The sequence below is a fragment of the Amycolatopsis sp. NPDC049688 genome (assembly GCF_040674975.1).
Classification (GTDB): domain Bacteria; phylum Actinomycetota; class Actinomycetes; order Mycobacteriales; family Pseudonocardiaceae; genus Amycolatopsis.
Genome location: NZ_JBFANY010000002.1, coordinates 665,978 through 722,095, shown reverse-complemented (window position 1 = coordinate 722,095; position 56,118 = coordinate 665,978). Strand labels below are relative to the sequence as shown.

At 70.6% G+C, this 56,118-nt stretch carries 54 protein-coding genes (1 of these 54 running past the window's edge); 17 read left to right on the top strand and 37 right to left on the bottom strand.

Annotation, left to right across the window (positions count from 1 at the left end):
- On the bottom strand, positions 1–450 hold the beginning of the coding sequence (neuC, locus tag AB0J55_RS09395; protein WP_364245083.1) for a UDP-N-acetylglucosamine 2-epimerase. It extends 681 nt beyond the left edge of the window; 450 of the gene's 1,131 nt are visible here — the first part of the coding sequence; the start codon lies at positions 448–450; the stop codon falls past the left edge of the window.
- Positions 443–1,468 carry an N-acetylneuraminate synthase family protein gene (locus AB0J55_RS09390; protein ID WP_364245080.1) on the bottom strand — a complete coding sequence of 342 codons (1,026 nt, stop codon included), beginning with the start codon at positions 1,466–1,468 and terminating at the stop codon, positions 443–445. Before AB0J55_RS09390 ends, neuC begins: the two co-directional genes overlap by 8 nt.
- A 124-nt stretch (positions 1,469–1,592) precedes the next feature.
- On the opposite strand from AB0J55_RS09390, the gene AB0J55_RS09385 reads away from it, so the two are divergent.
- Genes AB0J55_RS09385 through AB0J55_RS09375 form a run of 3 tightly spaced genes read left to right on the top strand, consistent with a single transcriptional unit; the run spans position 1,593 to position 4,279 of the window.
- Complete coding sequence (locus AB0J55_RS09385; protein WP_364245077.1) at positions 1,593–2,552, top strand: ABC transporter permease; 960 nt, start codon at positions 1,593–1,595, stop codon at positions 2,550–2,552.
- 3 nt (positions 2,553–2,555) lie between these two features.
- Positions 2,556–3,371, top strand: a complete 816-nt coding sequence (locus AB0J55_RS09380) for an ABC transporter ATP-binding protein (RefSeq protein WP_004560760.1) — start codon at positions 2,556–2,558, stop codon at positions 3,369–3,371.
- Positions 3,371–4,279 carry a glycosyltransferase family 2 protein gene (locus AB0J55_RS09375; RefSeq protein WP_364245074.1) on the top strand — a complete coding sequence of 303 codons (909 nt, stop codon included), beginning with the start codon at positions 3,371–3,373 and terminating at the stop codon, positions 4,277–4,279. Before AB0J55_RS09380 ends, AB0J55_RS09375 begins: the two co-directional genes overlap by 1 nt.
- 51 nt (positions 4,280–4,330) lie before the next feature.
- Here the strand turns inward: AB0J55_RS09375 and AB0J55_RS09370 are convergent, their stop codons facing one another.
- The 4 genes from AB0J55_RS09370 to AB0J55_RS09355 all read right to left on the bottom strand — a co-directional run bounded on the left by AB0J55_RS09370 (position 4,331) and on the right by AB0J55_RS09355 (position 7,747).
- On the bottom strand, positions 4,331–5,821 hold the full coding sequence (locus tag AB0J55_RS09370; protein WP_364245071.1) for a hypothetical protein: 1,491 nt from the start codon (positions 5,819–5,821) through the stop codon (positions 4,331–4,333).
- A gap of 11 nt (positions 5,822–5,832) precedes the next feature.
- On the bottom strand, positions 5,833–6,408 hold the full coding sequence (locus AB0J55_RS09365) for a DUF3558 domain-containing protein (protein ID WP_364245069.1): 576 nt from the start codon (positions 6,406–6,408) through the stop codon (positions 5,833–5,835).
- Positions 6,409–6,411: 3 nt separating this feature from the next.
- Entirely contained in the window at positions 6,412–6,858 is a 447-nt protein-coding gene (locus tag AB0J55_RS09360; RefSeq protein ID WP_364245066.1) for a hypothetical protein, read from the bottom strand.
- A gap of 130 nt (positions 6,859–6,988) precedes the next feature.
- Positions 6,989–7,747, bottom strand: coding sequence for an ESX secretion-associated protein EspG (locus tag AB0J55_RS09355; RefSeq protein ID WP_364245063.1), 759 nt, complete (start codon positions 7,745–7,747; stop codon positions 6,989–6,991).
- Between the two features lie 105 nt (positions 7,748–7,852).
- Here AB0J55_RS09355 and AB0J55_RS09350 point away from each other — a divergent pair, with 105 nt between their 5' ends.
- A complete protein-coding gene (locus tag AB0J55_RS09350) occupies positions 7,853–8,098 on the top strand; it encodes a hypothetical protein (protein ID WP_364245060.1) in 246 nt (81 codons plus the stop codon).
- Between the two features lie 51 nt (positions 8,099–8,149).
- Here AB0J55_RS09350 and AB0J55_RS09345 read toward each other — a convergent pair whose 3' ends face one another.
- The gene (locus AB0J55_RS09345; protein WP_364245058.1) at positions 8,150–10,069 is read right to left on the bottom strand and encodes a glycosyltransferase; all 1,920 of its coding nucleotides are present in this window, start codon (positions 10,067–10,069) and stop codon (positions 8,150–8,152) included.
- 6 nt (positions 10,070–10,075) lie between these two features.
- A complete protein-coding gene (locus AB0J55_RS09340) occupies positions 10,076–10,543 on the bottom strand; it encodes a GtrA family protein (protein ID WP_364245056.1) in 468 nt (155 codons plus the stop codon).
- Positions 10,544–10,704: 161 nt separating this feature from the next.
- On the opposite strand from AB0J55_RS09340, the gene AB0J55_RS09335 reads away from it, so the two are divergent.
- From AB0J55_RS09335 to AB0J55_RS09325, 3 genes are all read left to right on the top strand, one after another.
- Positions 10,705–12,039 carry an FAD-binding oxidoreductase gene (locus tag AB0J55_RS09335; protein ID WP_364245995.1) on the top strand — a complete coding sequence of 445 codons (1,335 nt, stop codon included), beginning with the start codon at positions 10,705–10,707 and terminating at the stop codon, positions 12,037–12,039.
- Entirely contained in the window at positions 12,036–12,791 is a 756-nt protein-coding gene (locus AB0J55_RS09330) for a decaprenylphospho-beta-D-erythro-pentofuranosid-2-ulose 2-reductase (RefSeq protein WP_364245054.1), read from the top strand. The genes AB0J55_RS09335 and AB0J55_RS09330 overlap by 4 nt, the downstream gene beginning before the upstream one ends.
- A gap of 90 nt (positions 12,792–12,881) precedes the next feature.
- Positions 12,882–13,496 (top strand): VC0807 family protein, encoded by a 615-nt coding sequence (locus tag AB0J55_RS09325; RefSeq protein ID WP_364245052.1) that lies wholly within the window; start codon positions 12,882–12,884, stop codon positions 13,494–13,496.
- A 48-nt stretch (positions 13,497–13,544) separates the two neighbouring features.
- On the opposite strand, the gene AB0J55_RS09320 is transcribed toward AB0J55_RS09325, so the two are convergent.
- The 5 genes from AB0J55_RS09320 to glf all read right to left on the bottom strand — a co-directional run bounded on the left by AB0J55_RS09320 (position 13,545) and on the right by glf (position 18,621).
- Positions 13,545–15,062: a hypothetical protein gene (locus AB0J55_RS09320; protein ID WP_364245049.1), complete on the bottom strand. Its 1,518-nt coding sequence runs from the start codon at positions 15,060–15,062 to the stop codon at positions 13,545–13,547.
- A 68-nt stretch (positions 15,063–15,130) separates the two neighbouring features.
- Entirely contained in the window at positions 15,131–15,814 is a 684-nt protein-coding gene (locus AB0J55_RS09315) for a hypothetical protein (RefSeq protein WP_364245047.1), read from the bottom strand.
- A 110-nt stretch (positions 15,815–15,924) separates the two neighbouring features.
- Positions 15,925–16,890, bottom strand: coding sequence for a decaprenyl-phosphate phosphoribosyltransferase (locus tag AB0J55_RS09310; protein WP_364245044.1), 966 nt, complete (start codon positions 16,888–16,890; stop codon positions 15,925–15,927).
- Positions 16,887–17,405 (bottom strand): phosphatase PAP2 family protein, encoded by a 519-nt coding sequence (locus AB0J55_RS09305; protein WP_364245042.1) that lies wholly within the window; start codon positions 17,403–17,405, stop codon positions 16,887–16,889. The genes AB0J55_RS09310 and AB0J55_RS09305 overlap by 4 nt, the downstream gene beginning before the upstream one ends.
- On the bottom strand, positions 17,398–18,621 hold the full coding sequence (glf, locus tag AB0J55_RS09300; protein ID WP_364245040.1) for a UDP-galactopyranose mutase: 1,224 nt from the start codon (positions 18,619–18,621) through the stop codon (positions 17,398–17,400). The genes AB0J55_RS09305 and glf overlap by 8 nt, the downstream gene beginning before the upstream one ends.
- A gap of 79 nt (positions 18,622–18,700) precedes the next feature.
- Between glf and AB0J55_RS09295 the strand changes: the two genes are divergently transcribed.
- Positions 18,701–20,704, top strand: a complete 2,004-nt coding sequence (locus AB0J55_RS09295) for a DUF6541 family protein (RefSeq protein ID WP_364245038.1) — start codon at positions 18,701–18,703, stop codon at positions 20,702–20,704.
- 127 nt (positions 20,705–20,831) lie between these two features.
- Here the strand turns inward: AB0J55_RS09295 and AB0J55_RS09290 are convergent, their stop codons facing one another.
- Positions 20,832–21,713, bottom strand: coding sequence for an LLM class flavin-dependent oxidoreductase (locus AB0J55_RS09290; protein WP_364245035.1), 882 nt, complete (start codon positions 21,711–21,713; stop codon positions 20,832–20,834).
- Between the two features lie 151 nt (positions 21,714–21,864).
- Between AB0J55_RS09290 and AB0J55_RS09285 the strand changes: the two genes are divergently transcribed.
- Positions 21,865–22,662 carry an HAD family hydrolase gene (locus AB0J55_RS09285; RefSeq protein ID WP_364245993.1) on the top strand — a complete coding sequence of 266 codons (798 nt, stop codon included), beginning with the start codon at positions 21,865–21,867 and terminating at the stop codon, positions 22,660–22,662.
- A gap of 4 nt (positions 22,663–22,666) precedes the next feature.
- Here the strand turns inward: AB0J55_RS09285 and AB0J55_RS09280 are convergent, their stop codons facing one another.
- From AB0J55_RS09280 to AB0J55_RS09235, 10 genes are all read right to left on the bottom strand, one after another.
- Entirely contained in the window at positions 22,667–23,395 is a 729-nt protein-coding gene (locus AB0J55_RS09280) for a lysophospholipid acyltransferase family protein (protein WP_364245032.1), read from the bottom strand.
- Between the two features lie 9 nt (positions 23,396–23,404).
- Entirely contained in the window at positions 23,405–24,841 is a 1,437-nt protein-coding gene (locus tag AB0J55_RS09275; protein WP_364245029.1) for a hypothetical protein, read from the bottom strand.
- Positions 24,838–26,541 (bottom strand): hypothetical protein, encoded by a 1,704-nt coding sequence (locus AB0J55_RS09270; RefSeq protein ID WP_364245026.1) that lies wholly within the window; start codon positions 26,539–26,541, stop codon positions 24,838–24,840. Before AB0J55_RS09270 ends, AB0J55_RS09275 begins: the two co-directional genes overlap by 4 nt.
- 151 nt (positions 26,542–26,692) lie before the next feature.
- Positions 26,693–27,661, bottom strand: a complete 969-nt coding sequence (locus tag AB0J55_RS09265; protein ID WP_364245023.1) for a lysylphosphatidylglycerol synthase transmembrane domain-containing protein — start codon at positions 27,659–27,661, stop codon at positions 26,693–26,695.
- Between the two features lie 11 nt (positions 27,662–27,672).
- Complete coding sequence (locus AB0J55_RS09260) at positions 27,673–28,917, bottom strand: acyl-CoA reductase (protein WP_364245021.1); 1,245 nt, start codon at positions 28,915–28,917, stop codon at positions 27,673–27,675.
- On the bottom strand, positions 28,914–29,966 hold the full coding sequence (locus AB0J55_RS09255) for an acyl-protein synthetase (protein ID WP_364245018.1): 1,053 nt from the start codon (positions 29,964–29,966) through the stop codon (positions 28,914–28,916). Before AB0J55_RS09255 ends, AB0J55_RS09260 begins: the two co-directional genes overlap by 4 nt.
- Positions 29,963–31,357 carry an AMP-binding protein gene (locus tag AB0J55_RS09250; protein ID WP_364245016.1) on the bottom strand — a complete coding sequence of 465 codons (1,395 nt, stop codon included), beginning with the start codon at positions 31,355–31,357 and terminating at the stop codon, positions 29,963–29,965. The genes AB0J55_RS09255 and AB0J55_RS09250 overlap by 4 nt, the downstream gene beginning before the upstream one ends.
- The gene (locus AB0J55_RS09245; protein WP_364245014.1) at positions 31,354–32,082 is read right to left on the bottom strand and encodes a glucose 1-dehydrogenase; all 729 of its coding nucleotides are present in this window, start codon (positions 32,080–32,082) and stop codon (positions 31,354–31,356) included. The genes AB0J55_RS09250 and AB0J55_RS09245 overlap by 4 nt, the downstream gene beginning before the upstream one ends.
- Positions 32,075–32,320 carry an acyl carrier protein gene (locus AB0J55_RS09240; protein ID WP_364245012.1) on the bottom strand — a complete coding sequence of 82 codons (246 nt, stop codon included), beginning with the start codon at positions 32,318–32,320 and terminating at the stop codon, positions 32,075–32,077. Before AB0J55_RS09240 ends, AB0J55_RS09245 begins: the two co-directional genes overlap by 8 nt.
- 11 nt (positions 32,321–32,331) lie before the next feature.
- A complete protein-coding gene (locus AB0J55_RS09235) occupies positions 32,332–33,051 on the bottom strand; it encodes a UDP-N-acetylglucosamine acyltransferase (protein WP_364245009.1) in 720 nt (239 codons plus the stop codon).
- A gap of 149 nt (positions 33,052–33,200) precedes the next feature.
- On the opposite strand from AB0J55_RS09235, the gene AB0J55_RS09230 reads away from it, so the two are divergent.
- Positions 33,201–34,307 carry a DegT/DnrJ/EryC1/StrS family aminotransferase gene (locus AB0J55_RS09230; RefSeq protein WP_364245007.1) on the top strand — a complete coding sequence of 369 codons (1,107 nt, stop codon included), beginning with the start codon at positions 33,201–33,203 and terminating at the stop codon, positions 34,305–34,307.
- Positions 34,304–35,260: a Gfo/Idh/MocA family oxidoreductase gene (locus AB0J55_RS09225; RefSeq protein WP_364245004.1), complete on the top strand. Its 957-nt coding sequence runs from the start codon at positions 34,304–34,306 to the stop codon at positions 35,258–35,260. Before AB0J55_RS09230 ends, AB0J55_RS09225 begins: the two co-directional genes overlap by 4 nt.
- On the opposite strand, the gene AB0J55_RS09220 is transcribed toward AB0J55_RS09225, so the two are convergent.
- The 3 genes from AB0J55_RS09220 to AB0J55_RS09210 form a co-directional block, all read right to left on the bottom strand.
- Positions 35,257–36,597, bottom strand: coding sequence for a M20/M25/M40 family metallo-hydrolase (locus AB0J55_RS09220; protein WP_364245990.1), 1,341 nt, complete (start codon positions 36,595–36,597; stop codon positions 35,257–35,259). The genes AB0J55_RS09225 and AB0J55_RS09220 overlap by 4 nt on opposite strands.
- A gap of 85 nt (positions 36,598–36,682) precedes the next feature.
- Positions 36,683–37,402, bottom strand: a complete 720-nt coding sequence (locus AB0J55_RS09215; RefSeq protein WP_364245001.1) for a hypothetical protein — start codon at positions 37,400–37,402, stop codon at positions 36,683–36,685.
- Positions 37,399–37,911: a SigE family RNA polymerase sigma factor gene (locus AB0J55_RS09210; protein WP_364244998.1), complete on the bottom strand. Its 513-nt coding sequence runs from the start codon at positions 37,909–37,911 to the stop codon at positions 37,399–37,401. The genes AB0J55_RS09215 and AB0J55_RS09210 overlap by 4 nt, the downstream gene beginning before the upstream one ends.
- Before the next feature lie 137 nt (positions 37,912–38,048).
- Between AB0J55_RS09210 and AB0J55_RS09205 the strand changes: the two genes are divergently transcribed.
- Positions 38,049–38,642, top strand: a complete 594-nt coding sequence (locus AB0J55_RS09205) for a hypothetical protein (RefSeq protein WP_364244995.1) — start codon at positions 38,049–38,051, stop codon at positions 38,640–38,642.
- Between the two features lie 87 nt (positions 38,643–38,729).
- On the opposite strand, the gene AB0J55_RS09200 is transcribed toward AB0J55_RS09205, so the two are convergent.
- The 4 genes from AB0J55_RS09200 to AB0J55_RS09185 are packed head-to-tail and all read right to left on the bottom strand — an operon-like array spanning position 38,730 to position 42,661.
- Entirely contained in the window at positions 38,730–39,359 is a 630-nt protein-coding gene (locus tag AB0J55_RS09200) for an acyltransferase (protein WP_364244992.1), read from the bottom strand.
- Positions 39,346–40,542, bottom strand: a complete 1,197-nt coding sequence (locus AB0J55_RS09195; protein WP_364245988.1) for a glycosyltransferase family 4 protein — start codon at positions 40,540–40,542, stop codon at positions 39,346–39,348. The genes AB0J55_RS09200 and AB0J55_RS09195 overlap by 14 nt, the downstream gene beginning before the upstream one ends.
- 32 nt (positions 40,543–40,574) lie before the next feature.
- Positions 40,575–41,504, bottom strand: coding sequence for an NAD-dependent epimerase/dehydratase family protein (locus AB0J55_RS09190; protein WP_364244990.1), 930 nt, complete (start codon positions 41,502–41,504; stop codon positions 40,575–40,577).
- Positions 41,505–41,527: 23 nt separating this feature from the next.
- A complete protein-coding gene (locus tag AB0J55_RS09185) occupies positions 41,528–42,661 on the bottom strand; it encodes a DegT/DnrJ/EryC1/StrS family aminotransferase (protein ID WP_364244988.1) in 1,134 nt (377 codons plus the stop codon).
- Between the two features lie 127 nt (positions 42,662–42,788).
- Here AB0J55_RS09185 and AB0J55_RS09180 point away from each other — a divergent pair, with 127 nt between their 5' ends.
- Both AB0J55_RS09180 and lhgO read left to right on the top strand, forming a co-directional pair.
- Entirely contained in the window at positions 42,789–45,899 is a 3,111-nt protein-coding gene (locus AB0J55_RS09180) for a BTAD domain-containing putative transcriptional regulator (RefSeq protein ID WP_364244986.1), read from the top strand.
- A gap of 58 nt (positions 45,900–45,957) precedes the next feature.
- Positions 45,958–47,148, top strand: coding sequence for an L-2-hydroxyglutarate oxidase (lhgO, locus tag AB0J55_RS09175; RefSeq protein ID WP_364244984.1), 1,191 nt, complete (start codon positions 45,958–45,960; stop codon positions 47,146–47,148).
- On the opposite strand, the gene AB0J55_RS09170 is transcribed toward lhgO, so the two are convergent.
- Positions 47,145–48,146: a DUF3558 family protein gene (locus AB0J55_RS09170; protein WP_364244982.1), complete on the bottom strand. Its 1,002-nt coding sequence runs from the start codon at positions 48,144–48,146 to the stop codon at positions 47,145–47,147. The genes lhgO and AB0J55_RS09170 overlap by 4 nt on opposite strands.
- Positions 48,147–48,212: 66 nt before the next feature.
- Complete coding sequence (gene serS, locus AB0J55_RS09165; protein WP_364244980.1) at positions 48,213–49,475, bottom strand: serine--tRNA ligase; 1,263 nt, start codon at positions 49,473–49,475, stop codon at positions 48,213–48,215.
- A 118-nt stretch (positions 49,476–49,593) separates the two neighbouring features.
- On the opposite strand from serS, the gene AB0J55_RS09160 reads away from it, so the two are divergent.
- Positions 49,594–50,883, top strand: a complete 1,290-nt coding sequence (locus AB0J55_RS09160) for an aspartate aminotransferase family protein (protein WP_364244977.1) — start codon at positions 49,594–49,596, stop codon at positions 50,881–50,883.
- 482 nt (positions 50,884–51,365) lie between these two features.
- Here the strand turns inward: AB0J55_RS09160 and AB0J55_RS09155 are convergent, their stop codons facing one another.
- Genes AB0J55_RS09155 through AB0J55_RS09140 form a run of 4 tightly spaced genes read right to left on the bottom strand, consistent with a single transcriptional unit; the run spans position 51,366 to position 54,533 of the window.
- The gene (locus AB0J55_RS09155; RefSeq protein ID WP_364244974.1) at positions 51,366–52,259 is read right to left on the bottom strand and encodes a haloalkane dehalogenase; all 894 of its coding nucleotides are present in this window, start codon (positions 52,257–52,259) and stop codon (positions 51,366–51,368) included.
- A 10-nt stretch (positions 52,260–52,269) separates the two neighbouring features.
- Positions 52,270–52,722 (bottom strand): DUF350 domain-containing protein, encoded by a 453-nt coding sequence (locus AB0J55_RS09150; protein WP_364244971.1) that lies wholly within the window; start codon positions 52,720–52,722, stop codon positions 52,270–52,272.
- A gap of 44 nt (positions 52,723–52,766) precedes the next feature.
- Positions 52,767–53,933 (bottom strand): glutathionylspermidine synthase family protein, encoded by a 1,167-nt coding sequence (locus AB0J55_RS09145; protein WP_364244968.1) that lies wholly within the window; start codon positions 53,931–53,933, stop codon positions 52,767–52,769.
- Positions 53,934–54,533: a hypothetical protein gene (locus AB0J55_RS09140; protein ID WP_364244966.1), complete on the bottom strand. Its 600-nt coding sequence runs from the start codon at positions 54,531–54,533 to the stop codon at positions 53,934–53,936.
- Between the two features lie 95 nt (positions 54,534–54,628).
- Here AB0J55_RS09140 and AB0J55_RS09135 point away from each other — a divergent pair, with 95 nt between their 5' ends.
- Positions 54,629–55,657 carry a septum formation family protein gene (locus tag AB0J55_RS09135; RefSeq protein WP_364244964.1) on the top strand — a complete coding sequence of 343 codons (1,029 nt, stop codon included), beginning with the start codon at positions 54,629–54,631 and terminating at the stop codon, positions 55,655–55,657.
- Positions 55,657–56,007 (top strand): metallopeptidase family protein, encoded by a 351-nt coding sequence (locus AB0J55_RS09130; RefSeq protein ID WP_004558570.1) that lies wholly within the window; start codon positions 55,657–55,659, stop codon positions 56,005–56,007. Before AB0J55_RS09135 ends, AB0J55_RS09130 begins: the two co-directional genes overlap by 1 nt.
- Positions 56,008–56,118: the final 111 nt, after the last annotated feature.

Sequence of the window (56,118 nt, the reverse complement as noted above, 5' to 3'; positions counted from 1 at the left end):
GTGGACGTGGGCGTGCTTCGACAGCGAGTGCCGGATGACGTCGTCGATCGTGCCGCTGACCTCGCCGCCCTCGATGTGCACGACCCGCACGTTGGCCAGGGACCCGACGATCGCGCCGGCCAGGGCCTCGACGCGGTCGCCGTGCACGACGATCGCCGCCGGCTGCTCCTCGTGCACCAGCCGGGCCAGCGCCTGGACGGTGTTGGCCAGCACGAGCGCCATCGGCTCGTCCTCGATCTGGTTCGGGATCAGGTGCAGCCGCTGCAGCCCGGCCAGCTCGATCTCGCGCACGGTGTAGCCGTAGCTGCGCAGCATGTGCATGCCGGTGACGACGATGCGGGCGGACAGCACCGGGCTGCGCTGCACGGCGAGCATGACGTCGCGCAGCTTCCCGAAGTCGGCGCGGGTCCCGGTGAGGAACAGGACCTCACGCCGCCCGGTCTCAGCCAAGGTCCGCCCAGCTCACCTGCGTGTTCGCCGGCAGCGCCCGGGTGACGGCCCGGCCGAGCAGGCTCTCGTAGTCCTTCGCCTTGATCTCGCCGGTGCCCGGGCGCTTGACCCAGATGTTGTCCGTGGTCAGCGTCTCGCCCTCGGCGACGTCCTTGGTCGTGACGACGCAGGCGTAGGCGAAGTCGATCGTCGGCTGTTCCTCGGCGAGGATCTGCTTCGAGCCGCCACGGGCCGCGTGGATCAGCCGCGAGCCCTCGACGAGCTGCTTGAACTCCGCCGGCGTCGACGAGACCGGGATGTCCGGGCCCGGCCAGCTCATGTCCGACGTGAAGTGCCGCTCGAGCACGGACGCGCCGAGCGCGACCGCACCCAGGCACGGGTAGATCGTGGTCGTGTGGTCGGAAAGCCCGAGTTCGGCGTCCGGGAAGGCCGCGTGCAGCTCGGCGAGCGCGCCGAGGCGCACCTGCTCCGGCGGGGTCGGGTACAGCGACGTGCAGTGCAGCAGCGCGAAGCCCACGCCGGCCGCCCGCAGGATCTCGACGGCCGGGGTGATGGACGCGATGTCGTTCATCCCGGTGGACAGGATCACCGGCTTGCCGAAGGAAGCCACGTGCCGGATCAGCGGGTAGTTGTTGCACTCCCCCGAGCCGATCTTGAAGCCCTCGACGCCCAGCTCGGCCAGCCGGTCGGCGGCCGCGCGCGAGAACGGCGTCGACAGGAAGACCAGCCCGCGCTCCTCGGCGTGCGCCTTGATCTCGCGCTCGTCCTCGGCGGTGAGCGCGACGCGGTTCATCATGTCCCAGATCGGCTCGTCGGCGTTGCCGGGCACGACGTCGTTCGGGATCATCTCGTCGTCGACCACGTGGGTCTGGATCTTGACGACCTGGACGCCGGCGTCCGCGGCGTCGTCGACCATCTTGTGCGCCTTCTTGGGATCGCCCTCGTGGTTGATCCCGATCTCGGCGATCACGAGAGGGGGGTGGTCGGCACCGACCGGGTGCTCGCCGAGCATGAACATGGAGACCTCCGGGTCGCTGCGGGGCTGCGGTCCGTCCCCGACCCTATCCCGTGGCCCGCCGCGGGCGGTCCGGCCCCAGTGCCCTGCCAAGGCCGCCGCACCTCCCATCGGTACCCTCGTCCACGTGCATGCCACCAGCACGGTTCAGGCCGCAGACTCCCCCGTGGCGACGCCGGCTCCGCCGCCGTCGGACAGCAAGACGTTCTCGCGTGCCTTCGCCGACATCAAGGCCGGTTTCCGCGCCCGCGAGCTGTGGGGTCACCTCGGCTGGCAGGACATCAAGCAGCGCTACCGCCGCTCGGTGATCGGGCCCTTCTGGATCACGATCAGCCAGGCGGTCATCGCGCTCGGGCTCGGGCTGCTGTACTCGCAGCTGTTCCACTCGCCGATCCAGGTGTTCCTGCCCTACCTGTCCACCGGCTTCATCCTGTGGGGCTTCATCAGCGGCTGCCTGTCCGAGGGCATGGAGACGTTCATCGCGAACGAGGGGCTGATCAAGCAGCTCCCGGCGCCGCTGAGCGTGTACATGCTGCGCACGGTGTGGCGGCAGACGCTGCTGCTGGCGCACAACATGATCGTCTACGTCGTGGTGCTGGTCATCTTCTTCAGCGCGCTCGACAACCCGTACTCGCTGGGCTCGAAGGACGGGCTCTGCCATCCCGAGCTGGGCCAGTTCTGCCACCCGGGCCTGAGCTGGAACATCCTGCTGGCCATCCCCGGCTTCCTGCTGCTGGCGCTCAACGCGGGCTGGGTGACGCTGCTGCTGGGCATCATCTCGACCCGCTTCCGCGACATCCCGCAGGTCATCAACTCGCTGATCCAGCTGCTGTTCTACGGCACCCCGATCGTCTGGCCGGTGGACCAGCTCCTCGGCGGCGGGGCGCGCGAAGGCATCTCCTGGGTGCTGCCGATCATCCAGCTGAACCCGCTGTACCACTTCATGCAGGTGGTCCGGGCGCCGCTGCTCGGGCAGTCGTTCACGCCGGGCAACTGGATCGTCGTCGCCTGCATCACCATCGTCGGCTGGGCGCTCGCGCTCGTCGCGATGCGCAACTACCGTGCCCGCGTCTCCTACTGGGTGTGACACATGGTCAGCATTGACGTCCACAACGCCTTCGTCGACTTCCCGATCTTCGACGCGAAGACCCGGTCGATGAAGAAGAAGGTCCTCGGCAAGGTCGGCGGCAAGATCGGCACCGAGACCAAGGTGCCGATCATCGAAGCCCTGCACGACGTGACGCTCTCCCTGCGCGAGGGCGACCGGGTCGGCCTGGTCGGGCACAACGGCGCCGGCAAGTCCACGCTGCTGCGGCTGCTCGCCGGGATCTACGAGCCGACCCGCGGTTCCGCGCGGATCGAGGGCAAGATCGCGCCGGTCTTCGACCTCGGCGTCGGCATGGACCCGGAGATCTCGGGCCAGGAGAACATCATCATCCGCGGCCTCTTCCTCGGCATGACCGCCAAGGAGATGGAGAAGCGCGTCGACGACATCGCGGAGTTCACCGAGCTCGGCGACTACCTGCAGATGCCCTTGCGGACGTACTCGACCGGTATGCGCGTGCGGCTGGCGCTGGGTGTCGTCACCTCGATCGACCCCGAGATCCTGATCCTCGACGAGGGCATCGGCGCCGTCGACGCGGCGTTCCTGAACAAGGCCCGTGACCGGCTCAAGGACCTCGTGAAGCGCTCGGGCATCCTGGTGTTCGCCAGCCACTCGGACGAGTTCCTGTTCGAGCTGTGCGACTCGGCCCTGTGGATGGACGAGGGACACGTGAAGCAACGCGGCTCGCTGCGAGACGTCCTCACGTCGTACAAGGGGCGTGACCCCTTCGAAAACATGAGCCAGGAAACCCTGGACCGCTTCGGCATCGAGCCGGTGGCGACGACGAACGGCGGGGAATGATGGCCAGCGAGACCCGGCAGCTGCCCGACGGCGCGGTCGTCGGCGTGGTCGTCACGCGGCACCGGCGCGAGCTGCTGGCGGACTCGCTGAAGGTCATCGCGGCCCAGACCCGGCCGGTCGACCACCTGGTCGTGGTGGACAACGGGCCGGACGACTCGGCGCGCGAAGTCGTCGAGAACTACCCGCTGCCGTACACGTACCTGCCCTCGCACCGGAACCTCGGCGGCGCGGGCGGGTTCGCGCTGGGCATGCTGCACGCGCTGTCGCTGGGCGCGGACTGGATCTGGCTGGCCGACGACGACGGCCGCCCGGCCGACGAGAACGTCCTCGCGATCCTGCTCGAGGAAGCCGAAAAGCGGGATCTGGCGGAGATTTCGCCGGTGGTGTCCAACATCGAGGCGCCGGACAAGCTGGCGTTCCCGCTGCGCCGCGGCCTGACCTGGAAGCGGTCGCAGTCCGAGCTGGGCGTGGACTTCCTGCCCGGCATCGCCTCCCTGATGAACGGTGCGCTCTTCCGCGCGTCCACTTTGGACGTCGTGGGGGTGCCGGACCTGCGCCTGTTCTTCCGCGGCGACGAGGTCGAGCTGCACCGGCGGCTGGTCCGCTCGGGCCTGCCGTTCGGCACGTCGCTGAAGACGAAGTACCTGCACCCGGACGGCTCGGACGAGTTCAAGCCGATGCTGGGCGGCAAGTTCCACGCGCAGGACCCGGAGAACGAGGTCAAGCGCTACTACACGTACCGCAACCGCGGGTACCTGTTGTCCCAGCCGGGAATGCGGAAGATCGGCGCGCTGGAGATCGTCCGCTTCGGACTGTACTTCGTGGGCGTGAAGCGGGACCCGAAGGCGTTCCTGCAGTGGCTGAAACTGGTGCGGCAGGGCCGCGCGGAGAAGTTCTACCGCTTCTGATTCCACCGAAAAGGGCCCCCGCGCGGTGCGGGGGCCCTTTTCGCGTTCGCCTTATTCGCCGATGACCGGCGGCGCGGTCCGCAGGTCGGTGCCGAAGACCTCGTCGGGATCGCCCTCGACCAGGTACGTCGGGCGCGAGTGCTCGGTGTCCTCGTCGCCTTCGCCCTTCTGGCCGCGGGCCAGGCCACCGCCGGGGCCCATGCCGCCACGACCGGCCGTGCCCGCGCCGAGCCCGCCCATCCCGCGGCCGGCCGCCGCCTCGGCGGCCCCGATCCCGCCGGGCCGGGCCGCCCCGGACGCGGCACCCGCGCCGGTCGCGTTGCCGGCGCCCGAGCCGCCGGGGCCGAAGCCACCGCCACCGCGTCCGCCGCCCCCGCCGACCTTGGAGTTGTAGGCCTCGTCGCCGCCGAAGTTCATCCCGCCCATCGGCATCGGGCTCATCGGCGGCATGCCCCCGAACTGCTGGTTCGGGTTCGACGTCGACGCGGCCGGCACCGAGCTGGGCGTGAAGCCGGACGGCGTGGTGGTGCCCGCCGGCATGAACCCCGCCCCGGTGGTCGAGCCGGGCCCGGAGATCGTGTGCCCGGCCGGGCCGCCGAGCGGCCCGGAGGTGTTGCCGGAGACGAAACCCTGAGCCGTGCCGCCCGGCGTGGTGCCCGGGTGCGAGCCCGGCATGTTCACGCTGGAGGGGTTGTTGATGCCGTTCTTGTCCCCGGTGCCGCCGGGGTCGTCACTGCCACCGCCGGTGCTGAAGCTGGGCGGCGGCGCGAAGGCGGGCTGCTTGGAGGCGGCCTCGTAGAGGTTCTTGTCGTAGGTCGCCATGACACTGGCGGCCTCGTCGTGCGCGGCCTGGCTGTCCTTCTGCTTCTGGATGGACTTGTCGACGTTTTCGGGCAGGTTGAACGGGTTGGACGTCGCCCACGACTTGAACTCGTCGCCCCAGCTGAAGGGGATGGGCGCGGGCATGGAGTTCTTCGCCGTGGCGGCGGCCTGGCCCTGCTGATAGATGGTCTCGGAGGCGAGCTTCGCGTTCTGGGAGTTGGCGTCGGACCACTTGCTCAAGCTGGTGAAGTACTGCTGCGCGTTCTCGGCCGCGGTGCCTTCCCAGGTGCCTTTCGAGGCGTTGACGGCAGCGGTCATCGACTGCGCGAACCGGTCGAAGACCTGGTGCACGTCGTGGTACGCGGTCGAGACCTGGGACACCTGCTCGACGTCCAGGTTGCTCTGGAGGTACGCCTGCAGCTGGGCGTGGTCGTTGCCCTTGTAGTCGGCGTTCGGTGCGTGCAGGCCCTCGACGTATTCGACGTCACGATCCTTGGTGGCGTTCTTGACGTTCTCGGCGCCCACTTGCTGCGACCGGTTCTTCGCCTGGGCGCGGGCCATGTAGTCCTGGACCCAGCCGAACAGCCAGTTGTCCGGGTCGACGCCCTCGTCGGCCTTCCGCTGCAGGTAGGCGTCCCGCTCGGCGGGCGCCATGTCCTGCACTTCCTGCGGCGACTTGTCCGGCGTCTTCGGCGGCCGCGCGCCCTGTCGCGTGCTCATCTGAACTCCCCTTACGCCTTGGGCAGTTTGGGCTCGACGATCTTCGTCGCCATGTCTTCGGCGATCTGGCAGGCCTTGGCGACGGTCTTGAGACCGGTCGCGTTCACGTCCACCCGCGCCTTGTCCCCCACCCCGAGGGCGACGGTGCAGCCCAGCGGCGCGTTGCTCGACGCCTCCTTGGCCGGGCGGCCGTTCACCGGGAGGTCCTTCACCCCGTTGCCCGTGTCGTTGACCGAGTCGAGCGGAGCGGTGTCGCGGATAGCGACGCTGAGAATCATGCCTTCTTCGCTCGGATCGGTGATCTTGTGCTGGTACCGGCAGACCCGGGCACCCCCGAGCTTCTGCTCGTCGGCGGGCTCGAACGAGGAGGCGTAGCCGCTGATGTCAGCCGAGGTCAGCAAGGTGCACGGCTGCAGGGAGGTGGTGGAAGCACTGCCCGGGTCGGCCGAACTCGAGTTCTCACTCGAGGGCGCGGCGGACTCCGAGCCGACCGGCGAGGCGGTTCCCGGCTGGGTGGTCGTGCAACCGGTCAGCAGGAAGGCACCGGCAGCGAGGGGCAAGATGGCCCGGGCGAGGAGTTTCATCATTCCCTAGTGCTTGTACTTCAAAGCGTCGAAGGCGGCGTTGTCGGACTCGTTGTACTTGGCGACGGCGATATCGAGCGCCTTGCCCGCCTGCTCGGCCAGGTTCTTGAGCTCTTCGAGCGCCATGCTCGCGGACCCCTCGACCTGCGCCGCACCCTTGTGGTCGTGTGCCGCGACGGTGTGCCCGTAGGGGTGGTTCCCCAGCTGCGGTGACTGGTTGAGGGTGTAGATGGAGTCCCCTCGGAGGTTGAGGTCGTTGATCAAGTCGGCCAGTGCCTTCTTGATCGGCGCCACGCCCTCGGGCGAGATCCGGAAGCCGCCGCCGTTGGCCGCGGCCAGCAGCTTCTGCGTCTCGGCCGTGGCCGCCTTCACGGCAGCGTTCATGGCGCCCGAAGAGAACGGGTTGACGATGTCGGAAATCGAGCCGCCGCCCCCGCCGTCAGCTATCAGCATCGCTGTTCCACCCCGAATCGCTTCGCCCGTGCGTGTGCACCCGGGAGTCTACTAGCCGGGCACCCAGCGCAACGGCTGTTCACCGCTCTTCACTTCGGACGCATCGGCCCCGCGGCCGGTTCCGCGATGCTCAGAACTGGCCTTCGAGCTGGGCGTACAGCTGCTGGGCCAGCCGGGCGTTGTCCGCCGGGGCGTAGGTGATCCAGCGCTGGCCGTCCGCCGCCGCGCGGGAGGACATCAGCCAGCGGCCGCTCGGGGTGTCGAACCAGGCCAGGGGCGGGTGGGTGGCGCCGCGGGTCTGGGCCGTGAACTGGCCCACCCGCTTCTTCGGCTCCTGGAACACGCGCTCGATCATGCGGACCTGCGGGCCGCCGCTGCCGCTGTGCGACCGCGGGGCGCTGACGCCCGCGAACGGGTCGTAGGCGTCGTCGCGGCGGCGGGGCTGCTGGACGGGCCGGGAAATCGTCACCGACTGGCCGGGCGCCGCGGGGGTCAGCGGGAGCAGGTCGACGATCGCCGGGACGATGCCCGTCGGGCGGACCTCCTCGAATACGATGAGGTTTTCCTTCTGGTGGGCCAGCACCGCGAACTGGCCGTCGGACGCCACCCGCGCGAACAGGTGGCGATCGCCCAGCTCGGCCGCCGCGCCGATGGTCACGCTGCCGCGGGCGAACGTGGCCAGGGCCAGCTCGGCATCGGCGTCCAGGCGGCCGCGGTTCCACAGCCCGCGGCCGGTCAGGTCGCGGACCACGGCGTCGCGGATCATCGCGCGCTGCTCGACCGTCGTGCCGACGTGCGGGACCTCGAACGGCGTCGGCGCGCGGCCCAGCCCGAGCTGCTCCAGCAGGATGTCCACCGCCGCCAGCGACAGCGAGAACGAGTGCGGCATTCGCTTCCAACCCCCCGCGGATGAGTCCGGCCTTCGCGAAAACCGTAGCTCCGCCCTCAGCGAACCTGCTTGCCGGGGCAAGATCGCCGCTGGTCCGATGGACGCATGGCTGACCAGAAACCCGCACTCGTGCTGCACCTGGCGACCGGCGGCGAACCGCTGCTGTTCGCGCTCACCACCCAAGAATCCGGCAAGCTGGCGGGCCGGCTCACCCAGCTCGTGAAGGCAGGCGCCGTCGAATCGGTGACCACCAAGGACGACTCGGTGGTCGCGGTCAACTTCGCCCACGTCGCCGCGGCCTACATCGACGACCTCAACCGCAAGAGCAAAGTCTTCGGCCTGCACGCGTGAAACGACGAAGGCCGCCTCACGACGTACGTGAGACGGCCTTCGCGAAGAACGTCAGAGCTTGTACAGGCGCTTCCAGTTCTCACGCGAGGTGAGCTCCGGCATGGCCCGCTTGTACTGCTCCTGCACCGCCGCGCCTTCCTTGCGCAGCCGCTGGACGACCTTCGCGCCGCGCTTGGCCAGGTCGAACATCTTCGCGCGGTCGTAGGACCGGACGCGGACACCCTCCTGGCTGGCGTCGGTGACGACCGCGGTGTCGAACAGCGCGATATGCCACCAGTTCGCCTCGTCGATCGGCACCGCGCCGAGCCCGAAGCGGCTGCGGCCGAGCACGCGGTCGAGGACCCGCTTGATCAGCACCAGGCGCTGCATGCTGGGCCGCGGCGCGCTGTTGATGATGCCGATGTCGTTGGACGCGATGCCCGGGACGTCGGTCGCCTTGTGGCGCTTGGTCTCCGGGTACTCGTCGCGGATCCGGCGGATCTCCTTCATCGCCTCGACACCGCCGTCACGCAGGACTTCCGGGCCCTTCAGGAAGTCTTCGACGGCCTTGATCAGCGTCGCCGACAGGCCGTACTGCATGCCGAGCAGGTAGCGCACCAGCTGCGCGAGCAGCACGCGCGAAAGCAGGTTCAGGTTGAACGGCGAGTGCAGCGCCGCGGTGATGATCGAGTTGCGCAGGTTGAAGTACCGGTGCCACTCGTCCCAGTCCTTCATGTGGAAGTCGGCGTGCCACACGCCCGCACCTGGCAGGGTGACGGTCGGGAAGCCGTGCGCGCGGGCCCGGTAGGAGTACTCGGCGTCGTCCCACTGGAAGAAGAACGGCAGCGGGTAGCCGGTGGCCTGGACGACCTCGTAGGGGATCAGGCACGACCACCAGCCGTTGTAACCGGCGTCGAGCCGGCGCTCCTGGCGGTTCGGCTTCAGCGTCTCCTCGTCCACGCCGAGCAGGTCGGCGGTGGACAGCGAGTGCTCGACCGGCTGGCCGGGCTCCAGCGTGTTCAGCCGGGCGTACTCGGCGCCGACGTGCAGCTGGTTCGGGTGGAACAGGTTGAGCATCTGGCCGCCGACGATGATCGGGTTGGCGGCGCGGTTCGAGAACGCCGTCATCCGGATCACCAGGTCCGGCTCGAGCAGCACGTCGTCGTCCATGAACAGGACGTTCGCGTGCTCGGTCGCGGTGTGCCCGGCCACCTCGAAGAGGCCGCGGGTGAAGCCGCCGGCGCCGCCGAGGTTCGGCTGCTTGATGTAGTGCAGCTTGTCGGCGAGGTCCTTGGCGACCTGCTCGAAGCCGTCACGCGACTCGACGAGGTCGGTGCCCTGGTCGGCGACGTAGATGGCGTCCAGGGTCTCCAGCGAGGAGACGTCCGCGGCGAGGGCCTGCAGGTTCTTCAGGCAGTCGTCGGCGCGGTTCATCGTGCAGATGGTCACCGCGGTCGGGCGGATCTTCTCCGGGGCCTCGACCGTCCAGCGGACCTGCTCGACGCGCAGCGTCTGGCCGCCCTCGGTCTCGAGGTCCAGCCAGAGCGCGCCGCCGTCGTAGAACTTGTCGAGCTTGCCGGTCAGCGAGACCTTCGCCTGCTTGGCGTCCTTGACCTGCTCGGCGGCGACCACGCGGGGCTCGCCCTCGACGTCGGAGGCGCCCATCGACAGCAGGCCGGTGCCGGTGATGACGGCCTCGACCGAGACCTCGGTCACCGTCGTCCAGCGCTGCCAGTAGCTGGCCGGGAAGCGGCCGAAGTACGTGTTGCCCGACACCTTGGACGCGGGCTCGAGCGTGATCGACGCCCGTTCCCGCACGGCCGCGCCCCACTCGAGCTCGGCATACAGGTCCTTGCTGACGATCGGCGCCGGGCCGGCGTAGAGCCCGCGCTGCGCCGTCAGGCGGCCCTGCGGGGTGTGCTCGGTGAACCGCGTCTCGGCGGCCGCGCCGGCTTCGGTGGTCGGCGCCGGGGTGGCTGTTTTACCGGGCATGGTCCCTCAGTTCTCCTTGGTCGACGGCTCGCGGAACACGACCCACTTGAGCATCACGAAATTGATCACGGTGGCGGTGGCCTGCGACACGGCCCAGCACAGGGTGTGCTGCCAGGCGGACTCCGGCAGCACGTGCAGCATCAGCTGGTTCACCCCGACCGCGACGAAGAACGTCACGGTGTAGAGCAGGACGAACGAGCCGATCTGCGCCTTGCCGTCGCGGCGTCCCCCGGCGAAGGTGAACTTCCGGTTCAGGAAGAACGCCGTGGTCGTGCCCACGATGAAAGAGATAGCGCGGGCGATGTCGACCCACGGTGAGGTGGCCATCCCGGCCACCTGGGTCAGCAGCGTGTAGGTGCCCAGGTCGACCAGGGCGCAGAAGCCCCCGATCAGGGCGAAGCGGATGAGCTGGCCAAGAAGTCCAGGGGAGGACTGAGCAGCCGCTACGTCGGCTTGCGGATCGGTCGCCACCACTGCATTACCTCGATACCTGAGTCACGGTCACCCGCGCGGGCGCTTGTGCCTTGATGCGCAAAGTGTAGAAGCGGGCACTTCAGGGTCACGTTCCGGGCGTCGGTCGGCGTGGCTACCCTGGTCGGGTGACCCACGTACCCAATACACAGCGTCGCACGCTCATGGGCTGGGCGCGGACCGCACCGACCACCGCCGACGTGCTGACCACCTCCGACGTGGAGGAGATCGCGCGCGCCGTGGCTCAGGCGGGTGCACGCGGCGTGATCGCCCGCGGCCTCGGCCGGTCCTACGGCGACCCGGCGCAGAACGCCGGCGGCCTGGTCGTCGACATGACGGCGCTGAACCGGATCCACTCGATCGACCCGGACAGCGCGCTGGTCGTCGTCGACGCCGGGGTCAGCCTCGACCAGCTGATGCGCGAGGCGCTGCCGTACGGCCTGTGGGTCCCGGTGCTGCCCGGCACGCGCCAGGTGACCATCGGCGGCGCGATCGCCAACGACATCCACGGCAAGAACCACCACAGCGCGGGCAGCTTCGGCAACCACGTCGTGTCGATGGACCTGATCACCGCCGACGGCCGGATCCGCACGCTGACGCCGGAGGGCCCGGACGCCGAGCTCTTCTGGGCGACCGTGGCCGGCATCGGCCTGACCGGCATCATCGTCCGGGCCACCATCCGGATGACGAAGACCGAGACCGCGTACTTCCTCGCGGACAACGAGCGCACGAACAACCTCGACGAGACGCTGGAGCTGGTCAGCAACGGCTCCGACGACAACTACACGTACTCGTCGGCGTGGTTCGACACGATCTCCACCGGCTCGAAGCTCGGCCGCGCCGCCTTCGGCCGGGGGTCACTGGCCAAGCTGGACGAACTGCCGCCCAAGCTGCGCGCGAACCCGCTGAAGTTCGACGCCCCGCAGCTGGCGACGCTGCCGGACGTCTTCCCGAACGGCCTGGCCAACAAGCTGACCTTCGGTGCCATCGGCGAGCTGTACTACCGCAAGACGCCGAAGGCCGCCCGCGGCGTCATCCAGAACCTGACCGCCTTCTACCACCCGCTCGACATGTTCGGCGAGTGGAACCGGGCCTACGGCTCGAAGGGCTTCCTGCAGTACCAGTTCTCGACGCCGCTCAACGCGCACGAGCCGCTGCGGAAGATCGTCAAGAAGATCGCCGAGTCGGGGCACGTGTCCTTCCTCAACGTCTTCAAGCGGATGGGCGAGGGCAACGCGGCGCCGCTGTCGTTCCCGCACCCGGGCTGGATGGTCTGCGTCGACTTCCCGATCAAGGACGGCCTGAGCCGGTTCTGCCAGGAGCTCGACGAAGACGTCCTGGAGCTGGGCGGCCGGCTGTACACCGCGAAGGACTCGCGCACCTCGCCCGAGACGTTCGCGAAGATGTACCCGCGGCTCGAAGAGTGGCGCAAGGTGCGCGCGTCCATTGACCCCGAAGGCGTTTTCGCCTCTGACATGAGCCGGAGGCTCGAACTGTGATCGACGCGGTGGGCAACCCCCAGTCCCTGCTCCTGCTCGGCGGCACGTCCGACATCGCGCTGGCGATCGCCGAGAAGTACCTGGCCGAGAAGCCCCTGCGGGTGGTGCTGGCGGCCCGGCCGTCGCCCCGCCTCGACGCGGCCGCGCAGCGCCTGAAGGACCGCGGCGCCGAGGTGTCCACAGTGGACTTCGAGGCCGCGGACACGGCGTCGCACCCGGCCGTGCTGGCCAAGGCGTTCGAGGGCGGCGACATCGACGTGGCGGTGGTCGCGTTCGGCCTGCTCGGCGACCCGGAGGAGGTCTGGCAGGACCACGCGAAGGCGGTCGAGCTGGCCACGGTGAACTACACGGCGGCGGTGTCGGTCGGCGTGGCGCTGTCGGAGCACCTGAAGGCCCAGGGCCACGGCACGGTGATCGCGCTGTCGTCGGTGGCGGGCGAGCGCGTCCGCCGGTCCAACTTCGTCTACGGCTCGACCAAGGCCGGCTTCGACGGGTTCTACCTGGGCCTCGGCGAGGCGCTGGCGCCGTTCGGCGTGCAGGTGACCGTGGTTCGCCCCGGGCACGTCAAGACGAAGATGACCGAGGGCCTGAAGGACGCTCCGCTGGCGCAGACGGCTTCGCAAGTCGCCGAGATCGCGGTGGGCGCGGCTCGTGCGGGCAAGGACCTGGTGTGGGCGCCGGCCCAGTTCCGCCTGGTGATGTCGGCGCTGCGGCACGTCCCGCGGCCGATCTTCCGCAAGCTGCCGATCTGAGGCCTCCACCCGGGGGTTGACGCGCGGTTCCATCCGGGACCGGCCCGCACGCCGATGTGCGCACCAGGGGCATCGCAACAGACTGTCGCCATGGTGAACACGACGAGCGACCGCGGTGGGCTGACGATGCTGCTCCGCGACGCCGCTCTCCCGATGGCCCTGTACTACGTCCTGCGCTCCTTCGAGGTCGCCCCGCTGTGGGCGCTGCTGGTCAGCGCCGTCCCGCCGGTGCTGCGGACCGGGTACGTCCTGGTGCGGCACCGGCGGATCGACCCGATCAGCGCGTTCGTGCTGGCCGTGCTGCTCGTCAACGCCACGGTGGCGGTGCTCTCCGGCGACGCCCGGCTGCTGCTCGTCCGCAGCGCGTGGATCACGCTGCCGCTCGGCGCGGCCATGCTGGCCAGCCTGGTCGTCGGGCGGCGGCCGCTGCTGTTCCAGGCGGTGTGCGCTTTCCAGCCCGCCCGCGCCGAGGCTCTCGACCGGCTGTGGGGCGTTTCCCGGGCGTTCCGCGAGCGGTGGCGCTCGGCCACGCTGTGGTGGGGCGCCGGCTGCCTGCTGCTGGGGTGCGCGGTCGTCGTGCTGGCGTTCACCCTGCCGGTGGACATCGTGCCGTTCCTCGACACCGCGCTGACCGTCGGCAGCGTGCTCCTCGGCGTGAAGCTGACGCGGCAGCGGCTGGGCATCAACCGGACGGCGGATGCGTGACGCGCTGATCCGCGACGGCACGCGCAACCGGCTGTTCCGAGGGCGGGATCAGCTGCCCGCCGCGTGGGCGGGCACCAGGTACAGGTTCTGGCTGCCCATCCACGGCGAGTCGATCCGCCAGCTCGCCAGCGCCGCCGGCGGGGGTGCGCGGCGGGTCGTCGCCAGGACCAGGTCCGGGCTGAGCGGGGCCACGCTGTGGTCGAAGTTGTGGAAATTCGCCTCCAGCAGCGCCCGGCCGAGGTCGCCGCTGCGGCGCTTCGTCTCGGTGATCGCCGGGTCCACCGCGCCGCGGTCGGAGAACTCGTCGACCAGCTCGCAGTCGCAGGCGTACGCCAGTGCGCCGACTTCGCCCGCCGTCTCGACCTTGCGGCCGTGGGCGATCGCCGCCAGCTCCTGGCCGATTTCGCGGTACTCCGTCGTCGACGCGTGGTTGCTGGTGATCGGGGCGAACTGGCGCGGGAGACCCGGCAGCGCGTACACCGCGACGCTCGCCGCGAGCACCGCGCCGGCCGCCGTCCACGTTCCGCGGCGGACCCGCTCCGGCGCCGCTGACACGCAGGCGGCGAGGAAGATCGTCGCACCGATGATGCTCGGCGCGTAGTACCAGTGGTAGGGCGGCACGCCCAGCTGGCTGTACGCCACGTAGTGCAGCGCCGCCGCGATGGCGAGCGCCGCGAACGGGGTCAGCCGGCGGGCGGTCACGGAGCCGCGGCGGTACTGGACGAGCCAGGCCACCCCCGCCAGGCCCGCGAGCAGTATCGGCAGGAACGACAGCGTGGCCGCGGCCGGGAAGTTGCGCCAGTACAGCAGCGGGCCGTTGGTGAAGCTGAACGGTCCCCACGGCTGCTGGCTCATCTTGATGACGAGCGTGTCCGGCACGGCCGAGCCGAGCACCACCCAGCTGAACCCGAACCACGGCAGCGTGACGGCGAGCGCCGCGAAGGCCGTCCGCCAGATCCCGTCCCAGAACTCGCGGCGGGCGGCGAACAGCACCGCGGCGATCAGCAGCAGGTCGATCCGGACCAGCGCGAGCAGCCCCACGACGACGCCCAGCCGTCCCGCGTGCCGCTCTTGCGCGTAGACCAGCGTCCACACCACACCGGTGGCCCCGAGCGCCACCTCCAGGCCGACCGAGGACAGCAGCAGCGGGTTGACCAGCAGCAACGCGAAGGTCAGCGGCGCGAAGGTGGCCGGCAGCCCGCGGCGTTCGCCGAGGCGGCGCAGGCCGAGCACGAGCAGCACCTGCGCGGCGACGAACACGATCCCGGCGGCCAGCACGGCGTCGCGCACGACGAACGTGACCGCGCCGAGGGCCAGGACGTTCAGCGGGGACGTCGCGGTGTTCGCCGTGCCCTGTTCGATCAGGCCCCAGTGGCCGTGGAAGGCGAGGTTCTTCGCGTAGGACAGCGTGATGTAGGTGTCATCGATGAGATGGCTGCTGACCAGGGCGAACACCAGCGCGGAAGCGGCTGCGGCGCCGGCCGGCAGGGCCCACGAGCGGGCGACGGGGACGGCCACCGGCAGCGCACGGACGGCTTTGGGGAGTTCTGCGGAGGCGCTTCGCATCCCGGACACCGTACCTCGTCCGTGATGCTTTCGTGATCTGAGCGAGGTAGGGGTGGCCGAGGCCACAGTCAGATGCCGTCTCCGGAGCTGCCGCTGTTGCTGTTGTTGCCTCGGCCGCCGAAGCCGGGGCCGCGTCCGCTGAAGCCCTGGTTGCCGTTGGGGCCGTCGTACTGGCGGTGGATGCCGGGGCGGCCGTCGTGGGAGCCGTGGTGGGTCGCGGCGGCGATCCCGCCGACGATGCCGCCGCCGACCAGCAGCCCGAGCAAGCCGACGCCGACCAGCTGGGTGGCGCGGTGGCCGACGAACCGGCGGAACCCGCCGGGCTGCCGGGGAGCAGGCGCACCCCAGGCGTAGGTGTGGCCGGGCCCGGGCTGGGAGAGCTGCGGAGTGGGCGGGGCTTGCTGCCCGTGGACGGCGGTCTGGTCAGCGGGCGCCTGCGCGGCACCCTCACCGGACGCGGCGGCGGGCTGACCGGGGGTCGCGGGGCCGGCCGCGCCTTGCGCAGCGGCCGCACTGGGGGAAGCCGGGGCCTCGCCCTGACCCGTGGCTGCAGGGCCGGGTGCGGCCGACTGGCTCGCGGCTGCGGGACCCGCCGCACCTTGCGCGGCGGGCGCGCTGGGGAGCGCTTGAGTTGCGGCTTCCCCTTGGCCCGCCGGGTCGCCCTGGGCCGCGGGTGGCGGGACCGTGGGCTGCACCGCTGTCGGCTGGTCGGCCCCGGCCGGGGGCTTCTCCTCGCGCGGCTGGTCGTTCATGGTCGCTCCTGTGGTCACGGGGACGGGCGCAGTGCCCGCCCCCACCACCTCAGGGTGCGCCGCTCAGCTGTGCGTCAGCTGAAACGAACCTGTCGATCCGCCATGAGCGCTCACAGGTAGAACGCCAGGAACAGCGTGATCACCCAGCTCGCGCCGAGCACCTGGAGGATGCGGTCCTTGAGCGCGATCTCCTCGGGTTCGCCCGCGATGCCGCCGTCGACGTCCACCGCGTACCGGAGCACCGCCACCAGGAACGGGACCATCGAGATCAGCGCCCACACCGAGTTGTGCTCGGTCTGGCGGATCTCGAACGCCCACAGGCAGTACGACATGATCAGGATCGCCGCCGACGTCGCCCAGACGAACCGCAGGTAGCTGGCCGAATACTTCTTCAGCGACGAGCGGATCTTCGCGCCGGTGCGCTCGAACAGCATGATCTCCGCGTAGCGCTTGCCCGCCACCATGAACAGCGAGCCGAACGCCGTGACCAGCAGGAACCACTGCGAAAGCGCGATGCCGCCCGCGACACCGCCGGCAATGGACCGCATCAGGAAGCCCGAGCCGACGATGGCCAGGTCGACCACCGGCTGGTGCTTGAGGCCGAAGCAGTAGCCGAGCTGGACGGCCTCGTAGACGCCCAGCACGACCGCCAGCTGCCAGCTGGCCAGGAACGACACGCCGAGGCCGGCCAGGAAGAACACGACCGCGGCCCCGTACGCGACAGGGACCGGCACGATCCCGGCCGCGATGGGCCGGTTGCGCTTGGTCGGGTGGGCCCGGTCGGCCTCGACGTCGATGGCGTCGTTGATGAGGTAGACCGAGCTCGCCGTCAGCGAAAAGGCCACGAAGGCGATGATCGCGTCGATCAGGAGACCGGTGCGGTCGGTCGACTTCGAGAACGCGAAGAACGGGGCCGCGAAGACCAGGACGTTCTTCACCCACTGCCGCGGCCGCGCCGTCTTGATGACGCCGCCGACCAGGCCCAGCGGGCCACGTGCCACCGCATCCGGGGTCTCCGGAGCCTCAGGAGTCACGGCAGTTTCGTCGCTGTTGCGCTGCTCGGTCGTTTCGCTCATGGGTTCTTCTTCAGCTTCCGTCGTATCAGTCCACCGACGAGCCCCCCGAGAGCTGCACCGGCCAGAACGTCTGTCGGATAGTGAACGCCGAGCACGAGCCTCGAGGCCAGCATCGGCGGTACCAGGGCGGGCACCAGGTTACGCCCGGTCAATCCGGAGTAGAGCACCGCCGCCGCCGTGGTGGACGTCGCGTGCGACGACGGGAAGCTCAGCTTGCTCGGCGTACCGACCAGGACCTCCACGCTCGGGTGGTCCGGTCGCGGCCGCCTGACCACGCGTTTCACCGCGATCGACGCCGCGTGCGCCCCGACGACCCCGGTCGCCGCGACCAGCCAGTCCTTGCGCCGCTTCTTGTCGACCGCGGCGCCGAGCAGGCCGAGCGCGAACCACCCGGCACTGTGCTCGCCGAAGTGGGAAAGGCCGCGCGCAGCCTTCACCGAAGCTTCACTCTTCAGAAAGCCCTGCGCCTTCGCGAGGACCGCCACCTCTCCGGTGGCCTGCCCCTTCTCAAGCATCGAGGGACCCGTCGAGCGGCGCGCCGTCGGTCAGGTGCGGGGCGATCTTGTTGTCGAACGCCGACAGCGCCGACCCGATGGCCATGTGCATGTCGAGGTACTTGTAGGTGCCCAGCCGGCCGCCGAACAGGACGTTCTTCTCGCGCGCCTCTTTCTTGGCCAGCTCGCGGTAGGCCTCGAGCTTCTCGCGGTTCTCCGGCGTGTTGATCGGGTAGTACGGCTCGTCGTTCTCGCCCGCGAAGCGCGAGTACTCGCGGAAGATGACCGTCTTGTCCTTCGGGTAGTCCCGCTCCGGGTGGAAGTGGCGGAACTCGATGATCCGGGTGTACGGGACTTCCTGGTCGTTGTAGTTGACGACCGAGGTGCCCTGGAAGTCGCCGGTCGGCGCGACCTCGGACTCGAAGTCGACCGTGCGCCAGGTGAACTTGCCCGCCGAGTAGCCGAAGTAGCGGTCCAGCGGCCCGGTGTAGACGGTCGGGGTGCCCGCCGGGATGTGCTCGCGGACGTCGAAGTAGTCGACGTTCAGCCGGATCTCGATGTTCTCGTGCTCGGCCATCTTCTCGAGCCACGCGGTGTACCCGTTGACGGGCAGGCCCTCGTAGGTGTCGTTGAAGTACCGGTTGTCGAAGTTGTACCGGACCGGCAGGCGCGTGATGATGTTCTCGCCGAGGTTCTTGGGGTCGTTCTCCCACTGCTTGGCGGTGTAACCCTTGATGAACGCCTCGTAGAGCGGGCGGCCGATCAGCGAGATGGCCTTTTCCTCGAGGTTCTGCGCGTTGGCGGTCTCGAACTCCGACGACTGCTTGGCGATGAGCTCGCGGGCCTCGTCCGGGGTGTGGGACTTGCCGAAGAACTGGTTGATCAGGGCCAGGTTCATCGGGAACGAGTAGACCTGGTCCTTGACCCGCGCGAAGACGCGGTGCTGGTAGTTCGTGAACTCGGTGAACCGGTTCACGTACTCCCACACGCGCTTGTTCGACGTGTGGAACAGGTGCGCGCCGTACTTGTGCACCTCGATCCCGGTCTCCGGGTCCGGCTCCGAGTACGCGTTGCCACCGAGGTGGCTGCGCCGCTCCAGGATCAGGACCTTCTTGCCCAGCTCCGCCGCGGCTCGTTCGGCGACCGTCAGGCCGAAGAAGCCGGACCCGACGACGACGAGGTCGTAACCTGCGAAATCGTCTTCAGTAATCTGTGCGGGGTTCGTGTGCGCGCTCACGGGCGTCGAGGGTACGGGGGTCGCGAACCCGGCCCGCACCCGACTATCACATTTCGGCCTACGACACACCTGGAAAGCAGTGCCTGCACCCGAGGACTTCTGGAGCTACTTCGCCGCGGTGGCCACCTACGTGGCCGTGCTGGCGGTCCCCGGCGGGCTCGTCGGGTGGGCCGCCGGCCTGCGCGGCTGGGCCCTGGCCGGGCTCGCGCCGCTGCTCAGCTACGCCATCACCGGCCTGGCCGGCCCGTGGCTGGCCATCGCGCACATCCCGTACGGCTCGCTCAGCGTCGCCGCGCTCACCCTGCTGCTCGCCGCCGTGCTGTACGGCCTGCGCCGGCTGGCCATGGCGCGCGGCTGGCTCACGCCGGACACCGGGGAACCGACGTGGACGCGCCGGGCGCACCTGGCCGTCGGGGCCTGCGTCGCCGTCGCCGTCGCGGTGTCGATCGTCGTGGTCGTCACCGGCCGCGGCGGGACGACGGCGGTGTTCCAGCGCTGGGACACCGTGTTCCACGCGAACGGCATCCGCTACATCGCCGAAACCGGCGACGGCTCCCTGACCGGCATGGGCACGATCAACTGGTACCCGGCCGGCTCCTTCTACCCGAACGCCTACCACTTGGTCGGCGCCCTGGTCTACGAGCTGTCCGGGACGTCGATCCCGGTCACGCTGAACGCGATCACGATGCCGATCGCCGGGCTGTTCGCGCTGGCCATGGCCGCGCTGGTGCGCCAGCTCGGCGGCCGCGCGGTGTTCGCCGGCAGCGCCGCGCTGGTCGCGGGCGGCGCGACGACCGGGGCGTACGAGTCGGTGTCGAGCGGCCTGCTGCCGTTCGCGCTCGGCATCGTGCTGACGCCGCTGGCGGTGATCGGGCTGCAGCGGTTCCTCGCGCGGCCGGGGATCGACACCGGCGCGGTGCTGGCTTTGAGCGCGACCGGGCTGCTCGCCGCCCACTCGAGCGCACTCTTCGGAGCCATCCTGTTCGCGTTCCCGCTGGTGGTGCAGCGCTGGTATCGGGCGGTGCGCGGCCGCCGCGTCGACGGTGTCCCGGAGGGCAGGCCCGCCTGGCGGGTCGTCGGCGGCGACGTCCTGCGGATGCTGCCGGTGATGGTCGTCGCCGGGCTGGTGTCCGCGCCGATGATCCTCGGCGCGATCGGCTTCACCTCCGGCTCGTACCCGTACCACGCCTGGGGCTCGCACATGCCGGTGTGGAAGGCGCTGGCCATGCTGGCCACGTTCAAGCAGGTGCTGCCGGTCCCGCAGATCTGGCTGACGGTGTTCCTGGCGATCGGCGTGCTGACGCTGGCGGCGCTGCGGCGGATGCGCTGGCTGGTGCTCTCCGCGCTCGGGCTGTCGGCGTTGTTCGTGGTCGTCGCGTGCTTCGGCGGCGAGGACTGGGTGATCAGCCTGTCGCGGCCCTGGTGGAACGACCGGTTCCGGCTGATGGCGCTGGCCTCGATCCCGCTGTGCCTGCTCGCCGCGCACGGCATGAGCGAGACCCAGCGGTGGCTGGCGAAGCTCGCGAGCGGCCGCGCCTGGGTGCGCGCGCGGCCGTGGCTGACCGGCCGGGTCGGGCTGGCGACGGCGGTGCTGCTGGTCGTCGCGATGGGCGTGCTGACCGGCGGGTTCTACCGCGCGGCCAACGCCAAGACGGTGTCGCTGCTCTACTACAACGGCCTGCCCGGCGAGGTGGTCCCGCCGGTCAGCCAGGACGAGATCGACGCGATGGACCACCTCGGCACGCTCGGCATCCCCGCCGACCAGAAGGTGCTCAACGACCGGCTCGACGGCACGGCCTGGATGTACGCGCTGACCGGCGTGCACCCGGTGGCCGGCCACTACGACGCCGGCGTGGCCCCACCGGACGCCCTCTACCTGGCCCAGCACTTCGCCGACTACGACACCGACCCCGAAACGCGCGCGGCCGTCCGCCGGCTGAACATCCACTACGTGCTGGTCGGCAGCGGCACCATCCGCCGGGACACGCCCATCGCGCGGGGCCTGCAGCACCTGGACGGGCACGACTTCCTGCAGGTCGTCTACCGGAACCCGGGTGCGGTCATCTACCGGATCGTGAAGTAGGACGCCCTCGCGGCCGCGGCGCCCCACCGCGGCCACGAGGGCTTTCGCACCCCCGGGGCGTTTGCCTGTACCGACGCCCGAGGGGCGGCAATCGGTTTCCCGATCACCCCGATGTCACTCGTTCGGACTAGCGCAGCTCCGGCAGGACGTCGCTCGCCACCTGCTCCAGGACGGCTTCGCGGCCCTCGTACGGCGACGACGACCGCGGCCAGTGCGAGATGACGTCGGTGAACCCGAGCTCCTCCGCCCGGCCCACGGCGTCGCGGAACGCCTCCACGCTGCTCAGCGAGAACACCGGCGACGCGTCCAGGCTGAGGTGCCGCTGGATGCTCGCGCGGTCGCGGCCCGCCGCGTCCAGCCGCCGGTCGAAGAGCTCGGTGAGCTCCTTGATGCCGGCCCACCACTCGTCGGCCGTCGCGCCGCCCTTGCCGGTCGTGACCCAGCCCGCGCCGAAGCGGGCGGCGAGGGTCATCGTGCGCGGCCCGTTCGCCGCGACGACGAACGGCAGCCGCGGCCGCTGGACCGGGCCCGGCAGGTTGCGGGCCTCGCGGGCCCGGTAGTACTCGCCCTCGAAGTCGAACTTGTCGGTCATCAGCAGCCCGTCGAGGGCCTCGACGAACTCGGTGAAGCGGTCCGCGCGCTGCTTGGGCGTCAGCTCGGGGGCGTCGAGCACCGCGCCGTCGTAGTGGAGGTGGTCGACGCCCGCGCCGACGCCCAGGACGAGCCGGCCGTCGGAGACGTCGTCGAGGGTGTTGAGCTCGCGCATGAACGGGACGGGGTGGCGGGCGACCGGCGAGGCCACGAACGTGCCGAGCCGGATGCGGGACGTCACCATCGCCGCTGCGGTCAGGGTCGGGATGGCGGAGAACCACGGCCCGTCGACCAGGTTTCTCCAGCCGAGGTGGTCGTAGGTCCAGGCGTGGTCGAAGCCGTACTCCTCGGCGGCACGCCATTTCGGCTCGGCGGCCCACCAACGATCTTCCGGAAGAATGACGATGCCAACTCGCACGATGCGAAAAGTAACAGTGAAGCGAAGCTTCTCCGTTGAGGGTGGCGGCGGGGAGGAAGGCGGAGACTATCGGTCACCACCGACAGTCGCACGGATGGGAACGTCTTCGCCCGAACGAGTCAGGGACAATGGCCGGGTGGAGAGACCCCAGTTGATCGCGTCCGACGTCGACGGCACCCTGCTCGGCCCCTCCGAATCCCTGACCGGCCGCACCATCGCCACCGTCCGCCGGGCGATCGAGGCGGGGGTACCGTTCGTGCTGGCCACCGGGCGGCCGCCGCGCTGGATCGCGCCCGTGGCCGGGCCCCTCGAACTGACCGGGTACGCGGTGTGCGCGAACGGCGCCGTCCTGTACGACTGCGGCCGCGAGGAGGTCGTCGCGGTGCACGGCCTGCTGCGGCCGGAGCTGCTCCACGACATCGCGCACGCACTGGACAAGGCCCTGCCGGGCTGCCGGCTGGCCACCGAGCGCGTCGGCACCGACGCCGACCACGACATGCGCAACTTCGTTATCGAGCCGGACTACCACAACCCGTGGGGCGACGGCGAAGGCCGCACGGCGCCGCGGGCCGAGGTGCTCGGCCACCCGGCGATCAAGTTGCTGGTGAGCCACCGGGGGATGTCGTCGGCCGAGATGGCGGACGCGGTGACCGCACTGTTCGGCCGGGAGGTCGACGTCACGTACTCGTCGTCGGGCGGCCTGGTGGAGCTGTCCGCTCACGGCATCACCAAGGCGACCGGCCTCGCCGACGTCGCCGAGCGGCTCGACGTCGGGCCGGGGCAGGTCATCGCGTTCGGCGACATGCCCAACGACGTCGAGATGCTCCGCTGGGCCGGCCACGGCGTCGCGATGGAGAACGCGCACCCGCGGCTGCTCGCGGTGGCCGACGAGGTCACCGGGCCGGCCGGTGAGGACGGCGTCGCGCAGGTCCTCGAGCGCTGGTTCTGACGTTCTAGCGCCGGTCGAGCTCGGCCGCTTCGGCCGGGGTCGGTGCGGTGCCGCCCAGGTGGGCGGGCAGCCACCAGCGTTCCTCGTCGGACGCGGGCTGGTCGGGGTACTCGGCCTGGGCGCGGTCGAGCAGGGCGCTCATCCGGCTGCGCAGCTCCTTCGTGACGACGTCCCAGTCGTCGCCCTTCGCGGGGTGCATCGGCTCGCCGATGAGAATCGAGATCGGCACGTGCCGCCGGGTCAGGTCCTTCGGACGGCCCTTCGTCCAGAGCCGCTGGGTGCCCCACAGCGCCATCGGGACGACCGGAACGTCGGCCGCGGCGGCCATCCGGACCGCGCCCGACTTGATCTCCTTGACCGTGAACGACTGGCTGATCGTGGCTTCGGGGAAGACCCCGACGACCTCGCCGGCCTGCAGCTTTTCGAGCGCTTCGCGGTAGGAGGCCAGCCCGGCGGACCGGTCGACGGAGATGTGGTGCATCCCGCGCATCAGCGGCCCGGCGATCTTGTTGTCGAAGATCTCCTTCTTCGCCATGAACCGTGTCAGCCGCTTGGCCGGGCGCGCGCCGAGGCCGCAGAAGATGAAGTCCAGGTAGCTCACGTGGTTGCACGCGATGACCGCGCCACCGCGGCGCGGGATGTGCTCCGCGCCTTCGATCCGGATGCGGTTGTCGAGTACCCGGAACATCGTCCGGGCCGCCGCGATCACGGGCGGGTAAACCAGGTCAGCCATCCGGCCAGGTTACGCGACCGTAGGTTGTTGACCGCGGTTCAGCGGGGAAGAACACAATACGAGCGCGATCAAGATCGAAAACAGCGCGACGGACTGGTGCTTGGTGCCCTCGATGCCGTCGCCCAGTGCCGCCGTGCCGAACTGCGTCACCGAGACGGCGAACAGGAACGCCAGCGGGACGCCGAGCGCGGTCCGCCGCTGCAGCCATGTCCTGGCCACCACAAACAGCCAGATCGGCAGCAGCGCGAAGAGGCCGAGCGGGGCGATCAGGCCGGTCAGCCAGGACACCACCGGCACCCGGTACTCCTGCGCGTGCGGCGGGAACCCGGCGCTCTGGTCGAAGCTGCCGAGGTAGTCCGGCCGCGCGGTGAGCTGGTCGGTGGCGGCGCGGTCGAGCACCCCGAGGGTCCGGCCCGGGTGGGTCGCGAAGTACGTCACGACGTTCCGGCGGCTGATCTTGTCGCGGTACTGCGGGTACCGGGGGTCCATCGTCGCCGGGTGCGGGTGCCACCAGCCGTTGCCCGCGTACTGCGCGAACGACGCCGGGAGCCCGAGCTCGGCCAGGTCGGCGACGGTGTCGTGCTTCCCGTCGACGATGTTGAGGAAGATCGAGTTGAAGACGTTGATCTCACGGGAGTCGTCGCCGGGGAACTCGGTGTACGTGCCGTCGGGCGCCCGCGCGGGCTCGATGCTCTGCTGCGCGTAGAGCGTGACGGCGCCGATCGCGCCGACGACCAGCACCGCCGACGCCCACCGCCACGCACCCCGCAGGCCGCCCGGCCGGACCAGCAGGACCGCCAGCGCGAGGATCGGCAGGACGGTCAGCGTCTGGACCTTGGCGTTGACCGCCAGGACGCCGCCCGCGAACGTCACGGCCATCCCCGCGTAGCTCCACCGGCCTTCGCGCGCGGTCAGGAGCAGGCCGCCGACGGCGAGCAGCAGGCCTAGGAAGGCCGCGCCTTCGCCGAGGATCGCCGCGAAGTACCCGAAGAACGCCGAATCCGCGACGACCAGCAGGAGCCCGGCGGCCACGAACAGCCGGGTCCGGCGCGGGTGCGGCAGGCCGAGCACGATCGCGGTGATCGCCGCCGCGGCGATGACGCTGCTCAGCAGGCCCAGGATGACGAGGCTCAGCGTGCCGTGCAGGCCGGTCAGGCGGCCGATCCGGACGGCCAGGTCCGCGAGCCAGCTCTGCGTCAGCAGGTACGTCGGCCGGCAGGGTGTCCCCGGCGTGGGCGGGTAGGCGAGGTGGACGAACGGCTCGGGCAGGCCCTTCCAGGTGATCCCGGCGCCGCACAGCACGCGGCCGCCGTCGCCGTTGTTGGACATCGCGATCGGCCGCGGCACCAGGAACCGCGCCACGAACAGTGCGAGGGACGCGCCGAACACCCCGATCCCGAGCCGGGCTTCCGCGCCCAGCTGCCGCCGCGGGGCCTCGAGCTTCACGAAGGACAGGGTACGTACCGGAAGTCCGGGCCCTTGTCGAGGTCGGCGACCAGGGACTTCGCCTCTTCCGCCCGCGGGTACACCGACACCCAGTACGGCGTGCCGACCCGGCGGAACGTCGCCACCTGGTACTTGCCCGCGTACACCGGGTCGATCGCGCAGTGCTGGCGGTCGCCGTAGCCGGCGTCCGGCACGGCGACGGCCGGGCGGCGGCCGTTGACCACGTAGTCGTAGTCGGTCGCGACGCCGCCGTCGTGCTGCCCGTCGCGGGCGATGTGGTCGTCGGTGCGGCCGAAGACGTCGACGATGAGCAGCTGCCCGCCGTGGGCGGCGAGCGCGCCGGGCGCGGCGGCGCTGACCACCGATCCCGGCGGCAGGTAGTCACCGAGCCAGCCGCCGATCTCGGCGAGCTCGACGCCGTGTGCGCGCCAGTCGCGCACGCGGTCGAGCATCTCGGGGCTGAACACCGAGACGAGCACCGCGATCCCGGCGAGCCCGCCGGCGGCCACCGGCACCAGCCGCGTTCCGGCGGGCACCGGCTTCGGCCGCGGCGACGGCTTCCCCGCGACGTCCACGGTGAGCACGCCGTAGGCGGCAAGGGCCCCGACGGCGAGCAGGGGCGGCACCGGGGCCAGCAGCCGCCACGAGGGGCCGGGGTCGCCGCCGGTCAGCACGGCCGCGGCGGCCAGGCCGACGGCCGTCGCGAACAGCAGCCCGATCAAGGCGCGGCCCTCGGTCCCCCGCCGAACCCCGGCTGCGTTGCCGTCCGTCGCCACCCCGACCTCCGCGTCGGAGCGGCGCAGCAGCAGCGCGACCGCGGCGACCAGGCCGAGCAGCAGGAAGCCCTGGTGCGCCAGGGCGAACCCGGACAGGTACGGCCAGCCGGCGTTGAGCTGCGAGCCGAGCGGCGCGCCGAGCTTCGCGGCCAGCGGCGCGGGGAGGAAGTGCTGGTAGAACGTCGCCCGCCAGGCCAGCCGGGGAATCAGGAACACCAGGGCGCCGAGCAGGTACCCGACCGGCGCCCACCAGGTGTGCTTCCGCCGCCACGCGGCCCCGGCCAGCCACAGGCCGGCCAGCACGCCGACCACCAGGCCCTCCGGGCTGGTCATCACGGCGAAGGCGACGAGCACCCCGGCGACCACCGGGCGGCGCGCGGCGAGCGAGTAGCCGACGGCGAGGACGAGCAGCACGAACAGCGGGACTTCGGACCCCGACGCCCCGTAGACGGCCAGGCCGCCGGCGCTCGCCGTGAGCACCGCGGCGGCCACCCCGATCGCGGGCCGCGGCTCGGCGCCGTCCGGGGCGGCCGCCGCGACGATCCGGTTGACCAGGAAGCAGGACAGGAGCACGCAGCCGAGCGCGGCGAGGACCCCGAAGAAGACGGCCGTGGTGCGGACGTCGGCGCCGAACGCGGCGCGCGGCAGGGCGATCAGCACCAGCCACAGGAAGTTCGTGTACCCCTCGACGCGTTCGCCGGGGTTGAAGACCGGGCCGTTGCCGTCGGCGATGTTCTGCGCGTACCGGAACGTCACGAGCGCGTCCTCGGTGACGGTCGCGAACAGCAGCTGGTGGAGCAGCGAGAGGCCGAGGGTGAGCGTGAGGACGAAGCCGCGCCAGCCGCGGTCGGTGTCGAGGCGGCTCCAGGTGAGCACCACGGTCGCGGCGACGACGAGCCAGGCCACCACGACCGCGTAGACCACCCGGCCCCCTCACCTCGTCACCGCACCTGCCCGCCGTCGAAAGGTTATCGACCTGCGGCGGCGGGGTGTTTCCCCGCGGGCTCGTCGACCTCACCCGATCGAGTGTTGTCCACAGGTGCACAACCTTGTGGACAACTTGGGGACAATTTCGTCAGGCGGGGGTGACCGCCGGGCGGGCCGTGCGGGCCGCCACCGCCGCCAGGCCCGCGGTGAGCAGGTCGGCCACCGTGAACATCACCCGTGAGGCCACCGCGAACGCCGTGGCCTGGCCGATCGTCAGGCCGCTCGCCGTCAGGACGGCCACCTGGGCCACCTCGCGGACGCCGACGCCGCTGGGGAGGATGAACGCGAACGTGCCCACCGTCATCGCCACCGCCATCGCGCCCACGCACAGCACGAAGCCGCCGAGGCCCGGGGTGCCCACCGAGTTGGCCAGCAGCCACAGGTGGACGCCCTGCAGGCACCACGCCGCCGTCGAGGCGGCGAACACCTTGCCGATCACCGCCCAGCCCAGCGGGTGGGCCAGCGGCGGGCGGCGGAGGATCCGCAGCACCAGGGACGTGCCCCAGGTCAGGATCTTCGGGTGCAGCATCGCGAGGCCGAGCGGGATGAGCACGAACAGCCACAGTGCTCGCGGGCTGTTGCTGAACACCGCCGGCGCGGCCAGCAACGACACCACCAGCGCCGAAACCACGCCCACGCCGAGCTGGATCAGGGAGCCGGTGAAGATGCGGGCGCGGGCGAGACCCGCCTTGCGCCCGAGCTCCATCTGCAGCAGGTACGCCCAGACCGAGCCCGGCACGTACTTGCCGAGCGAGCCGACCAGGCAGATCTGCGCGCCGCGGGCGTAGCCGATCGGCTCGCCGAGGTCGTCGACCATCATCTGCCAGCCCCAGGTCGACACCAGGATCGCCGCGACCAGGGCGACCAGGCTGAGCAGCGAGGACTGCCAGGCGACGTCACGCAGGGTGTGCCAGAACTCGCCCCAGTTGGCCGCCAGCTGCTTCGCCGCGAAGCCGATGACCAGCGCGATCGCGACCCAGCGGACGACGTCGAGGATCTTCGCCCGGGTGGACTTCGGCTGCTTGCCGGCCGCCGGCAGGTCCTCAACGGTCGTCATCGACGCTCTCCTCAGACCTGCACCGTGACCAGGCGGCTGAACTCGGAGAGCAGATCGTAGCCGTCCCACACCGCGGAGAAGGTCAGGGCGGAGCCGAACGGCACGATCCGGTCCACCCCGCGGCCCGCCAGCTCGTGCGCGAACGCCGTCAGCTCCTCGGCGGTGAAGCCGAACTGGCTGACCGTCTGGTCCTTGCGAAGGACGATCGGTACCAAGTCGGACAAAGAGGACACTCGCGCGTTGGCGAACGTGCCCGCGCCAAGCCACTCGCGCGGCAGCACGGCCGGGTCGGCCAGCTCGAGCGTCGCCAGGCCGTTGCCCTGGAAAGCGATCTCTTTGACCAGGCCGTCGACCGCCGCGCCGTACGCCGAGACGCGCTTCTGGACAGCCATCGCCGGCTCGGTGACGTGCTGCTTCGTCTCCAGCACCACCGCCAGCAGGGTGCGGAACTCGCTCCCGGCCTGCCGCGCCCCGGCTTCGTCACCGACCCAGAACACCGCGCGCGGCGACGAGCAGGCGGCCTGGTCGAACCAGTACGAGTCGTTGTAGAAGCCCTCGGCCGCCGCGCGGCGCTCGGCCTCGGACGCCCGCTGCCAGCCCGCCACCGAGGCGACGGCGAAGGACGAGCGGTCCGGGAACGTCAGGTCACGCGCGTGCGGGGCGAGCGGGTACTTGCGCAGGGCCGCGACCGAGCCGTCGCCGCCCCAGATGACGCGCAGGTCGGCGGCCAGTGACAGGGCGCCGCTCACCTCGTCGCTGCGGTCGTAGGTGACCATCCGCTGGGTGGCCGTGATCGCGGCCGCCGTGTCGGCGTCCACTTCGGACAGTGCAGCGTTCAGCGCCTCCAGCACCGCCTCCGCGGCTCCGGCCGAGCGCGAGGAGACCCGCACGACGTTGTGGTTGCCCGCCAGCGCGGACAGCGCCCACGAGTAGACGAAGATCGTGTCGACGTTCGCCGGCGGCACGTGGAACACGAGCCCGCGCGGGAACCGCAGCGCGTTGCCCGAAGTGTCCAGAGTGGACAATGCCTTGGCGATCTCCCCCTTGCGCAGGAAGAACCCGAGCGACGCCAGCTCCGGGAACCGGCGTGCGGTGGCCGGGGCCAGCAGCTTGCGCGCGAACTTCGTCACGAACTCGACGATCCGCGGGTCGCCGATCCGCAACCGGCCGCCCGGCGGCTCGGCGCGCAGCTGACCGATCAGGTCGTCTACCGAAACCGCATCCGACAAAGGGAAGCGCTGGGTCAGGGAAGTCACGCTGCCGCTCCCGAGAACGTGTCCGAGCACCCGCGGGCCTCGGCCTTCGGCAGCCGGCCGAGCACGGAGAAGTGCTTGCCCGGCCAGTCACCGTCGTCGATGCCGTTGTAGACGCCGAGGTCTTCGGTCAGCAGGACGTGCCCCGGGTACGACCGCGGCAGTGTCGAGACGACCTCGATCACGCCCGGCTCCCCGACCGGCTGCTCTTCCCACGTCTCCGGGTTCCGGATGACGACGTCGGCGAAGTCCGGGCAGTACAGCGAGTTCCCGGACGGGCCTTCGAGGAACACCGTGCCGATCTGCTCGATCATCCCGTAGTAGTTGTGGATCCGGGTGAGCCCGGTGTCGTCGGCGAACCGCCGCCGGAACTCGGTGTTGTCCACCGCGCGGTCGATCAGCTTCTTCCAGCCGCCGGAGTGGATCAGGATCCCGTTCGACAGGTCCAGCCCGTGGTCCCGCGCGACCTCGTACAGGTACAGCCACACCATGAACGTGAAGCCGAAGATCAGGAAGGGCCTGTCGCCGTACTCGGCCAGGAACTTCTTGACCGCCTCGACGTCCGGCTGGTCGTTCTCGTCGAGCACGTAGGTGTGCTTGCGGCCGAAGTTCGCCATGCCCAGCACACCCGCGCCGCGCGCGGAGAAGGACCGGCGGTTCTTGATGATGCCGATCGTGTCGACCATCAGCATCGGCAGCCGCTCGCCGCCGAGGACCTCCTGCAGCGTCGCGCCCAGCTGCTTGGTCTGCGCGCCCGCCGCCTCCTTGTCCAGGTAGATCCGCGACGCGCCGGCGCCGGTGGTGCCCGACGACGTCAGCGTCTTGAAGACCTCGCTGTCCGGGACCGACTTGAGGTCGTGCGTCTTGAACATCCGCACCGGCAGCCACGGCAGCTCCGCGATCGAGCCGAACTGCGCGTCCGGCGCGATCCCGAGCGACGACAGGATCCGGTCGTAGCCTTCGGAGTTCGCCCGGTGGTGGGCCGTCAACGAGGCCAGCTCGGGCAGCAGCAGGGCTTCCCGGTCGGCCTGCGACCGAGTGAACACGCTCATACCTTCGCCTCCAGTGACCGGTAGTCGATCTTGCCGCTGGCCAGCAGCGGCACGGTGTCGATCGGGCGGACGTCGAACCCGCTGACGTGCAGGTGCAGCCGTTCGGACAGCGCCCGCGACGCGTCCTTGCAGATGTCCTTGTCGGCCCCTTCGGCGAACAGCACCACCTTGTCGCCGGCGGGGACCGCGGCCACCACGTCGATCCCGACCGCCGCCGTGCGCACGGCCTGCTCGAGGTCGTCGAGGCTGACGCGGTTGCCGAACACCTTGCCGATGCGCTTGAGCCGCCCGGTGATGAACAGGTACCCCTCTTCGTCGAGGTACCCGAGGTCACCGGTGGCCAGCACGCCGCCGAATTCGTCACCCTTGGCCAAGCCGGACTCGTCGTCCGCGTAGCCCATCATCACGTTGGGCCCACGGTAGACGACCTCACCGACGATTTTCGGGTGCGTGGTCTCGGACCCGTCGTCCCGGCGGACCGAGAACTTCCCGCCCGGCAGCGCCGGCCCGGCGGAACCGAGCTTTTCGGCCAGCCGCTCGGCGGGCACCGTCGTCATCCGCGGCGCGGCCTCGGTCTGGCCGTACATGACGTACATCCGGCCGCCGACGGCGAGCATCTTGTCGTTGAACTCGGCGATCAGTTCGTCGCGCAGCTTCCCGCCGGCCTGCGTCAGCGTGCGCAGCGTCGGGTACTTCGCGGGGTCGAACTTGAGCCGCCGCAGCATTTCGTAGTGGTACGGGACACCGGACAGCGACGTGACGCCGTGGGTGTTCACCGCGTCCCAGAACCCGCGGCCGAGCACGCCGGACGGCTCGATCACGATGGTCGCGTCCCGCACCAGGTGCGAGTTCAGCACCGACAGGCCGTAGCTGTAGTGCAGCGGCAGGCAGGTGGGCGCGACCTCGTCGGCGTCGATGTGCAGCACCTGCGCGATGGCGTCGGCGTTGGCCAGAAGATTCTGCCTGCTGAGCCGGACGAGCTTCGGGTTGCCGGTCGAGCCGCTGGTCGGGAGCAGGACGGCGAGGTCGGGGTGGGGCTGGACGCCGTCGGCGGCGTCGCGGACCCAGTCGGCACCCCGCACCGAATACCCTTCGGGCGCGTCGCCCGAAGCCGCCAGCACGGCCGCCGGGCGGAAGCGCGAGACCAGCCCGGCCAGCACGTCGGCGTCCAGGGCCGGGTCGATCAGCGCGATCGCCCGCCCGGACTCGAACGCGCCCAGGTAGGTCAGCACGCTGCCGAGGTCGATCGACATCCGCGCGAAGACGACGCCGGTGGGCAGCGCCGCCATGGCGTCCATCGCGCGGCCGACCTCGGCCGACAGTTCCGCGCCCGCCAGCGTGCGGCCCCCGGCCACATCGACCAGCCGGGCTCCCGCACCCAACAGCGTCACAGCACCAAGCCTCCGTCGATCCCCAGCACCTGGCCGGTGATGAACGACGCTTCGTCGCTCACCAGGAACCGGATCGCGTTCGCCACCTCTTCGGGACGGCCCAGCCGCCCCAGCGGGGTCTTGCCCGCGTTTTCTGCTTTCGCGTCCTCGGACAGGCCCGCGGTGAGATCGGTCTCGATGACGCCCGGCGCGACCGCGTTGACGCGGATGCCGGACCGGCCGAGCTCCTTCGCCGCCGACCGCGCGATGTTCGCCACGGCCGCCTTCGACGCCGCGTACACGGTCTGACCAGCGCTTCCGTACTCCCCGACGATCGACGCGAGCACGACGATCGAGCCGGTCTTCTTCCGCATCATCGCCCGGGCCGCGGCCTGGACGGTGTGCAGGGTGCCGGCGACGTTCGTGCTCAGCGTCAGGTCGACGAGGTCTTCCCTGATCATGCCGAGGAGCGCGTCCTCCATGATCCCGGCGTTCGCGACGACGATGTCCAGTTTTCCGTGCTCCTTCGCGACCCCTCTGACCAGCGAAGACACCGCTTTCGCGTCGGTGACGTCGAGGGCGAGGCCGGAGGCGCCCACCGAAGCCGCCGCCTCCTTGGCGCGAGCCTCGTCGCGGCCGGTGAGCACCACCGTCGCGCCCGCCTCGGCGAGCGCGCGGGCGGTGGCCAGGCCGATCCCCCGCGTCCCGCCGGTGACGAGCGCGACCCGACCGGACAGATCAGTCATTCTTCGACTGCAGCTCGGTCACCATGTCGACGGCGACCTTGAAGCTCGACATGTCGATGACCTGGTCGGTGTCGAACTCGACGTCGAACTCGTCCTCGATGGCCGCGACCAGCGCCATGTGGCCGACCGAGTCCCACGCCTCGATGTCGCGGTACTTCAGGTTCTCGACGTCCACACCGCCGTCGAGGTCCAGCGCCTCGACGAAGACTTCGCGCAGCTTGGGGGCGACATCCGCCATGTTCGTGACTCCTAGTGCTCGTCGCGCGGGCGAGCGTCCCACGCCTTTACCAAGGTAGAGAGGTCACCCGGCAGCGTGACGTCGGGGAGACCTTCCTTGCCCTTCAGCCACGGCCCGAGGGCCTCGATCGTCTCCTCGTCGAGACCGCGGCGGGACAGGCCCACCACGTTGACGCCGGTGACGCGGGCCGGGTTGCCGACGGCGATGGTGAACGCGCCGATCTCGCGCCGCACCGCCGAGCCCATCCCGATCATCGCGCCGGGCCCGATCACGACCTTCTGGTGCAGGATCGCGCCCATGCCGAGGTTCGCGCCGTCCCAGATGTGGCAGTGGCCACCCGTGACGGCGTTCGAGGCGATCGTCACGCCGTCGCCGACCAGGCAGTCGTGCGCGATGTGGCTGTTGCGGAGGTAGTAGCCGTCGCTGCCGACGGTCGTCGTCCGCCAGGTCCCTTGGTGGACACTCACGTACTCGCGGATCCGGTTGCGGCTGCCGATCACGACACCGTGTCCGTCATGATCCGGGTCACCGGTCGGCGCGTCTTCCCAGGCAGCGGGGTGCGGACGGCTACGGTCCTCGCCGGGCGTGCCGATCGTCACGTGCGGGCCGATCCAGTTGCCGTCGCCGATGCGCGTGGGCCCGGCGATCACCGCGAACGGCCCGATGACGTTGTCCTCGCCGAGCTCGACGCCTTCGCCGATGACGGCGGTCGGGTGGATGCGGTTGGCCACGGGTGGTCGTCCGTTCGTCGGCGGCTGGGTACTGGGCGTGCTGCCGCGCCCGGTAACGTGTGGCCCGCGTTGCTGCAGGGCGGCCGGGCGCAGAACCGGCGGCTCACTGTACCGGACGCGCCGAAATCGCCTGCCGAGAGAGACTGCCCATGATCCCCATCACTGTGGTCGACGTCCGCGACGCGGAGGACCTCGTCGTCGAGGTGCTGCGCTCCGGCGCCATCGCACAGGGACCGATGGTCAAGCGCTTCGAAGACGCCTTTGCGGCGGTCTCCGGGACCAAGCACGCGATCGCGGTCAACAACGGGACCACCGCGCTGGTCGCCGCCCTCCAGGTGCTGGACCTGCAGCCGGGCGACGAGGTCGTCACCTCGCCGTTCACCTTCGTGGCGACGCTGAACGCGATCCTCGAGGCCGGCGCGACCGTCCGCTTCGCCGACATCCGGCGCGACGACTTCGCGATCGACCCGGACGCCGTGGCGGCCGCCGTCACTGACCGCACCAAGGTCCTCATGCCGGTGCACCTCTACGGCCAGACGGCGGACATGGGCAAGCTCGCGCCCTTCGCCGCCGAACGCGGCCTGACGGTGATCGAGGACTCGGCGCAGGCCGTGGGCGCGTCGTTCGAGGGCAAGCCGGCCGGCTCGTTCGGCATCGGCTGCTTCTCGCTGTACGCGACGAAGAACATCACCACCGCCGAGGGCGGCGTCATCACCACGGACGACGACGCGCTGGCCGACAAGCTGCGCGTGCTGCGCAACCAGGGCATGCGCGCCCGCTACCAGTACGAGGTCGCCGGGCACAACTACCGGATGACCGACCTGCACGCCGCGGTGGGCATTCCGCAGCTGGCCAAGCTCGACCAGCTGACCGCCGCCCGCCAGGCGAACGCGAAGCGCCTGTCGGAGGGCCTCGCCGGCACGCCGGGCCTCGACGTCCCGCAGGTGCTGCCGGGCCGCGAGCACGTCTGGCACCAGTACACCGTGCTGGTCGGCCCGCACGCGTTCCTCTCGCGCGACGAACTCGCCGCGGCGCTCACCGAGCGCGGCATCGGCAACGGCATCTACTACCCCAAGATCGTCTTCGACTACGACTGCTACGCGGGTCACGACCTGATCCCGGGCGCGCGCGTCGAGGACTTCCCGGTCGCGAAGTCGGTCGCCGAGCAGGCGCTTTCGCTGCCGGTGCACCCGCACCTGACCGAGTCCGACCTGGACACCATCATCGAAACCGTTCGCGAGGTACTGGGCGCATGACGCATCGGATCGCTCTTGTCGGTACCGGGAACATGGGTTCCCTCCACGCCCGCGTGCTCGCCGGCAACGAGCGCGTCGACCTGGTCCGCGTGATCGATCCGCGCGAGGAAGCGGGCCGGTCCGTCGCCGAGCGGTACGAAACGCAGTGGACGCCGGAGATCGGCTCACTGTCCGATGTGGACGCCGTGGTGCTGGCCTCGGCGACCGAGGCGCACTACGACCTGGCGCAGGAGATCCTCGGCCAGGGCAAGCCGATGCTGGTCGAGAAGCCGGTCTGCAACAGCTTCGAGAAGTCGCAGGAGATCGTCTCCCTGTCGGCGTCGAAGGACGTCCCGCTGATGTGCGGGCTGCTGGAGCGCTACAACCCGGCGGTGATGACCGCGCGGGCGCTGGTGAACGAGCCGGTGCACCTGATGGCCCGCCGCCACGGCCCGTACGCCCCGCGCATCAAGACCGGCGTGGCGTGGGACCTGCTGGTCCACGACGTCGACCTGGCGATCCAGTTCTTCGGCGGCGCGACGCCGTCGCGCGTGACGTCCGGCGCGGGCTACTTCCACCCGTCGTCGGTCGAGGGCGCCGAGGACACCATCGAGACGGTGCTGTCGTTCCCGACCGGCCTGGCCACGGTGTCGGCGTCCCGGCTGGGGCAGAAGAAGGTCCGCTCGCTGGTGGTGTCCGAACTGGACCGGCTGATCGAGATCGACCTGCTGCGCCGCGACGTCACGATCTACCGGCACGTCTCGCACGACTCGGTCACCCCGGACGGCCTCGGCTACCGGCAGCAGACGGTCATCGAGATCCCGGAACTGGTCACGGCCCGCGAGCCCCTGGCGACCCAGCTGGACCGGTTCTGCGACCTCCTCGAAGACAAGGTCGACGCCGACACCGAGCGCGACCTGATCCTGCCGTCGCACCACGTCGTCGAGCAGGTGCTGACGCAGGCCGCGGCCTAGCTCACCGGCGCCGGGAACGCGGCCGGGCTCCGGCGGCCACCGGGGCCCACCGCGCGGACGCCGAAGAAGACGTTGTCCTTCGACAGGTCGACCTTCGCCGTCAGCGCCGGGCCGACGTCGATCGCGTGCGTCCAGTCCGGGGCGGTCGTTTCGCGCCAGACGACCTCGTAGCTCGTGGCGCCCGGGGTGGCGTCCCAGAGCAGTTCGGAGTCGTTCGTCAGGGCTGCCGTGCGGATCTTCGCGCCCTTCGGCGTGCCGGGCGCCGTGGCGAGCGACCACAGCGCCGCGCCGTTCACCCGCGCGACCCGCGCTATGAACGGGAAGTCGCAGAACTCCGGCAGGTCGCCGTACTGGACGCCGTTCTCGACGCGGACGTCCTGGTGCTGGTGCGCGAAGTCCTCGTTCGGCTCGGTGAACCGCGCCGCCGGGTAGCCCTGCTCCAGGAAGCCGATGTGGTCGCCGCCGCGCAGGTAGCGGTCACGCCGGTAGATCACCCGGACCGTCATGCCGGTCGCGTCGTTCTCCGCCACGGATTTGACGAACCTCGCCAGCTGCCGCGGCGGGGAGTCGTTCTCGCCGCCGATGCTGCGGCGCAGGTTCGCCTCGGCCGGGGTTTCCGCCGTCGGAACACCCTCGGCGAACAGCCGGATCGTGAACGGGTCCCGCGTGCCGTCGTCGGCGCGGCTGGAGCCGACGATGTCGTTGGTGAACATCGCCTGGACGTCGGTGCCCGCCGCCTTGAACTGCTGCGCCATGAACCGCGAGCCGTAGAGGCCCTGTTCCTCGCCGGCGACGGCCGCGAAGACGATCGTCGCGGCCGGCTGCCGCGTCGAGAGCACCCGGGCCAATTCCAGGGAGACCGCGACGCCCGAAGCGTCGTCGTCGGCGCCCGGCGCGTCCCCGGTGAAGTCCATGACGTCGCTGCGGCGCGAGTCGTAGTGCCCCGAAACGACGTACACCCGGCCGGGATCGGTGGACCCGCGCAGCGTCGCGACGACGTTGGTGATCGTCGTCGGCACCGGGATCCGGTCGGCGGGTGGCTGGACGTACGACTGCAGGGCGACGGTCAGGCGGCCACCGGAAGCCGCCGCGACCTGCTGGAACTGCGCGAAGAGCCAGTCGCGGGCGGCGCCGATGCCGCGCGCCGGGTCGTCCTGCGCGGACAGCGTGTGTCGGGTGCCGAACGCGGCCAGCCGCCGCACGGTCGCCTCGATCCGCCGTTCGTCGACCTGGCGGAGCAGGGCGCGCAGCTCGGCGTCGGGACGCTGGGGGCGGACCGGGCCGCCGGGCCCGCGGTCCCCGAGCTCGGCGGCGCCGGCGGGGACGGCGGCCAGCATCCCGGCGGCGGCCGATGCGGTGAGGAACACTCGTCGAGAGGTCACGGTGGGGTTCTTACGCCCGGCTCGCCGCGGCCGGTACCGCCTATTTGGTGAGCCGCTTGCCGTCGGCGTCGTAGGCGATCAGCGGCGTCAGGACGGCCGAGTTCGGGACCTCGGCGGGGTCGAACCAGAAGATGACCACGGTCGCGTCCGCGGTCCAGGTCGCCAGGTGGGCGTCGACGGTCTTGCCGTGCACCGTCGTCGTGATCCGCGCCGCCCGCCCGGAGAAGTAGCCGAAGACCGGGATGAGCGTGTCGCGGATGACCTCGCCGCCGTCGGTGGCGTGGAAGCCGAACGACAGGTCGGAGCCGCGGGTCTCGTTCGACAGCAGCACCGCCTGCAGCGACTCCCCGGACCGGAAGCCCGCCGCCAGGCCGAAGCGGACGTTCGGCAGTTCCGGGATGTCGACGGCCTGCGCGTAGAGGACGATCTCGCCGGCCGGGGTCCGGATCCCGGTGCCCACGACGTCGCCGATCGCCGGCACCGCGGGTGCGCGGCTGGTCGTGGGTGTCGGTGCCGGTGTCACCGAAACGGGTGCGGGCGGCTGCGCGACCGGCGCGGGCGCGGGCTGCCGCAGCTGGATGGCGAACACCACGACGAGCACGACGGCGGCCGCGGCGGCGATCCCGGCGGTGCCGGTCAGCACCCGGCGACGGCGCCGGAGGCGGGTGCCGTCCCGCATGATCCGGGCCAGGTCGGGTTCGGCGAAGGGCTCGCCGGGCGGCTGCCGGAGGGCCGCGCGGAGGCCGTCGAGGTCGTTCACCGCCCGCTCCCCCCGATCAAGGTGTCTTCGGGATCGGCCGCCTCGATCCGCAGCTTGGCCAGCGCCCGCGAGTTCGTGCTCTTCACGGTACCCACGGAAACGCCGAGCTCACGGGCCACCTCGGTTTCCGGCAGGTCGAAGAAGTGGCGGAGCACGACGACGGCGCGTTCGCGGTCGGTGAGGATCTTCAGGACGGCGGTGAGCCACGCGTGCTGGGTGACGGACTTGCCGACGTCGAGGCGGTCCTGCTGCTCGGGCAGCACTTCGGTGGCGTACTCGCGGAACGGGCGCCGCCAGCCGTCGATGACGTGGTTGACCAGGACGGTCCGGGCGTAGCCGTAGGCGTCCTTGTGCCGGACCCGCGACCAGGCCGCGTAGGTGCGGGTGAAGGCGGTCTGGGCGGCGTCCTCGGCCTGGTGGCGGTCGCCGGTGAGCAGGAACGCGGCGTGGGTGAGCCGGGCCGACGACGCACGGACGAACTCCGCGAACTCCTCGTCGCCACGCGCCATGCGTCACCTCACTCCGTCCTCACCCAGCGACGGCCGGGGCGCCGAAAGGTTGCGTCCCGATCTTCGCGACGTCCGGCGGCTGAAACGTTGCGTAACCGCAATCCCGCGTTCCGTGACTGAGCGCTAGATTGTCAAGCGTGCGCTTCACAGGGGGATTCTTCGCCGCCGCATGCCTGCTGACCTGCGTCACAGCGTGTTCGGGCGGCTCCACGACGGCGGCGTCGGCGACGACGTCGGCGCCGCCGTCATCCACTTCGGTTACTTCGCCGAAGCCGACACCGACACCGACCACGCCGAAGTTCGCGCCGGTGGTGTCCCCGGCCAAGGTGACGGCGGCCTGCCCGTTCCTGGGCGGCTCGGAGGTCCGGGAACTCACCGGCCGGCCGGGCGAGAGCGGCGAGGGCAAGGAGGGCGAGTCCGAGGCGGTGAACCCGGGCACGGCCTACCACTGCGGGTACGGGCTGAACGGGGAGCTGGTGGTCGTGGCGATCCCGGGCGCCCAGAGCCCGTCGGCGACCATCGGCCGGCTGAACAAGGACTGCAAGGAGCCCGCGAAGCCGATCCCGGGCGCCGGCGAGTACGCGAGCCACTGCAAATTCCCGGACGGCGAAGAGATGGTCGCCATCGGCAAGCGGGGGCACGGCCAGAGCCGGTTCGCGCAGTTCTACACGCCGACGAACCGCGAGGACGTGTATGTCTCGGTGGCGAAGCTTCTGGGTGACCGGCTCTAGGGCCGCTGGGCGCGCCGGCAAGGTGCACCAGTCCTGGTAAGTCAGGAGATCGGTGGGCCACCGCACGAATATCATCGTGCCGGATCGCTACTCCGCCGAGTAGTCGCCCGATGGGGCTCCCCAGCCCGAAGTGTCCTGCCCGTGTGACTCCGCGATCGCCCGCCGCCGGGCGTTTTCCGCCCGGACCCGGTCCGCCTCCGCCTGGATGTACTCCTCGTCGTAGCGCTGGAACACGCGCGCCGGGTTCCCGGCCACCAGCGTCCGCGGGGGGACGTCCTTCGCCACCACCGAGTTCGGCTGGACCGTCGCGAAGTCGCCGATCGTCACGCCCGCCATGATCACCACCAGGCCGCCGATGAAGCAGCCCTTGCCGATCTTCACCGGCTTGCGCTCGATCAGGTCGCTGCCCGAATGGTTCTGCAGCGTCATGTTCGCCAGCCAGCTCGAGTGCGTGAAGATCAGCGTGTTCAGGCCGATGCTGGTGTGCTCGCCGATCTCCAGGCCGCCGCTCGCGTCCAGCGCCGCGCCCTCGCCGATCCAGCAGTGGTCGCCCATCTTCAGGTTCTCGGGGCTGATGATCTTCACGCGCTCGCGCACGCGGCACGTCGGCGGCAGGCCGTAGAACGCCGCGCGCTCGGCGTCGTTCATGTACTGCGAGACGAGCTCGGTCAGGATCTGCGGGCGCAGCCGGTGGCTGCGCTCGTCATCGAAGAACATCGGCTTCCGACACCAGCTTCTCGAACGTCCTCAAGTGCTCTTCCGCCACGACGTCGAGCCCGAAGTTCGACCGCACCAGCTCGCTCTCGCGCTGGGCGATCAACGCCCGGCGATCCGGGTCGTCGAGCAGCTCGATCACCGTGCGGGCCACGGCTTCCGCGTCGTCCGGGCGCACCAGCAGCACGTTCTCGCCGTTGCGCAGTTCGATGCCCGGGTAGTTGTCCTCGGTGACCGACGCGATCGTCGCCGTGCCGGACAGCATCGCCTCCAGGGACGCCGTGCCGCAGCCGCCGTTGAGGTCGTGCGTGACGATGTCCGCCGCCGCGAAGTACGCCGGGACGTCCTCCTTCGGCACCGCGCCCGTGACGACCAGCGCGTCCGACACCCCCAGTTCGGCGGCCCGCTTCAGGAACGCGTCGTGGTACACCCGGCCGACGACGACCACCCGGACGCCGGGGTGCCGGTCCAAAATGGACGGCAGCGCCTCGATCAGCGGCAGCCGGTTGCGCAGCGGGATGACGTGCCCCAGTGACACGATCAGCGGTGCATCGCCGATTTCGTGCTCCGCGCGGATGTCCTTCGTCACCGGCTTCGCGAAATGACCGGTGTCGACGGCGATCGGGAAGTACTCCGAGTTCGCGTCGCTGGTGCCGTAGCGGTCGACGCAGTAGTCGACACCCAGCTTGTCGAGGATCACGTACCTCGGCTTCATGTACGCGAGGATCGGCCGCACCAGCACCGCGTCGAGCAGCCGGAACACCCCGCCGTACAGCTTGTTGTCGCTGATCAGCAGCGTGTGGATGGTGAGCAGCGTCGGAACGCCGTGGCGGCGCGCCCAGATCCCGGCCAGCCACGACAGGTCGAAGAACTGGCCGTGCAGGTGGATCGCGTCCGGCTTGAACTCGTCCAGCAGCTTCCACAGCCGCCGCCAGTTGCCCGGCCGCAGCGACGCGAAGCTCATGTCGAAGTCGATCGACAGCCCGATCTGCGGCATCTTCACCGCCGGGAGCCGCACGACGCGGTAGCCGTCGCGCTCCTCCTCGGCCGGGGCGTCGGCGTACGCCGCCGTGATCGCGAGGACCTCGTGCCCGGCCGCGGCGAACTGACCCGCCAGCGACGCCGCCATGTGCGCGCTGCCGCCCACCCGCGGCGGGAAGAAGTTGTTCACCACCGCGATGCGCATCGGACGTCCCCGGCCGGGCCCGGCGGTGGTGCTCACTCGGTTTCCTTGACCAGATCCCGCATGCCGTCCTCGACGGTGATCCGCGGCTCCCAGCCCAGCACGTCCCGCGCCCGGCTGATGTCGGCGGCCCGCCGCGAGACCAGCACGTCACGCTCGTTGAACAGCGGCTCGACGTCGACGCCGACCGCCTCGATGAGGATCTTGGCCAGCGCGGCGATCGACGTGTCGATGCCGGTGCCGATGTTGATGGGCAGGTTCGCCTTCTCCGACTCCAGCGCCGCGACGACGGCGTGCGCGAGGTCGGTGACGTGCACGAAGTCCATCGACTGGTCGCCGCGGCCGTCGATGATCGGCGGCTGGCCGTTGCGCAGGCGCTGGATGAAGTGGTTGATCACCGAGGTGTAGTACGCCTCGATCTTCTGGCCGGGGCCATACACGTTGAAGAACCGCAGCGCGTTCCACGACAGGCCCTTCTGCCGCTCGTAGAAGCCGAGCAGGTCCTCGCCGGCGCGCTTCGAGATGCAGTACGGCGTGAGCGGGCGCAGTTCGTCGTCCTCGTGCATCGGCAGCCGCTTCGGATCGCCGTAGACCGACGCCGTCGACGCGAACACCAGCCGCTCGACACCTTCGTCGGCTGCCGCGGCGAACACGTTGTGGTTGCCGATCATGTTGATGTCGATCGACTCGTGCGGGTCGGCGATCGACTTGTTGATCGACACCGTCGCGAAGTGGATGACGTGCGTGCAGCCGCGCATCGCCTCGCGCACCGCGCCGCCGTACCGGACGTCCTTCTCGACCAGCTCGACTTTGCCGGTGGCGACGAACTCGTTGACGCGGGCGCGGTCGCCGCGGGTCATGTTGTCGAAGATCCGGACCGTGTAGCCACCTTCGAGCAGCAGCGGGATCACGTGCGCGGCGATGAAGCCACCGCCCCCGGTGAAGAGCACCTTCTTGTCGGACACCAATTTCTCCTCGGTAGGCGGCTTCAGGACAGGGACTGCACGGCTTCGCGCACGACCTCGGCGACGCGGGTGACTTCGGCGTCGGTGAGGTTGGCGTGCATCGGGATGGCGAGCTGGCGCGCGAACGCGTCGGCGGAGACGGGCAGCGGGGCCTGAGGCCCGTAGATCGGCTGCAGGTGCGAGGCGTAGGTGCCGAAGTTGCACTGGACGCCCTGGGAGCGGATCCGCAGGGCCAGGGTGTCACGGCTGACCTCGGGCGCGACCGTGAGCAGGTACGCCTGCCACGGGTGCTCGCGGTCGGGCAGTTCCACCGGCACGGTCAGCGCGTCGACATCGGCGAACGCCTCGTGGTAGCGCTTCGCGACCGAGCGGCGGGCGGCGAGGAGATCGGGGAGGCGGTCGAGCTGGACGTTCATGATCGCGGCCTGGACGTCCGAAAGGCGGAAGTTGTAGCCGAGCTCGTGGAACTCCGGGATCGGCAGCGTGTCCGAGCCTTCGCGGCTGATCGCCGGCTCGATGCCGTAGGTGTGCAGCTTGCGGGCGCGGGCGATGAGGTCTTCGCGGTCGGAGACCAGCGCGCCGCCCTCGCCCGCGGTGATGCCCTTGCGGCCGTGGAAGGAGAACGCGGCGAGGTCGGCGAGGCTGCCGGCCGGGCGCGTCTTGTACGTCGCGCCCGCGGCGCAGGCGGCGTCCTCGAAGAGCCAGAGGCCGTGCTTGTCGGCGATCGCGCGGTATTCGTCGAAGTCACCGGGCTGGCCGGCGACGTCGACGGCGAGGATGCCGACCGTTTTCGGCGTCACCAGGGCTTCGACGTGCGCCGGGTCCGCGCTGAAGACGTCCGGGCGGATGTCGGCGAACACCGGGGTCGCGCCGGCCTGCACGACGGCGTGGCCGGTGGCGGGAAACGTGTAGTCGCCGACGATCACCTCGTCGCCGGGGCGGACACCGAGGACCTTGAGCCCGAGGAAGAGCGCCGAGCCGCAGTTGGCCGTCGTCAGCGCGTGCGCTGTGCCGGTGACCTGGGCGAACCGTTCTTCGAAGCGCCGGCACGCCGGACCCGCTCCGGCGAGCCAGCCGGACCGGAAGACTTCGGCGACGGCAGCGAGCTCCTCTTCACCGACGGTCGGCTGACCGAGGGCAATGCTGTCGGACGACATACCTCTCCCATTGCGTGGGGACTCGGCGAAGTGTATAGACGCACGCTCAGGTGATTCACAGGCCCACGCCGAACTCCCGTTCGGAGGGACGCTTCCCCCAGGTCGGGGACGTCCTAGGCTGGGGTCCATGCGATTCGGGGTGCTGGGGGCCGTCGCCGCGTGGCGCCCGGACGGCACGCAGGTGGCGGTGGGCGGCCCGCGGTCGCGGATGCTGCTGGCGCTGCTCGCACTGGAGGCCGGGCGGTTCGTCCCCGCCGAGCGGCTGATCGACGGCATGTACGGCGAACACCCGCCGGACGGCGCGGCGAACGCCCTCCAGTCGCAGGTGTCCCGCCTGCGGACGGCGCTGAAGGAGCTCGCGCCGGTCGAGTTCACCGCGGCCGGGTACCGGCTGGCCGCCCCACCGGACGAAGTGGACGTTCACTGCTTCGAACGTCTCGTGCGCGAAGGCCGCACGCTCCTGAAGAACGGCGAGCACAAGCGTGCCGCGGGCGTGCTGGGCGAGGCGCTGGCGTTGTGGCGCGGGCCCGCGTTCAGCGACCTGGCGGACGCGCCGTTCGCCGCCGCGCAGGCCGCGCGGCTGGAGGAGCTGCGCGCCGACGCGGCGGACGACCACGTCGAGGCCCGGCTGCCGCTCGGCCAGGCCGAAGACCTGCTCGCCGGCCTGCGGGAGACCGTCGCCGCGCACCCGCTGCGGGAACGCCCGCGTGCGCAGCTGGTGCGCGCGCTGGCCGCCGCGGGACGGCCCGCCGACGCGCTCGCCGCGTTCGAGGACGCCCGCCGCACCCTGGCCGACGAACTGGGCGCCGACCCGGGCCCGGAACTCGCCGAAGCGCACCTCGCGGTGCTTCGCGGCGAAACCGAGAAGCCGGTGCTGCCGGCGTTGCCCGCGCAGCTGACCAGCTTCGTCGGCCGCGGCGACGAACTGCGGCAGGTCGCCGGGCTGCTGGACCGCAGCCGGCTGGTCACGCTGACCGGGCCGGGCGGTACCGGCAAGACCCGGCTGGCCGTCGAGGTGGCCGCCGCCCAGTCCGGCCCGGTGGCGTTCGTCGAGCTCGCGCCGCACGACGCCGCCGACGTCGCCCAGGCCGTGCTGAGCGCGCTCGGGCTGCGCGAAAGTTCACGCGGTGGCCCGCAGGACCCGGCGGAACGGCTGATCGCGGCGCTGCGGGAACGCTCGGCGCTGCTGGTGCTCGACAACTGCGAGCACGTCGTCGACGTGGCGGCCCGGCTGGTCGCGCGGCTGCTCGCCGCGTGCCCGGGGCTGCGGGTGCTGGCCACCAGCCGCGAGCCGCTCGGGATCACCGGCGAGCAGCTGGCGCCGGTGCCGCGGCTGGCCGTCCCGCCGCCGGGGACGCCGGCCGCGCGGGCCCGGGAGTTCGCGGCCGTCCGGCTGTTCGCCGATCGCGCGGCTGCCAGCGATCCGGCGTTCGTGGTCGACGAGACGACGATCGGCGACGTCCAGCACATCTGCGCCGCCCTCGACGGCCTCCCGCTGGCCCTGGAGCTGGCCGCGGCCCGCGTCCGGACGCTGGAGCTCGGCGAGATCGCCGCGCGGCTCGACGACCGGTTCCGCCTGCTGGCCCGCGGCAGCCGGACGGCCGAGGCGCGGCACCGCTCGCTGCGCGGGGTCGTCGAGTGGAGCTGGGACCTGCTGAGCGACGAGGAACGCGAGCTGGCGCGCCGGCTGACGGTGTTCCCGGGCGGTGCGACCGCCGCGGCCGCCGCCGAGGTGTGCGGCGCCGACGTCGACCTGCTGCCGGAACTGGCCGACAAGTCCCTGGTGGAAGCCGTCGGCGGGCGGTTCCGGATGCTCGAGACGATCCGCGCGTTCGGGGCCGGGAAGCTGGCCGAAGCGGGCGAGGCCGAGACGTTCCACCGCGCACACGCCGAGTACTTCCTGCGGTTCGCCGAGGAAGCGGACCCGATGCTGCGGACCGCGGACCAGCTGACCTGGCTCGCGCGGTTCGACGCCGACTACGACAACATCCTGGCCGCGCTGCGCTGGGCGACCGAGCACGACGTCGTGCTGGCCCTGCGGCTGGTACCGCTGCTGGCCATGTACTGGTGGATGCGCGGACGGCGGTTCGAAGGCGCCGGGCTGTCGCGGGCCGTGGTCTCGAGGTGTTCGCCGGAGCTGCGCGAGGAGTACGTCGAGGAGTTCCTGGTGTGCGTGCTCGGCGCGCTGGCCGGGCCGCCGCACGACTCGCTGGAGCAGTACCTGCCCCTGGTCCGGCGGTACGCGACCGACGGTTCGTGGTCGCCGCGGAGCCCGATGCTGGTGATGCTGCTGGGTGTCGTGGCCGGCCCGCCGGGCGACGACGCCGAGCTGCTCGGCCGCGGCGAAAGCCTGCTCGCCACCGGCGACGCCTGGAGCTGGGCGCTGCTGCCGATGGGGATGGGCCTGCGCTCGATGATGTCGGGCGACCTGGCCGGGGCCGAGGAGAGCCTGCGCGAGGGCGCGGCCCAGTTCCGGGCCCTCGGCGAACGGTGGGGCCTGTCGATGGCTCTGGACCACCTGTCGCAGCTGCTGACCTGGCGCGGCGAGCACGGGGCCGCGCTGAGGATGATGGACGAGGCCCTCGCCCTGATGCACGAGATCGGCGCGACGGACGACGCCGCGGACCTGATCTGCCGCCGGGCCTGGGCGCGGCTGCTGTCGGGCGACCGGGCCGGCGCCCGCGCCGACTACGAACTGGCGGCCACGACGGCCCGCCGTTCGGGCATGCCGGAATCCCGCGCGGCGGCCTACCTCGGGCTGGCGAACCTGTCCCGGTTCTCCGGCGATCTGGCGAAAGCCCGGGAGCTGTGCGAACGCGCGCTGGCGGAGTGCACGGGCGGCTCGTTCGCGGCGGAGACCGCCCGCGCCGGGGTGCTGATCTCGCTCGGCTGGCTCGCCCTGGCCGAAGGCGACCCGGCGTCGGCCGCCGCGTTGCACCGCGAGGCGCTGCTGGCCGGTCGGCAGTGGCACGCGGGTGACGTCGTGGCGTTCGCGCTGGAGGGCCTGGCTGGCGTGGCCGGCCCGGAGCAGGCGGCGGTGCTGCTGGGCGCCGCGGCGGCGGTCCGGGGGACGGCGATCGGCGGCGACCCGGACGTGACGGCGGTCCGGGCCCGGCTGGTGGAGTCGCTGGGCGTCGAGGGGTTCGAGCGGGCCTATCGGACGGGGTCGGGGATGAGCGCGCAGAAGGCGCTGGACCACTCGATCGAGGGAGAGGTGTCCTCAACTTCGGACACGTAGGCTGAGATCACGCGCCGCGGGGGACCTCTGCCGCGGCATTCGCGTAGCCTGATCGACCGTGCGTAACGTGGTAGTCGTCGGGGGCGGGATCGTCGGTCTGGCCGTGGCCTGGGAGCTGACCAGGCGCGGGCTGGACGTCACCGTCCTGGAGAAGGAATCCCGCTGGGCGGCCCACCAGACCGGGCACAACTCGAACGTCGTGCACGCCGGGCTCTACTACAAGCCCGGCTCCTTCAAGGCGCGGATGTCCGTGGCCGGCAACCGGTCCATCGTGGACTTCGCGCGCCAGTACGGCGTGCCCGTCGAGGTGTGCGGGAAGCTCGTCGTCGCGACCCACGAGCGGGAGATCCCCGCCCTGAACACCCTCGCCGAACGCGCCGAGGCCAACGGCGTCCCGGCCAAGCCGATCTCGCCCGCCGAGGCCCGCGAGTACGAACCCGAGGTCGCCTGCGTCGCCGCGCTGCGGGTCGAATCCACCGGGATCATCGACTTCCCCGCCGTCTGCCACGCGCTCGTCCGGCTGCTCGACGAAGCCGGCGTCGACCTCCGGCTGAACTCCCCCGCCGTGGCCATCCGGGCCGGCAGCACCGGCGGGGTCGAGGTCGCCACCGGCGACGACGTCGTCCAGGCGGACGCGCTCGTGAACTGCGCCGGCCTGCACTCCGACCGCGTCGCGCGGCTGGCCGGGCTGACGCCGTCGGCGAAGATCGTCCCGTTCCGCGGCGAGTACTACGAGCTCAAGCCGGAGAAGCGGCACCTGGTCAAGGGCCTGATCTACCCCGTGCCGGACCCGACGCTGCCGTTCCTCGGCGTCCACCTCACGCGGATGCTGGACGGCAGCGTGCACGCCGGCCCGAACGCCGTGCTCGCGCTGCGCCGCGAGGGCTACCGCTGGGGCGACTTCTCGGTAAAGGACGTCGCCGAGGTCGCGGCCTTCCCGGGGCTCTGGCGGCTGGCGCGCAAGTACGCGTTCCCGACCGGGCTCGACGAGGTCCGCCGCTCGTTCTCGAAGAAGCGGTTCGCCGCGAGTCTCGCCCGGCTCGTCCCGGCCGTCACCGCGGACGACATCGTCCGCCACGGTTCCGGCGTGCGCGCCCAGGCGATGCGCCGCGACGGCTCGCTCGTCGACGACTTCCTCATCGAGACCGCGCGGGACCAGGTGCACGTCCTGAACGCGCCGTCGCCGGCCGCGACGAGCGCGCTGGAGATCGCGCGCCACATCGCGGACCAGGTGGCTGCGGAGAACTAGCCCGGCAGGTTCGCGGTCACCAGCGGCAGGCCCTGCTTCACGAGGTCGCACGTCTTCGCGTCGTCGCCGATGAACCCGCTGACCACCTGCACCGACGACGTGCCGGTGATGGCCAGGGTCGCGCCGCAGGTGACGCGCAGGCCGCCCATGTTCGGGAAGATGCCCCACTTCTTGCCGGCGACGTCGACGGTCTCGGTCGGGGCGACGCCCTTGGCCCCCGGCCACTCCCCGACCGGGGTGCTCGGGCCGAACCAGACCTCGAACGCCTTCTGCCCGCCGTCGCCGTCGGTGTCGTCCCAGAGGCAGTAGGACGCGTTCGGCACCGTGGACGAGGTGTCCTTTTCGCCGTTGGGCGAGATGTCCTTGAGCTGGGCCACCTGATCGGGCTTGAGCATCGCGCACGGGTCCGCCGACAGCAGCGGGCCACCCGGCTCCGGCTTGGCCGAGGTGGTCGGCGTGACCGGCGGGGCGTCCTGGCCGCCCGGCAGGTGCGCCGCGACCTGGGGGATCGCCAGCTTCGCCTGCTCGCACGACTTGTCGAGCTTGCTCGTCGAGACGCTGACGTAGGCGAACGACTTGGCGCCGAGCAGGGCGTAGAACACGCAGTCGTCAGGCAGGATCGAGGCGTACTGCGTCCAGGTCAGGCCGCCGATCTTCTGCGGCTCGGACTTCTTGAGCGCGCCGGAGATGTACTCGTTGAAGTCCATGTCGGAGGCCACCCCGACGTTGAGGACAGCCGTCGGCTCGATGTCGTCCTTCGAGTTCCAGAGGCACATCGGCGGCTGGAGCCGGTCCTTGTTCTCCTGCACCGAACGGCCCGGCGTCTGGTAGCCGAGGGCGTCGACCTGGTCCTGGTCGAGGAGCGTGCAGGCGTCGACGGCCTTGGCGACCGGACCCTGGCCGGGCACCGGCGACGCCGAACCGCCGACCGTCACCGTGCACCCGGTCACGACGGTCGCGGCCGCCAGCGCGACCGCGACCTGCCACTTGATCCGCATGAAGTCCTCCCGTTCGGCCCGGACACTACTGGGACGAACGGACCAGCACCGCGGATCCGCCCCGATTCAGCGAGGCGTGAGGACTTCCTTGCCGCCGACGAACGGGCGCAGTGCCTCCGGCACGCGGACCGAGCCGTCCTCCTGCTGGTGGTTCTCGACGATCGCGACGATCCACCGGGTGGTGGCGAGGGTGCCGTTGAGCGTGGCGGCGATCTGCGGCTTGCCGTTCTCGTCGCGGTAGCGGACCGAGAGCCGGCGGGCCTGGAACGTCGTGCAGTTGGACGTCGAGGTCAGCTCGCGGTAGGTCTCCTGGGTCGGGATCCACGCCTCGCAGTCGAACTTGCGGTGCGCGGACGTGCCGAGGTCGCCGGTCGCGGTGTCGATCACCCGGTAGGGCACCTCGATCTTGGCGAGCATCTGCTCTTCCCAGCCGAGCAGCCGCTCGTGCTCCGCTTCGGCCTCGTCCGGCTTGGCGTAGACGAACATCTCGACCTTGTCGAACTGGTGCACGCGGATGATGCCGCGGGTGTCCTTGCCGTACGAGCCGGCCTCGCGCCGGTAGCAGGACGACCAGCCCGCGTAACGGTTCGGGCCGTCGTTAAGGTCGAGGATCTCGTCGGCGTGGAAGCCGGCGAGCGGCACCTCCGACGTCCCGACGAGGTACAGGTCGTCTTCCTCGAGGTGGTAGATCTCGCTCGAGTGCGAGCCGAGGAAGCCGGTGCCCGCCATGACCTCGGGCCGGACCAGCGACGGCGTGATCATCGGCGTGAAGCCGTTCTCGACCGCCTGCGCGACGGCCATGTTGAGCAGGCCGAGCTGCAGCTGCGCGCCGACGCCGGTGAGGAAGTAGAACCGCGACCCCGACACCTTCGCGCCGCGTTCCATGTCGACACCGCCGAGGCCTTCGAGCAGCTCGAGGTGGTCCTTCGGGGTGAAACCGAGCTTCGTCGGCTCGCCGACGTGCTTGAGGACGGTGAAGTCGTCCTCGCCGCCGACGGGCGCGTCCGGGTGGACGAGGTTCGGCAGGGTCCGGAAGAGCTGGTCGAACTCCTCCGACGCGGTGTTCTGCTCCGCCTCGGCCGCCTTCACCTGGGCGGCGAGGTCCTTGGCGGTGGCCAGCAGCTGCTGCTTCTCCTCCGGCGGCGCCTTCGGGATCTGCTTGCCCAGGAGCTTCTGCTCGTTGCGCAGCTTGTCGGCGGCCGCGATCGAAGAGCGGCGCCGGGTGTCGAGGGAGAGCAGCTTGTCGACCACTCCCTCGTCCTCGCCACGGGCGCGCTGCGACGCGCGCACGGCTTCCGGGTCATCGCGCAGAGTCCTGGGGTCAATCACGGGTCAGAGGGTAGTCCGTACAGACTGTGCGGCCCTACTGGGTTATCCCGACAGTCTGATCGTTGAAGCGCTGTTCACGGCCTCCTCATACTCGCTTGAGACCCCGAGGAGGCGTTCGATGACCGATGAGCTGCTCGCCCGGCACCGCGCAGTCATGCCGTCCTGGATGTCGTTGCTGTACGAGGAGCCGATCGAGATCGTGCACGCGCACGACCGCCGCATGACGGACTCGCAGGGGCGCACGTACCTGGACTTCTTCGCGGGGGTGCTGACCAACTCGATGGGCTACGACGTGGCCGAGATCGGCGACGCGGTCCGCAAGCAGCTGGACACGGGCATCCTGCACACGTCGACGCTGTACTTGATCCGTTCCCAGATCGAGCTGGCCGAGCGGATCGCGGCGTTGTCCGGGATTCCGGACGCCAAGGTGTTCTTCACGAACTCGGGCAGCGAGGCCAACGACACGGCGTTGATGCTGGCAACGCAGTACCGCCGCAGCAACCAGGTACTGGCCATGCGGAACTCCTACCACGGCCGCTCGTTCGGAACGGTGGCGATCACGGGCAACCGCGGCTGGTCGGCATCGTCCCTGAGCCCGGTGAAGGTCAACTACGTCCACGGCGGCTACCGGTACCGAAGCCCCTTCAGGGACCTCTCGGACGCGGCGTACATCGACGCCTGCGTGGCGGACCTGGTGGACGTCCTGGACACGGCAACAGCGGGCGACGTGGCTTGCTTGATAGCCGAGCCGATCCAGGGCGTGGGTGGCTTCAGCCTCCCCCCGGACGGCCTGTTCCGGGCGATGAAGGAGGTGCTCGACGCCTATGGAGTGCTGTTCGTTTCGGACGAGGTCCAAACGGGCTGGGGCCGCACGGGCGAGCACTTCTGGGGCATCGAGGCCCACGGCGTGACCCCGGACATGATGACGTTCGCGAAGGGCCTGGGCAACGGCCTGGCGGTGGGCGGAGTGGTAGCCCGGGCAGAGGTCCTGGACTGCTTCCAGGCCCAGTCGTTCTCGACGTTCGGCGGCAACCCGGTGTCGATGGCAGGCGCAACGGCGGTCCTGGACTACATCAAGGACCACAACTTGCAGGCGAACTGCGCAGCCCGCGGCGCCCAGCTGCTGTCCGGCCTCCGGGCGGCCGAGTCGCCACTGGTGGCCGAGGTCCGAGGCAAGGGCCTGATGATCGGGGTGGAGCTGATCAAACCGGGAACAACGGAGCCGAATGTCGCGGCCGCAGGCCGAATGCTGGAGGAGACGAAGAAGCGCGGCCTCCTGATCGGCAAGGGCGGCCTGCACGGCAACGTCCTGAGGCTCGGCCCACCGATGACGTTGACGGCAGACGAAGCCCAGGAGGGCTTGGACATCTTGGTGGACGCACTGGCAGCAACACACGCAACCCTTTGACACAAAGGAGCTGGGTGGTCATCCCGTCGCCTGAGGCCGTCAAATCACTTTGAGCCGGGCCCGCAACCCACAGCGAAACGCGAGAGAACAGCGCAAGATTGCGGGCCCGGCTCAAAGTGATAGGCCTCAATCAGGCGACGGGATGACCACCCAGCGGCCCACCTCCTCAACGGGAGATGGCAGCGGGACGAGGGGTCATCCCGGAGCCTGCCCGTCCGGCGAGGACATTCTTTTGTCTTTTGCCATGGCTCATCTCTGCCGCGGCAAAGCGGGTCCGACCTCCCCCGCCCCTCCGGTAGGAGTTTCAGCCGCCGGTCGGGTTTGTCAAGGCGGGAAAGCGTGCCTTGACAAACCCGCCCACCGGCTGAAGGGACGCTCAGGATGAGGGGCGGGGGAGGTCTGGTGACGTCGTTGGCCGGCTTCCGCTGCCGGCCGCCGGTTTTCGACCTCACATCATTGGCCAACTTCCGCTGCCGGTTTGTTCACCCCCGCACGAACCGCGCCACGTGTTCAGCCAGCTCCTCGCCCTTGTCCTCCTGCAGAAAATGCCCCGCCCCCGCGATCACCGGATGCTCCACCCCCGCAGCCCCCCGCATCGCCCGGCGCAAAATCGGCGCCATCCCGCCCGTGATCGGGTCCCGGTCCGAAAACGCCACCAGAAACGGGATCTCCAACTCCGTCAACGTCTTCCACGCGGCCCGATTCGCCTCCGACGCCGGGTCGTCCGGCCGGTACGGCACCAGCGAAGGCATCGCTCGCGGCCCCGCCTTGTACGTCTCGTCCGGGAACGGCGCGTCGTAAGCCGCGCGCTCGGCGTCCGAAAGGACCGAAGCGCAGCCCGACTGGACGAACCGGGACACGTCCAGCACCGGCGCCTTCTCGACCGCCGAACGGAAGGCATGCCACTCCGGTGGCATATCGACGTCGCCCGTCGGCAGGCCCGTGTTCGACGCCACCACTCGCGCGAACCGCGACGGCGATGCAGCCACCATCCGCAGGCCGATCAAGCCGCCCCAGTCCTGGCCGACCAACGTCACGTCACGCAGGTCCAGGGTGTCGAACGCGAACGCGCGCATCCACTCCACGTGTCGCGCATAGCTGTGGTCCGTCAGGTCGGCCGGCTTGTCGGAGCGGCCGAAACCCACCAGGTCCGGCGCGATCGCCCGCAAGCCCGCCGACGCCAGCACCGGCAACATTTTCCGGTACAGGAACGACCAGCTCGGCTCGCCGTGCAGCAGCAGCACGACCGGGCCGTCCGCCGGGCCCGCCTCGACGTACCCCACTCTGAGGCCGCCCGCCAGCTCGGCGTAGCGGGGCTCGTACGGGAAATCGGGCAGGTCGGTGAACCGGTCGTCCGGTGTCCTCAGCAGGCGCACGAACCCCAGGTTAGGAGATGCCGACCGCCACCACGAGGCCCAGGCCGATGTGCGCCGCCGCGACCACGATGCTCACCGGGGCGAACTTCTCGCTCTCGATCGTCGAGGCCACGTCGATGCGGGTGGCCCACTCCAGGAGCCGGACCCCGATCACCTGGACGGCGATCCCGAGCAGGCCGTAGACCAGCGACGTGATCAGGCCCTCGGTCAGGTCGCTCGCCGAGTTGAAGATCGCCACGACGACGATGAACGACATCGCGAGGAGCCCGGACGCGGTCACGATCACCGCGTTCGGCAGGCCCTGCGTCACCAGCTTCGACAGCTTGCCCGGCGTGGTCCAGTCGATCGCCCAGAAGCCGGCGAACATCAGCAGCAGGCCGATGACGCCGTACAGGAGGATCGCGCCGATCCCCCGCACGAGGTCGGAGCCGAACGTGTCGGACAGCGCAAGCGTCGAGGTCACGAGTTTCTCCCAGGTGAAAAGAGCTGATCAGCAGCGGTGTTGTATCACGACTCGACGATGCGGTGTGGGACGAATGCCGCACCGTCGTCGGTGACCAGGCCGCCGGTCTCGCGGATGCCCAGGCCGGCGGAGCTGTCGCCGACGATCCACGCCCCCAGTGCCGGCCGGTAGCCGTCGAACTCGGGCAGCGGGTCGAACGCCTGGTAGACGAAGCCTTCCGCGCCGTAGACGCCGCCGGTCTGGGTCTCGTAGCCGGTCGCGACGATCTGGACGTTCGCGCCCTCGCGGCCCAGCTTCGGCTTGCGGACGTACTCGGTGAGGATGCCGGGGTCGTCGGCGAACGCCGGCAGCAGGTTCGGGTGCCCCGGGTAGTTCTCCCACAGGATCGCCAGCAGCGTCTTGTTGGACAGGATCATCTTCCAGAGCGGCTCGATCCACAGCGTCCGCGGCAGCGACTCGACGGCGTGGCGGCCGAACTCCTCGTCGACCACCCACTCCCACGGGTACAGCTTCAGCACGGTCGCCATCTGCGCCTCTTCGAGGTCGACGAACCGCTTGAGCACCGGGTCCCAGCCGATCTCCTCGATCGCCAGGCCCACCGTGTCGAGCCCGGCCTCGGCCGCCGTCTCCTGCAGGTACGCCGTGGTGACGTTGTCCTCACCACTCGGATCGGCCGCCGACCAGGTGAAGTGCAGCTCGTTCGACGGCAGCTTGTCCTGCAGCTGCGACCACCGCTCGACGAGCTTCTCGTGGATCGAGTTCCACTGGTCGTCGTCGGGGAACACGTCGGTCTTCCAGTGCCACTGCAGCAGCGACGCCTCGAGCAGCGTCGTCGGCGTGTCCGCGTTGTACTCCAGCAGCTTCGCCGGCGACTTGCCGTCGTAGCGCAGGTCGAACCGGCCGTAGACGTGCGGGTCCTGCCGCTTCCACGACTCGGCGATGTGCGGCCAGACCCATTCGGGGATGCCGAACCGCCGGTAGCCCTCCGTCGTCACGACGTTGTCGACGGCCTCCAGGCACATCGAGTGCAGCAGCTCGACGTCGGCCTCCAGGGACAGCACCTCGTCCATGTCGAAGACGTAGTGCACCGACTCGTCCCAGTACGGCCGCATGCGGCCGCTGCTGTCGCGGGCCGGCGTGCCGTAGACGAGCCCCTGCTCTTCGACGATCCGCTGCCAGTCGCGCCGCGGCTCACGCCGGTCCCGGTACACCTACGATCCCCCGCTCTTGCCGCTGCCGCCGCTGCCGCTCTTGCCGCTGATGCCGAACCCGCCGCGCTGGACGGACTTGCCGGACTTGGTCGTGACGTTGGTGCGGGCGGACGGCGCGTCGTACGTGCCGCCGGACACCCGCTGGCCGACCACACCGGTGCCGCCGTAGTTGTAGCGGTAGCTGTTGTAGCCGCCGCCCGGGATCGGCAGGAACAGGAAGCCGCCGCTGTGGTAACCGCCGTGGCTGGTGACGTAGTTGTCGTCGCAGTAGTCGTCGTTCTGGACGACGACTCCGTCCTTGTCGGTGCAGACGGCCGTGACGTTCTCCGTCTTCGCGACCGTGTAGAACGTCGCGACCAGGCCGACGAGGCCGACCGTGACGCCGCTGCCGATCAGGATCTTGCGCCGCGTGGCCGCCTTGGCGTCGGCCTGCCGGGCCAGCTCCTCGTTGCGCTCTTCGTCGGCGAGCGCCTGCCGGCGCGCCCGCTGCTCGGCCAGCGAGGGCTCGCGGGGCTGGGTGTTCGCGTCCTGGAATCTCATCGAGCCGCGCTTCGGCGGCTCGGGGGGCGGCTGGTCCCCAGTGTTGTTGTCCTGCGTCATGTGCGCTCCGTAATCCCTGCCACCACGAACCCGTGACCCACCCTAACCAACCCGGATCGCGCACGTCATGCGCGACGCGGGCATCATGGACTGCGATGTCTCCCAGCGCCGATCGGTTCCCCACCGCCACGCAGACGCTGCGCACCCGCGTCGTGATGGGCGGGATCTTCGCGGGCGCACTCATCGCGCTCGCCCTCAGCGTCGTGTTCTCCTGGAGCGACGGCATCACCGGCGGGGCCGGCGGCGGCGCGGGCAAGCTGTCCCCGGCCGCCGAGGAGGCGTTCCACTCGCCCCCCGGCACCTGCCTGGCCTGGGACAACCCGGACGCGAGCGACGCGCACAAGGTGGCCTGCACCCAGCCGCACCTGTTCGAGGTGACCGCGCTGGTGGACATCGGCGCCCAGTTCCCGGCGGGCGCGCCCGTCCCGTCGCTGGACCAGTGGCAGCAGATCGCGCAGCAGAAGTGCACCGCGGACGTGAAGCCCTACCTCGGGCACAAGCTCGACCCGTACGGGAAGCTCACCACGAACCTCCTGCGCCCGACGCCGTCGCAGTGGGCCGACGGCGACCGCCAGCTGCGGTGCGGCCTGCAGTGGGCCGGTCCCGGCGGCAAGCTGCTGCCGACGACCGGGCCGGCGAAGGAGCAGGACCAGTCGCTGGTCTTCGAGCCGGGCACCTGCCTGGCGCTGCTCGGCAAGAGCGTCGGCGATCCGGTCGACTGCGCGAAGCCGCATTCGTACGAAATGATCGCGACCCTCGACCTCAAGACGAAGTTCAAGGAGGGCTACCCCTCGCAGGACGACCAGAAGGCCTGGCTCGACACCGAGTGCAACAAGGCGGCCGGAAGCTACACCGGCGGTGCCGACCTCGACGCGAAGAAGCTGATCCTGACCTGGGACCTGCGGGAGCAGGAGAGCTGGGACGCCGGCTCGACGAAGGTCAACTGCAAGGTGGCCTCGTTGCTGCCGGACAAGAGCGGCCTGCAGGCGGTGACCGGCAGCGTCAAGGCCGCCCCGGCGGGCCCAGACGGCGGCCAGCCCCAGGAGGGTGGCCCGCCGGCGGACGGTGGCGGCGGCCCGGCCACGTCGAGCTCGGCTGCGCCGTCGACGAAGCCGAGCAGCTGATGCCCGTCGAGATGAGCCGCGAGCGGTTCGAGGAGCTGGTCTCCGAAGCCCTGGACGAGGTGCCGCCCGAGTTCGCGAAGGCGATGGACAACGTCGTCGTGCTCGTCGAGGAGTTCAACGACGAGGCACCGGACATCCTCGGGCTCTACCACGGCATCGCGCTGACCGAGCGGACGTCGTCGTACGGCGGGGTGCTGCCCGACCGGATCTCGATCTACCGGCAGCCGATCCTGGCCATGTGCGAGGACGAGGACGAAGTCGTCGAAGAGGTCCTGATCACCGTCGTGCACGAGCTGGGCCACCACTTCGGCATCGACGACGCCCGGCTGCACGAGCTCGGCTGGGGCTGAGCCGGCGCGGATTCCCCCGTCCCGCCAGTACGTTCCACCGATTTCCGCGCCGACGGCGAGAAGCTGTCACGAGATTCACTGTTAGTGACAACGTGACCACGCGCAGCCATC

Bases quoted from the DNA above. Each gene is read 5' to 3' on its own strand.
- AB0J55_RS09390 (WP_364245080.1), bottom strand. From the start codon at position 1,468: ATGTTCATGCTCGGCGAGCACCCGGTCGGTGCCGACCACCCCCCTCTC.
- AB0J55_RS09380 (WP_004560760.1), top strand. From the start codon at position 2,556: ATGGTCAGCATTGACGTCCACAACGCCTTCGTCGACTTCCCGATCTTC.
- AB0J55_RS09375 (WP_364245074.1), top strand. From the start codon at position 3,371: ATGGCCAGCGAGACCCGGCAGCTGCCCGACGGCGCGGTCGTCGGCGTG.
- AB0J55_RS09370 (WP_364245071.1), bottom strand. From the start codon at position 5,821: ATGAGCACGCGACAGGGCGCGCGGCCGCCGAAGACGCCGGACAAGTCG.
- AB0J55_RS09365 (WP_364245069.1), bottom strand. From the start codon at position 6,408: ATGATGAAACTCCTCGCCCGGGCCATCTTGCCCCTCGCTGCCGGTGCC.
- AB0J55_RS09360 (WP_364245066.1), bottom strand. From the start codon at position 6,858: ATGCTGATAGCTGACGGCGGGGGCGGCGGCTCGATTTCCGACATCGTC.
- AB0J55_RS09355 (WP_364245063.1), bottom strand. From the start codon at position 7,747: ATGCCGCACTCGTTCTCGCTGTCGCTGGCGGCGGTGGACATCCTGCTG.
- AB0J55_RS09350 (WP_364245060.1), top strand. From the start codon at position 7,853: ATGGCTGACCAGAAACCCGCACTCGTGCTGCACCTGGCGACCGGCGGC.
- AB0J55_RS09345 (WP_364245058.1), bottom strand. From the start codon at position 10,069: ATGCCCGGTAAAACAGCCACCCCGGCGCCGACCACCGAAGCCGGCGCG.
- AB0J55_RS09335 (WP_364245995.1), top strand. From the start codon at position 10,705: ATGGGCTGGGCGCGGACCGCACCGACCACCGCCGACGTGCTGACCACC.
- AB0J55_RS09325 (WP_364245052.1), top strand. From the start codon at position 12,882: ATGGTGAACACGACGAGCGACCGCGGTGGGCTGACGATGCTGCTCCGC.
- AB0J55_RS09320 (WP_364245049.1), bottom strand. From the start codon at position 15,062: ATGCGAAGCGCCTCCGCAGAACTCCCCAAAGCCGTCCGTGCGCTGCCG.
- AB0J55_RS09315 (WP_364245047.1), bottom strand. From the start codon at position 15,814: ATGAACGACCAGCCGCGCGAGGAGAAGCCCCCGGCCGGGGCCGACCAG.
- AB0J55_RS09310 (WP_364245044.1), bottom strand. From the start codon at position 16,890: ATGAGCGAAACGACCGAGCAGCGCAACAGCGACGAAACTGCCGTGACT.
- AB0J55_RS09305 (WP_364245042.1), bottom strand. From the start codon at position 17,405: ATGCTTGAGAAGGGGCAGGCCACCGGAGAGGTGGCGGTCCTCGCGAAG.
- AB0J55_RS09280 (WP_364245032.1), bottom strand. From the start codon at position 23,395: ATGGCTGACCTGGTTTACCCGCCCGTGATCGCGGCGGCCCGGACGATG.
- AB0J55_RS09265 (WP_364245023.1), bottom strand. From the start codon at position 27,661: ATGACGACCGTTGAGGACCTGCCGGCGGCCGGCAAGCAGCCGAAGTCC.
- AB0J55_RS09255 (WP_364245018.1), bottom strand. From the start codon at position 29,966: ATGAGCGTGTTCACTCGGTCGCAGGCCGACCGGGAAGCCCTGCTGCTG.
- AB0J55_RS09245 (WP_364245014.1), bottom strand. From the start codon at position 32,082: ATGACTGATCTGTCCGGTCGGGTCGCGCTCGTCACCGGCGGGACGCGG.
- AB0J55_RS09240 (WP_364245012.1), bottom strand. From the start codon at position 32,320: ATGGCGGATGTCGCCCCCAAGCTGCGCGAAGTCTTCGTCGAGGCGCTG.
- AB0J55_RS09230 (WP_364245007.1), top strand. From the start codon at position 33,201: ATGATCCCCATCACTGTGGTCGACGTCCGCGACGCGGAGGACCTCGTC.
- AB0J55_RS09225 (WP_364245004.1), top strand. From the start codon at position 34,304: ATGACGCATCGGATCGCTCTTGTCGGTACCGGGAACATGGGTTCCCTC.
- AB0J55_RS09220 (WP_364245990.1), bottom strand. From the start codon at position 36,597: ATGCTGGCCGCCGTCCCCGCCGGCGCCGCCGAGCTCGGGGACCGCGGG.
- AB0J55_RS09210 (WP_364244998.1), bottom strand. From the start codon at position 37,911: ATGGCGCGTGGCGACGAGGAGTTCGCGGAGTTCGTCCGTGCGTCGTCG.
- AB0J55_RS09200 (WP_364244992.1), bottom strand. From the start codon at position 39,359: ATGTTCTTCGATGACGAGCGCAGCCACCGGCTGCGCCCGCAGATCCTG.
- AB0J55_RS09195 (WP_364245988.1), bottom strand. From the start codon at position 40,542: ATGCGCATCGCGGTGGTGAACAACTTCTTCCCGCCGCGGGTGGGCGGC.
- AB0J55_RS09185 (WP_364244988.1), bottom strand. From the start codon at position 42,661: ATGTCGTCCGACAGCATTGCCCTCGGTCAGCCGACCGTCGGTGAAGAG.
- AB0J55_RS09180 (WP_364244986.1), top strand. From the start codon at position 42,789: ATGCGATTCGGGGTGCTGGGGGCCGTCGCCGCGTGGCGCCCGGACGGC.
- AB0J55_RS09170 (WP_364244982.1), bottom strand. From the start codon at position 48,146: ATGCGGATCAAGTGGCAGGTCGCGGTCGCGCTGGCGGCCGCGACCGTC.
- AB0J55_RS09160 (WP_364244977.1), top strand. From the start codon at position 49,594: ATGACCGATGAGCTGCTCGCCCGGCACCGCGCAGTCATGCCGTCCTGG.
- AB0J55_RS09140 (WP_364244966.1), bottom strand. From the start codon at position 54,533: ATGACGCAGGACAACAACACTGGGGACCAGCCGCCCCCCGAGCCGCCG.
- AB0J55_RS09135 (WP_364244964.1), top strand. From the start codon at position 54,629: ATGTCTCCCAGCGCCGATCGGTTCCCCACCGCCACGCAGACGCTGCGC.
- AB0J55_RS09130 (WP_004558570.1), top strand. From the start codon at position 55,657: ATGCCCGTCGAGATGAGCCGCGAGCGGTTCGAGGAGCTGGTCTCCGAA.